Raw genomic sequence first — 57,671 nt, 5'->3', positions numbered from 1 at the left:
TGCGGCTGACCTCGGTCATCCCGGACGTGGACCGGCTCGCCGGGCAGCCGGTCGTGGAGATCGGCTGGGCGGAGGAGGACGCCCTGGCGTTCCCGCTGTGCTTGTCCAGTGTCGGCGGGGACGATTGCGATCCGATCGAGGACGTCAGCATGGCGCGCGGCAATGTCGTGCCGGTCGACCATGGCCGGTCGCTGACCTGGTGCGGCGCGACCCCGGAAACGATCACCGTGCCGGTGGCGCCTGCGCGTCCGCCCTGCTGCGAACCGCCCGCGTTCGGGTGCTGGCACCCGCAGCCGAGCCAGGCCGCGCCGCTCCGGTTCCGGCCCGTCCTTGAACGAAAGCCTGTGGTGCAGGCCGTTCCCCACCCCGGCCCGCGTCACGTCGGCGCCGGGCAGGCCGCGCTGCTCGCGGGAATCCCGGAGCGGATCGAGCGGCGGCTGACCGAGCTGTGGCGCAGCGCCCGCGACCGCGACGGGCTGTCGGATGAGGAGATCGGCGAGCTGGCGGTGGTGTTCGGATTACGCACGCTGGAGCGGCTTGAGCTGCGGCAACATCCGGTGCGGGCGCTGCGCGTCCTGCTGCACAGGAGCGACCAGCTGCTGGCGGGCAAGCGGCGCCGACTGGCGGTGCTCGTCGCGCGGGCGCGGGCGGGGAGCGTCCTGGACGACCGCGTCGCCTGGGAGATCCGGCATGCCTGGGGGCCGCAGTACGCCACCGGGCTGCGGCCCGACGACCCCGTACTGCACGGCCCCACCGCCGAGGTGGCGCAGGATCCCCGGCGCGCATTGCCATCGGTCCGCATCATCGGAGACGGCGACGACGTCTGGGAGCCGCGGCGCGACCTGCTCGGCAGCGGGCCGCACGACCGGCACTTCGTCGGCGAGCTCGGCGACGACGGAAGGCTCGCGCTGCGGTTCGGCGACGGCACGAACGGTGCGCGGCCGCGTCCCGGTTCCCGGTTGCGGGTGCACTACCGGGTGGGCGGCGGCACGGCGGGCAACGTCGGCGCTGAGGCGATCAACACGCTGGTGCTGTGCCACGACCCCGAGGAAGGACCGTCCGGAGAGACTCCCGTCATGGCCGTGCGCAACCCCCTTCCCGCCGCCGGTGGTACGGAGCCGGAAGCCGTCGAGAAGGTGCGCAGGCTCGCGCCGTTCGCGATCAAGCACGCTCCCGCCGAGCGGGCCGTCACCGCCAACGACTACGCGGCGCTGGCCTCCCTGGTTCCCGGGGTGCAGCGGGCAGCGGCCGAGATCCGGTGGGCGGGTGGCGTCCAGGAGGCGCACGTCGCCGTCGACGCTTACCGCACGGGAACGCCGTCGGACGCGCTGCTCGAACGGGTCGAGAGCGCGCTGGGCCGCTACCGTCGGATCGGTCACGATCTCGTCGTCGGGCCCGCGTTGCACGTGCCGCTGGACATCGCGCTGGACGTGTGCGCGTCCCCAGGTCACCGGCACGGGGAGATCCTGGCCGAGCTTTACCGGGTCCTCGGACGGCGGCGGCTGCGCGGCCACGGCCACGGCGCCAAGACCGGCGGCCTGCGGCGCGGGTTCTTCCATCCGGACGGGCTGACCTTCGGTGAACCGGTGCGGCTCAGCCGCCTGGTGGCGGTGGCGGCCGCGGTCCCGGGTGTGGTGAGCGTGCGCGTGACCCGGTTCCGCAGGCTGTTCGCGGACGACGCCGGGGAGCTGCGGGACGGCTTGCTGCGGCTCGGCCCGCTGGAGGTCGTGCGGTGCGACAACGATCCCGTCCGGCCGGAGAACGGCCACCTGGAGATCAACCTCGTCGAGGCGGGAGGCGCCCGATGAACGACCGGCCGTACAACCCGCCCGACCGGCTGTACAACCCGCCGGGCCGGACCTCGCTCGGCTACCGGGTCGGCGACCACGCGTCGTTCCTGCGCGCCATGCTCGACCGGCTCACCTCGCCCGACCATCCGGCGCTGCGCGATCTGACCGTGCGCACCACCGACGATCCGGCGATCGCGATGCTGGACGCCGCCGCGCTGCTCGGCGATCTGCTGACCTTCCATTCCGAGCGGATCGCGGACGAGGCGTACCTGCGCACCGCGGACGACCCGCTGTCGCTTGAGCTGCTCGGACGCCTGGTCGGATACCGGCCGCGGCCCGCGCTCGGCGCCGACACCCACCTGGCCTACACCATCGCGGCCGACACCCGGGGCGCGGACGGCGGCGTGCTGATCCCGCGCGGCGCGCGCAGCCACAGCGTCCCCGCGGCCTCCGGCGAGGAGGCGCAGACATTCGAGACCGACGCCGACCTGACCGCCCGCGCCGCCTGGAACCTGCTGGCAGTGCGCCGCCGCCGTCCGGACCTGCTCTTCCCGAGGGACCTGGACCAACGGCCGGAGATCTTCGTGGTGGGAACGACGACCGGCCTCGTGGTCGGCGACCGGCTGCTGTTCGCCTTCGGCACGGACATCCTGCGCCTGATCCCCATCGCGCGCCTGCGCGTGGACCGGGAGGAGGACGTCACGGCCATCGCGTTGCAGCAGTCGCCGCCCCCGACCCTCGCCCAGCTGGTGGCCGAGCTGCGGCAGTGGATCACCGAGCCGGACGGCGGCCCCGGCGACGGCGACGGCGAGCCGACCCCCGACAACCCCAACCCGAGACCGGTCAGCCGCCTGATCGCGGCGTTCGACGCGCAGGTGCTCGCGCCGCTGCGGGACGACCTCGGCGAGATCACCAGCCCAGAGGCGTTCACCGCCCGGCTGGCCGAGCCGCTGGACCGGCTGCGCGAGGCGCAGGCGCTCGCAGCGGCCGCGTCCGCGGCGGTCGCCGCCTGGTTCGAGCAGCTCACCGCTGTCGTGGCCGAGCTGCGCGAACTCGCCGAGGAGCTCGCCGGGATGCCCGCCGAGCCACGCGCGACGCTCAGATCACGCCGGTCGAAAGCGCCCCGCGACGCGTTGACGGAGCTGCTGGCGATGCGGCTGTCCGCCGCGCCGTTCGGGTCGACGGCGCCGCTGCAGCCCGTCCAGGACGAGCAGGGGCGGGTGGTCCGGCTGTCCGACTGGCCGCTGCCGGGCGCCACGCTGACCAGCACCCGCGTGGTGCTCGACCCGGCGGGACGCGCGCCCGTCCGCGCGGAGTTCGTCCACGCGGAGCCGGAGCAAACTGTGCAGCGCCGCGTGGAGCCGCTCGCCGACACCACGTTCGACCTGGGTCCCGGCCGGATCGAGGTGTCCAGGCAGGGCGAGGGCGAGCGGCGCGGCATCACCGTGCGGCTGCATCCCGGCCTGCCCGCTCTCACGATCACGGTCGGGGATCCCGACGGCGAGCGCCGGGTGCGGGTCACGGTCGACAACGAGGGGCCCGCCGAGTGGGTGCTGTCCCGCGGCGACCCGGCGATCCAGGAGCGGCACGGGGACTTCGTCGTGACCGTCCGGTACGCGTCCCGCACCGAGGCCGCCGCCGTGGAGGTCGGCGTGCTCACCGTCCCGGATCCCGCGTACCGCAAGGTGCTGCCGCTGGACAGGGAGCACGGCGCCATCACCGTCGGGAGCCGGGTCGGGATCGAGCGGCCGCGCAAAGGGTCGGACGCTCCCGACGGCGTTCCCGGCGCCGAGGCGTACGCGCTCGTCGTCACCCGCGTCACCGCCGTCCGCACCGTCGCCTACACCCGGTTCGGGATCACCGGACGGGGAACGGAGCTGACCCTCGAAGACCCCTGGCTCGACGAGCACGACGTCCTGCTCTCCCACATCCGTGACACCACCGTGCACGCGGCGGGTGAGGCGCTGCGCCCGGCCGGTGAGCCGCTGGGCGAGGACGTGCACGGCAACGAGATCGAGCTGGCCGACGACCACCGCGATCTCCCCCCGGGACGCACGCTGGTGGTCTCGGGTGAACGCACCGACCTGCCGGGCGTTGCCGGCCTGCCGGGGACCGAACTCGCGGTCATCGCCACCGTCCGCACCGGGGCCGACCCCGACCTGCCGAGCGACCACGTGCACACCACGCTCACCCTCACCGAGGACCTTGAGCACCGTTACCGGCGCGACACTGTGCGGGTCCTCGGCAACGTGGTGGCCGCCTCGCAGGGTGAGAGCCGCGACGACGCGATCGGAAGCGGCGACGCCACCCTGGCGCACCAGGCGTTCGCGCTGTGGCAGACCCCGCTGACCTGGCTGCCCGACGACAGCCCGCTCGGCGCGAGCCCGGTCCTGCAGATCCTGGTCGACGGGTTGCCCTGGCGGCGGGTGGGCGGCTTTCACGGATGCGGCCCGGCCGACCGGGTCTACGTGCTGCGGACCGGCGCGGACGGCCGTCCGACGGTGCACTTCGGCGACGGGGTCCACGGTGCGCGGCTGCCGACCGGGCAGGAGAACGTCCGCGCCCGGTACCGGTTCGGCGCGGGCGCGGCCGGGAACGTCCGGGCGGGCCAGGTCACGCAGGCGGTCACCCGTCCCCTGGGCGTCACCGGTGTCGTCAACCCGATCCCGGCGACCGGCGGCGCCGACCCGGACGGTCCCGCCCCGACCGGAGCGGAAGCCCCCGGTGAGCTGCCCGCCGCACGGCGCCGCGTCCCGCTGTCGGTGTCCGCGCTGGACCGGCTGGTGTCGGTGCAGGACTACGCCGACTTCGCGCGAAGCCGGGTTGGGATCGGCCGGGCCGCGGCGGCGCGGCTCCACGACGGACGGCGCCAGATCGTCCACGTCACCGTCGCAGGAATGGACGACGCGCCGATCGACGAGCATTCCGACCTACTGCCCGCGCTCCGCGCCGCGCTCGCCCGGCACGGCGACGACCGGCTGCCGATCCGGGTGGACGTCCGCGAACTGGTGCTCCTGGTGCTGGCGGCGAAGGTGAAGCCGAAGGCCGGGCATCCCTGGGATCTGGTGGAACGGCGGCTGCGGGCGGCGCTGCTGCGCAGGCTCGGCTTCCCCGGACGCGACCTCGCCGAACCCGCGTACCTCAGCGAGGTGCAGGCGGTCGCGCACACGGTCCCGGGAGTGGACTGGATCGACGTGGACGTCTTCACCGGCGTCACCGCTCCCGCCGCGCCGCGTCCCGTCGTGCCGTCCCGTCCCGCCCGGTACGACGAGGACGTTCACGTGGTCACCGCCACCGCCGGCGAAACAATCACGGAGATCGCCGGACGGTACGGCATCCCGCTGGACGAACTGCTGCGCCTCAACCCCGACATCACCGATACCGCGTGGCTGCGCCCGGGGCGTGCGGTGTTCGTCTTCCGCGGCATCCGGCCCGCGCAGCTCGTCCTGCTGTCCCCGGACTCGTTGCAGCTGACGGAGGTCAAGCGATGACAGAAGACGCCCCGGCCACCGCCGAGAAGGAGGAACTGGCCGAACTGCTGCCGCGCTGGCACCTGCTGCGGGACGCCCGCCAAGGGGGACCGCTGCGGGCGCTGCTCGACGTGATCGGTGAACAGATCGGCCTGGTCCGCGGCGGTGTCGAGCAGCAGTACGACGACCTGTTCGTGGAGACGGCCGCCGAATGGGTGCTGCCCTACCTCGGCGACCTGGTCGGATACCGGCCGCCGCCCGGCGGCGCGTCACCGCGCCGGGACGTCGCGGCGACCGTCGGCCACCGCCGGCGCAAGGGGACGCTCCCCCTGCTGGAGGAACTCGCCGAGTCGGTGGCGGGATGGCCGGCGCGGGCAGTGGAATTGTCGCGGCTCGTCGTCCATCAGCAGCCGGTCAGGCTGTACGGGTCGGGGACGGCGGCGGTGAACGCGCGGCGCGGGTCCCGCGGCAGGCTCGCCGACCTGCGTGACGGGTCGGCTCTCGACCTGGCGGGGACGCCGTTCGCGACCGTCCCGCGGACGGCCGACGTGCGCCGCGCCGACTCGCGTCACCGGCAGGGCGGCTACACCCCGGCCGGGATCGGGTTGTACGTCTGGCGGCTGCGGCCGTACTCGATCACCCGGGCGCCAGCGTACTGCATCGACAGCGCGCGCAACCGCTACACCTTCTCCGTCCTCGCCAACGACACGCGGCTGGTGACCAGGCCGGAGCCGGAACCGTCGGCCGGCCACATCGCGACGATCGACAACGTCCCGGCGTTCCTGCGCCGCCGTCAGGTCGCCGACCGTCTCGCCGACTACTACGGGCCGGGGAAGAGCTTCACGATCTACCGGGAGCAGGACGGCCACCCCGTGCCGCCGTCCGACATCGTCGTGGCCGACCTGACCGGATGGCGGTACTCCCCCGCCGAGGGGAAGGTGGCCGTCGACCCCGAGCTCGGCCGGATCGCGTTCGGCGTCCACTCCGCCCCCGAGGAAGGCGTCTGGGTCACCTACCACCACGCGTTTTCCGACGATCTCGGCGACGGAGAATACCCACGCGATCTAGATATGGGCCAGCGCATCTACCAGGTCGGGCCAGACCGGCCGTATCAGCAGGTCATGGACGCCTACCATGCCTGGCGCGCCGACCGGGAGGCGAACCGCGAAACGGGCGAGGACGGCCCGGACGGCATCATCGAGATCACGCACAGCGGCGTCTACCAGGAGCGCTTCGACTTCGACCTGGAACCCGGCGACCGGCTGGTGCTGCGCGGTGCGAACCGCACCCGGCCGACGCTCCGCGTCCTGGACTGGTCGAGCAACCGGCCGGACGCGCTCAACATCCGCGCACGCGACGACTGCCCGTCCGGCGAGGAGCCGCGGATGGTGCTGGACGGCCTCCTCGTCACCGGACGCGGCGTATACGTGACCGGCCCGGTCGGGTCGCTCGTGCTGCGCCACAGCACGCTCGTGCCCGGCTGGGAGCTGACCCCCCGCTGCGACCCGGACGCCCCCGACGAGCCGAGCCTGGTACTGGGCGACACCACGGCCTGCGTTGAGATCGACCGGTGCGTCCTCGGCAGCATCGAGGTGATCGGTAACGAGGCGGGCACCGACCCCCTCCCCATCCACATCCGCGACAGCGTCCTGGACGCGACCGGGCATGAGCGGCCCGCACTGTCGGGGCCGGACTGCCGCATCGCGCACACCCTCCTGCACGCGCACCACGTCACGGTCTTCGGCGAGATCCACACCCACGCGGTACGGATCGCGGAGAACGCCATCTTCACCGGGAAGATGCGGGTGGCGCGCCGCCAGGTCGGGTGCCTGCGGTACTCCTACGTCCCGCCGGGTTCGCGGACACCGCGCCGCTACCGCTGCCAGCCCGCCTTCGCCGTACCGTCCTCCAGCCCCCACCCACCGCCATTCAACGAACGAGCTCCGCTCGACGGACCGGACGACGCCGCGCGCGTCCGCCCGTTGTTCACCAGCGAGCGGTACGGCACGCCGGCGTACGCGCAACTTGACCTGGCCTGCGCCGAGGAGATCGCCCGCGGCGCGGAGGACGGCGCCGAGATGGGGGTCTTCCATGACCTGTACCAGCCGCAGCGCGCCGACGCCCTGCGCGCCCGGCTCGCCGAGTACACCCCGGCCGACACCGACACCGGCCTCATCTTCGTCACGTAATTGCCCCGCGCCGATTCACACTGCCGATCCGCAATGAGGAGCCCCCTTCATGCACGCTGATATCTCCCGCGTCAGCTTCCGGCCGGAGCGTCACTACACGGCGGTGCTCGTCCAGCAGGGCCGGGTCCAGCTCGACGCCGACGTCAACGAACAGAGCGCGATCAATCTGCATCAGCTCCGTACGCTCACCGCCGACCTGATCGGACAGCACGGAGGCCCCCGCGACGCCCTCGGTTTCGAGATCACCCACGTGCGGGGCCGGGGCCGCCCGGACGATCTGACCATCGGCGGCGGCCGGTACTACGTCGACGGGATCGGCAGTGACGCCGACCGACCACGTCCCGGCGTCCCCGTGCCGGACGGCCCCGCCGAGCCACCCGACGTCCCGGAGGAGTGGACGTACTGGGACCAGCCGGACGCCTACCGCGACCCCGAGCGGCCAGCGGACCGGCTCCCGTCCGACTTCCCGTTCCTCGCCTACCTGAAAGTGTGGGAACGGTCGGTCGTCGCCGCCGAGGATCCCGCGCTCCAGGAGGTGGCGCTCGGCGCCGCGATGCCGGACACCGCGGCCCGAGTCAAGCTGGTCTGGCAGGTGCTGCCGCTGGCGGGCGCGGAACTCGACGTGGCCGCCGACGCGACCGCCGACGAGATCCGCACGGCGTTCCAAACCTGGGCGGACAAGGCGGCGACCAGTACCGCCCGGCTGGCCGCGCGCGCGACCCGTCCCGACCCCGACGACGAGGACCCATGCCTGGTCAAGCCGGACGCCCGCTACCGGGGCCCAGAGAACCAGACCTACCGAGTGGAGATCCACGCGGGCGGGACCGACGGCGAGGCGACCTTCAAATGGTCACGGGAGAACGGGTCGGTCGTCTTCCCCGTCGACGAACTCGACGGCACCTGGGTTACCCTGGCGTCCCTGGCCCGCGACGAAAAACTCGACCTGGACGTCGGGCACCGGGTGGAGCTCGTCGACAGCGCGTACGCGAGCCGCCTGGACGCATTGCCGCTATTGCGGGTCGAGGAGGTGGACCTCGCCGGACGCCGGGTGCGCCTGTCCGCCGAACCGTCCCCGGAGGTCGGACGGCGCCCGGAACGCCACCCCTACCTCCGCCGCTGGGACCACCAAGGCACGCCGGCACACGGCGGCGCAATCCCGGTCGAGGAGGAACGCTGGCTGGCGCTGGAGGACGGCGTCCAGGTGTACTTCGCCGCGGACGGCGCGTACGACACCGGCGATCACTGGCTGATCCCGGCACGCACCATCACCGGAACCGTGGAATGGCCCACGGACCAGCAGGGCCGCCCCCTTCTAGCCGACCCGGCCGGACCGGCGGCGCACTACGCGCCACTGGCCTGGATCACCGGCGCTGGCGCCCAGGCAGACCTGCGTATGTCATTCGCGCCACTGGCGAGCGCCCCGCGCCAGGCCACCCCACGCCGCCGCACCACCCGCAAGCCTTAACGAATGGGCGAGTTCCAAGCTGAATCCGCAGGTTGTGGGGGTGGCCTGGGGCTGGTTTGGTGTGATTCGGCTGGTTGATCGGTGTGCTGGGGCGCGTTGATCGTTTGCCGGTGGGGTGCTTGCTGGGGTTAGCGGTGGTGTCGTCTTCGGGTGGTCGGGGTTGACGTAGTGTCCGGACTCGACCTGCGGCCGGTGCGTGTGATGGCGTGGTGAGGCCGCGCTGAGCTGGCTTGATGCCGGGATGGTGGCGAGGCGGCGGCGGTTATCGAGGTGGTGAAGGGCAGGTAGTGCCGGACTTATCCCGGTTGGTGGGGGTGGTGAGGCATCCGTAATCGCTTGCTCCAGCATGCAGGGTGGGGCTTGGCCGAGGGGTGATGAGTGAGGGTTTGCCGGGCATCGGTGATCTTGGGTCGCTAGGGTCGGGGCGGTAGATCACCGAGGGGATGTGAGGTGTGAACCGGTGGATCCGCTGCTGGACCGGATCGCCGAACGGCGCGCGCTTCTAGCCGAGCAGGCGCAGCGGCTGGCCAAGGAACTGGCGGAGGTCGAGGCCGAGTTGGAGCGGATCGCCACGGCCGAGCAGGTGGTCGCCCAATTGCTGGTCGAGGCCGATGACGGCCCGGACGGTGCTGATGAACACCACCAGAGCCGACGGTCGCCGGCTTTGGTGGTGGCTCACCGCGACGAGGCTGGCGGGGTGACGGATCTGCCGGCCGAGTATCAGCGGCTGATGCAGATCGTGACCGAGGAAGGACCGGCCGGGCAGGGCGTGGTGTGCAAGCGGGTGACGGTGAAGCTGGGGCTGACGGCTGAGCCGCGTCATACCGAGGGCGTGCGGGTGAAGCTTAAGCGGCTGGTGGCGCGAGGCTGGCTGACCGAGTCGGCTCCGGACCGGTTCACCGTGCGCCCGTGACCCGTGCGCCCGTGACCGGGTGGGGCGCATGCGGCGTGTCGATGTCGATCTTGAGGTGCCCTCGGCGGTAGTCGATTTGTGTGACCAAGATCGACGAGCCCGCCGAGGGCACTGAGCACGCTGTTTACCAGTGCCGCCTGCCGCTGTCCAGCACGACGATCACGTTCGTCGCCGACGTGCTGCGCGGCCACCTGCGCACGATCGGGTCCCGGTGGCGCAAGCTGCCGCCCGGGCGGGGCGCGGTGATCGTGCTGGCGGTGCTGCGACACGATCAGCGGCTGGCCGACATGGCCGGCGGCAACGGCGTGTCGGCCTCCACCATCCGCCGCTGGGTGCTGGAGGTCGTCGGCCTGCTCGCCGCCCGGGCGCCGCGGCTGGACCGCGTGCTGAACCAGGTCTCGGCCGCGGGCGCCGATGTGGTGCTTTTGGACGGCACGCTGGTGCGCACCCGGCGCCGCACCGGACCCGATGACCGGCGCAACTACTCTGGAAAGCACAAGGTCCACGGGCTGCTGTTCCTCGCGCTCACCGACGAGCGCGGCAACCTGCTGTGGATCTCGGCCGCCCGGCCGGGACGCTCCAACGAGATCACCACCGCCCGCCACAACCACCTGTGCGCCCGGCTGCGCGAGGCCGGGTTGGGCGCCTTGGCCGATCTGGGCTTCGTCGGCCTGGACGACCAGCCCGGTGACGCCCCGGTCATCGTCACCGGCATCAAGGCCACCCGTGGCAGGAAGCTGACCGCCGCCCAGAAACGGGCCAACGCCTTGCTGAGTTCGGAACGCGCCCGCGCCGAGCACGGCTTCGCCGACCTGAAGAATTGGCGCATTCTGACCAAGGTGCGCATGGACGCCCGCCACGCCACCCGGCTGCTGCGCGCTCTGCTCGTGCTCACCACCACCGAGCTCACCCGGTAACCGCCCCGTCCCCGCGCCCGGCAGACCCAAACACCCGCCTGGGGCATGCCCGAGCAAGCGGTTGCGGACACCCCATCACCCAGGCGAACCGGGATAAGACCGGCACCGCCCAGCCCCGTGCGCCCCGACAACCGCCGCTGCCCGGCCAGGTCGGCGGCATCCGCCCAGCTCACCGCAGTTGGGGCCAGGACACCGGACACACCTTGGCCGATCACGTCCGGACACTACGTCAACCTGCACCACCCACCGTGCTCGCAACAGCAAGCACACCACCGGCAAACGATCTCCACCCGCCAGCACCCCCATCAACAGCCCACTCACACCAAACAACCCCCAGACCACCCCCGGCCACCAGCGAATTCAGGATGAAACGGCCCCAGTAGAGCATCGACTCGGAACTGGCCAGCCGTCGTTCGTAGTCGCGCACCAGGCGGCGGTGCAGCATCAATGTCCCGTAGGCCCGTTCGACGACCCACCGTTTCGGCAGGCGCGCGAACCCGCGGGTGCCCCGATCGCGAGACACGACCGCCACCTGGATGCCCAGGCCGGCGCCGTATGTGGCGACGGCGTTCGTGAAGCCCGCGTCCACCCACGCGGTGGTGACCGACGGGTTGTCGATGGAGACCTTGTCCAGCAGGCCGATGCCGATCGCGTTGTCGTGCACGCTTGCGGCCCCGGCCCTTCTTGCCCGCATCCAATCCCGTCGTCGGGGCGGGGGCGCTGACCGAGGCCCGCAGGTCTGGGTGTCCAGCACCACTGCGCTGGGGTCCTCCTCCCGCCCGGCCCGCTCGCGGACCTGGCAGCGCAGCAGATCGTGAATGGTCTGGTCGGTGCCGTCGTCACGCCAGACGGCGAAGTAGTAGTACACCGCGGTGTGCGGCGGCAGATCGTGCGGCAGGTACCGCCACTGGCAGCGCGTCCGCGCCTGATACAAGATCGCGTTGACGATCTCCCGCATCGCATACCGGCCCTGATGCCCGCTGACCGAGGGATGTCGTTGTTTCCACGCCCTGATCACCGGCTCAATCAGCGCCCACTGCTCATCGGAAGGGTCGCTGAGGTACGGCCTGCGCTCGGCCATGCCGCCAGTCCAACTCAACGAGACCGAGCGTCAACCCTGTGTGACGAGATCCCCACTCGGTTGGCACGCCCATACGCGGACGATCCATCACAAAACTCCCTCTAAGACCGTCTCCACGCTTTCAGGGGATTGACACAGAGGCTCCGATCAAACGGCAGGCCGATCAGCCGGTAAAGGACAAGAAGGCTGGGCTTATCGCGAACCCAGCGAGCCTGCGAACCGATCTGCAACTGGCATGCTCACAGATCAAGGAGCTGAAGGTCGGACACAGCAAACTTCGCAAGCACGGACGGCCGGTCGACGTGGTGTGGCACGGCGGCGAACCCACCGCCCTGCCCATCGCAAGTTCGTCCTGCGTGCACGGTTCGGGTCGCTGTGCGGTTCATGTGCAGGATTGTGGCGGACGCCTCCGCCTGCGGTCACGTTCCGCGCCGTCCTGGTGACGCGGACCGTGCATGACCGTCATGCGCACTCGGCCTGCGCGTGTTCTGCCATGCGCCATGAGAGTTCATGCGAAAGGACGTGGCGCCGGCGTTGATCGTCGTCCGGGCCAAGGCATAGCCCCCGCAGCTGGGTCTGGTAGGTCATGACAGCCCTCCGCTTCCGCCGCCGCGATTGCGGGTCGAGTTCCTCCGGCACCGGAACCAGGCCGTCAGGATCGAGGCCGCACGAGGTGAGCTCGTGTTCCAGCCAAGTCCCTGTGTGAAAGTACCGGGGCTCCGTTTCGCCGGTCATCCACCCCGGCCAGCCGTAGACCGTGCTGTAGGGCTGGTCGGCGTAATATCGCACCGGAATCCGCGCGTCCAGCGCCCGCCAGGCGGCGAGGAGCCCCTGCCGCGTGGCCAGGTGGTCCAGGTGACGCCCGACCGCCGCCGGGATCCAGATCTCGGACGACTCCTCCACCAGAGATGCGACCGCCTCGGCGACGCGGCTCACGGTCTGTTCCTGCTTGCCCCCGCCTGGCCCGAAGCTGACCGTCTCCATAGCGTTTGGCCGGAACTCGAACTCATGCAGGTCGAGCCGGATCGTCGGGCAGTCCAGGCCCTCCATCGCCCGGGAGTCCTCGGCCAAGCGCTCCGCATGGCGTTCGCCCAGGCTCGCCGCCCGGGTGATGCGTCCCCACCCCGACAGCGGCAGGTCGGCCGGTGGCGGACCGGCGAACACCGTGACCGAACGGGTTCCGGGCCGCATCAGCCGGGCCGACGCCGACAGCACCGCATCATCCAGATGGGCGGAGAAGACGGTGACGGGAGCGGTCATCGTATGCCTTCCCCGAGCCGGGCCTCGCCGAGCCGCGCCTCGATGATGTCGGCCGCGGCCCGGGCACCACCGGCCAGCCGCATCTCCTCCCGCAGAGCTCCGAGGCGAGCGGTGATCTCGTGGTCTCCGGCCAGGTCCAGGACGGCCGCGCGCAGGGTCTCCGCGGCCACGTCCTCCGTTGGCAGGAACCGTCCCACGCCCAGGTCCGCCAGCCGCTTGGCGTTCCCGAACTGGTCGGCCAACTGGGGCACGGCGACCATCGGCACACCGTGGTAGAGGGCCTCCAGCGTGCTGGCCATGCCCGCGTGCGTGATGAACGCGTCCGCCCGCCGGAGTACCGACAGCTGCGGGACGAACGGGTGCACCTCGAAGTTCGCCGGGATGGGCCCGAGTTCGGCGGGATCGACGAAGCGGCCGATCTGCATCACCGCGTGCCACTCCAGCCCACCGAAGGCGGCCATGCAGGTGCGGTAGAACTCTGGCTGGTAGTTGTAGGCGGAGCCGAGGGAGATATAGAGCACCGGACGTTGCGTCTCCGGGGGCCGCCAGGTCCCCTGGTAAGTGCGGTCACCAAGGCAGGGCCCGACGAAGGTGTAGTTGTCCGGTACCTCCTTGTCGTTCGGCTGGAGCGAGCGCGGGATCAGCGCGATGCAGCGCTCCGGCCGTCCCCAGAACTCGTAGTGGTGCATGTCGACGCCGTTCTCCCGCAGCCAGGCGGTGAAGGCGGCCTCGTACTCGCGGTAACGGGGGTTGCGCTGCATGGCCTCCACGACGGGTGCCATGTCCTCCTCGTAGCCCTTCCAGGGCACGGCGGCCGGCGAGAGCTGGATGATCGGCCGGTCCCACCGGGTCGCCAGGATCCGCGCGGTGTATCCGCCGAGGTCGTAGAGGAACAGATCGGGGCGGTCGTGTTCGTAGGCCGCCTCCATCTGCGGGAGCACGGCCATCGCCTCGCGCAGGATGCCGAACACGGCCTGGACGCCGTCCGCCGGCCAGGCACCGGGCTCGTCGTCCGGGGGCAGCGTGGAGTCGTAGAGCACGGGCGTGGCGCCCGCCGCCTCCACCTGGGGAGCGAACTTCTCATTGATCGAGTACGTGACGCGGTGCCCGCGGTCGACCAGTTCCCTGATCACCGCGAGGCCCGGGTTGACGTGCCCGTGCGCCGGGATACCGAACATCGCGATGTGCGCGCCCGTCCCGCCGCTCATGACTGCGCCGTGCCGGGCGTGGTGTTCGCTCATCCGCTCTCTCCTGATTCGTCGGCCGGGCGGACGGGACCCGGGGTGAAGGTGACGGGGAGGGCGGCGAGGGTGCGGATCCTGCGCCGCCACTCCAGCCGCTCGGGATCCACGGCGAGGCGCATGCCGGGCAGCCGGGTCAGGAGCCGGACGAACCCGATCTCGGCCTCCTCCCGGGCCAGCGCGGCCCCCATGCAGTAGTGGATGCCGTGTGAGAAGCCCAGATGGGCGTTGTCGCGGCGGGTGATGTCCAGCACGTCCGGCCGCTCGAACCGGCGGGGGTCCCGGTTGGCGGCGGACAGACAGATGCAGACGATCTCGCCTTCGGGCACCGTGACCTCGCCGAGCTCGATCTCCTCCGTCGTGTAGCGGAACGTGCCCAGGATCGTCGGTCCTTCGAGGCGCAGCAGCTCCTCGATCGCTGGGCGGACGAGGCCTGGATCCCGGCGGAGGAGCCGCAGCTGGTCTGGGGCGCGCAGCAGCAGCGCCATGCCGTTGGCGACCAGCCCGGCCGTGGTCTCGTGTCCCGCCATGAGCAGCAGCTTCGCCATGACGACCAGCTCGGTGTGCGACAGCCGGTCACCCTGGTCACGCACCGCCAGCAGGTCGCTAAGGAGGTCGTCGGACGGTCGCCGCGACTTCTCCGCCAGCAGCTCCCGCAGGTAGTCCATGATCGCCACATGCGCCGCGCCGGTCTCGCGGACGGCCCGGTCGTCAGTGGGCCACTGCAGGATGCGCGTGATCCAGCCGCGGAACCGCTCGTGGTCCGCGTACGGTACGCCGAGCAGCCGGCAGATCACCTGGAGGGAGAGCGGCAGCGCGAACTCCGCGACCAGGTCCGCCTCGCCCGCGGGCGCGATCTCTTCGATCAGCCCGTCCGCGATCTGTTCGACGTCCGGCCGCAGCGCCGCGACGCGGCGCGGCGTGAAGGCCCCCGACACCAGGCGGCGCAGCCGCGTGTGGTCCGGCGGGTCGGACATCGTCATCTCCTTCACCAGCCGCCCCTCGCGTCCGCGCAGGGAGGCCAGCGCCGGGTTGCCGCTGTCGATCGCGTGGACCGGACTGGCGCTCAGGCGCGGGTCGGTCAGCGCGGCCACCGCCTCGGCGTACCCGGTGACGAGCCAGACGCGCATGCCGTGCGCGATGGTCGCCGGGCGCACCCGCCCGGCCTCCCTGAACTCGTTGAGCAGCGGGTACGGGTCGAGCAGCCGCTCCAGGCCGGGCGGCAGCAGGCCGTCCTCGATTACCATGACGGCTCCTCCTCAGGCTTGCGCTTCCAGGCCCCCACGACGAGGGCGGACAGCGTGCTCCGGTGTTCGTCGGCCGGAAACGCAGCGATCTCGTCCAGGAACTCCTTGCTCGCCGCCTCGGTCGTGACGCCCAGCTCAAGCGCGCGCGGGAGCAGGCTGCGGTATGTCGCCACGAGGTACCACCCCGTGTGCGGGAACGAGGTCAGCGCGCCCACGACCTGAGTGCCGTCGGATGCCCCGAGCCCCGCCGCCGCGAAGTAGCCCGGCAGCCTGACCCCGAACCCGGGGTCGACGCCGACGTCGTGGAGCACACCGTGGACGACCCGTTCGAACTCGTCCCACAGGCGCGGACGCGGGTGGACGTCGATGGTGCGGAAGTCGTACTCCTGCACCAGCATCACCCCGCCGGGGGCCGTCCACCGGAACATCTTCCGCAGCATCTCCGCCGGCTGTAGTTGGTAGGCCATGGACAGGCGGCAGAGCGTCAGGTCGTACGGGCCGCCCGGCACCTCCTCGATTTCCTCGGCGTCCAGTTGGAAGACCGAGAGGCTGCTCATCGTGCGGGCGGTCAGCTCCGCCAGGGCGGCCGGGCCGACCAGTCCCTCGGGGTCGAGCCCAGTCACCCTGCCGGACGGGCCGGCGAGCTGGCCGAGAAGATGGAGCGAGTCGCCCGTTCCGCAGGAGACGTCCATGCACCTGGCGCCCTCGCCGACCTTGAGATGGCGGAGCACCTGGAGGGTCGGGGACTTCAAGCACGTCGCGTCGTGGCGCATGCGGTCCAGCTCTTGCCGGGTCGATCCCCAGATGTAGTCGCGAAGGCTCGTCATTGGATCACTCCATTCACTCGGCCAGCAGATCGGAGACGAGTTCCCGGTAGCCTCGTGCCATCCGGTCGGCCCCGTAGCGGCTCCGCAGATACGGCCGGCCGAGGCAGTAGCACTCACCGGCGCCCTCCGCCAGGGCACGCAGGGCGGGCGCCGCCCAGCCCTCCGCCCCGGCGCCGGGGTCCACCAGGTACAGCCCGTGGCCCGGCGGGAACATCTCCGCGAGGAACCCGGAGGGCCAGGCGAGCACCGGGGTCCCGCAGGCGATCGACTCCGCGGCGGCCAGCCCGAAACCCTCGGGAGCGGCGCTGAAACAGATGGTGAGGTCGGCGGCGCGGTAGACGGCGGGCATGTCGCGGCGGCTCCGCCACGGGGCAGGCTCGATGGGGACCGCGCCCGCCCTCGCGTTGATCACGCGGGCGAACTGGGCCGAGTCGAGCGCGTCCGGGCCCGCGAGCCAGCGGACGGTCACCTCGACCTCGGACCGCAGCAGCTCCGCCGCCAGGTCGAGCGCGGGCAGGACGCCCTTGCTGGCCACCGGTCGCGAAGGGAACAGCAGTCGGGCCCGCGGTCTCGCACCGGAGGGCCGCCGGGGGGCGGGCTGTCCGGGCGCGAACATCTCCGGGTCGACGCCATTCTCGATCACCATGACACCGCGCAGGTCCGGGGACCGGCGCAGGATCGCCCGCCGGGTGGTGGGCGAGGGCACCACGAGCCGGTCCCAGGCGCCGCTGTCGATGACGTCGAACGAGTGCGGGAACCCCACTCCGCCCAAGCACACGACCCGCGGCGTCCCGTCCGACGGCAGGTCCAAGACGCGTTCGACCATGATCACGAGGTCGGCGGCGGCGAGCGCCCGCCGCGCCTCCGGTACCAGGCGCGGCGTCATGTGCCCGCTCCGCCATACCGAGCCGTCCAGGGGGAACGCGGCCAGGGCCCGGACGCCGGACGGCCCGAGGACGCGCTCGGTGCCCGCCTGCTCCGGCAGATCACACCCGTGGAGCACGGTCACGTCCGCGACCGGCGCGAGCGCCGCCACGACATCGGCGGTGATGACCTGTGCGCCGCTCGCGGGACGTTCAGGGTCGAAGGGCAGAACCTCCACCACGCAGACGGCCGGGCCCCTATCCACGGCGGTCGCCCCGTTCCGGCGCGGTCCAGATCCGGTGCTCGGGGAAACGCCGATTCGGTCGCGGCGCGCCCACGGTGACCACCGCCAGGCTCTGCAGTGGGCCGTCGGCGAGACCGAACACCTCGTTCGCGGCGGCGACGTCGAAATCGCACCGAGGATGGCTTTCCAGCCCCAGCGCGGCGGCGGCCAGGCAGATCCGCTCGATCAGGACGCCCGCCTCGATGTTCTGCATGCGGTACCAGCGGTCACCGAAGCCCGCGAAGCCGCTCTCGTAGTCCGCGACCGGCACCAGGACGAGGTTCGCGGTCAGGCACTCGCGCCTGAACCTGGGCGTCAGGGCGCTCGCGGAGGAGAACCTGCCCACGGCGTCACCCGCCTCGATCAACGCGAGCGACCGGGAACGCGGCTCGTAGTAGTAGGCGCCCGGCTCGATGCCCGCGACCCTGTCGACCGCGCAGCACAGCAGGGTCGACTCGCCCGTGTCGCTCGCGTACGGCCGGGTGACGGCCGTGAGCAGCCGGGCCAGAGCGTCCCGTGGAAGCGTCGTGCGCTCATATCCGGTGAAAGTGCTGCGCCTCCGTGGTATCCCGGCGGCAAGGTCCAGGGCGTCGCCGCCGGGGAGCCGGATGATGTCCCGATGCCGCGGCGCTGCGTCCCGCACCCGGCGGGCGGTCGCCCGGAGGGCGGGTGGGCGTGCGCTTCGCGAGGCCGCCTGGAGGGCGAGCGTTCTCGGCAGTCCGGTGATCTCGTGGCCGGGAGACTCCGCGGCGGGAGGCGGCGCCGGCGAGACGAGCCCGCCGGGCGCCGTCCCGCCGGCCCCGGAAAGCGTGACCGCGGCGAGCACGCTCTCCGCCGGCGCGGAAAGACCCAGCAGCCCGTCGAGTGCCGGGTCGGCGAACAGCAGGTGGACCGCCCCGTCGAGGCCCAGGGCTCCCGCCGCCGCCAGCGCCTGCCCGACCACGACTCCCAGGTCGAGTGACTGGAGCCGGTAGGCGAACTCGCCGTACTTGGCCGCGCCGCGCCACAGGACGACGCTGAACAGCAGGACGAGATCGGGGAACGGGTCGGGCGGCGAGCCCAGGGAGTCGACGACGGCCGCCCGCGGGTCGCCGGAACGGAGCCGGTCCAGTGCGTGATGACGGGGGTCGTAGTGGTACAGCCCGGCCGGGAGCGACCCGAGCGGCCCGACGGCCGCGTAGAGCTCGACGGGATAACGGGCGCCACCGGCGGGGACGTGCCGGACCAGCGTGGGGTCCGGAGGCCGCCGGCCCTCAGACCGCCCGCCGAGGTCGAGCAGTCCGCGGCCCCAGAGCATCGCGGACAGCCCGTTGACGTCGCGCAGCAGCCGGCCGAGCTCGCGCGGTGACCGGAGGACGTCCCCGCCAGGCTCGGCCGGGAGCGGTACCCGGCCGGTACGCGGATACCGCTTGTAGATCGGTGGCAGCCCGGCGAAGTTCGCCGCGCTCATCTCGACCCGCTGGTTGGCCAGGTCGACGAAGGCGCGGCCGAGCGCGGCGTGTTCCCGGGTACTCACCGGGCACCCTCGGCCGCCGCGACCGGCCACCGCCGGTCGGCCATGACCCGGGCGAGGAAGTAGCGCGCGCGTCCTTCCTGCTCGGGCCCCACTCCCAGCCGGTTGGCGAGCAGGTGGCCGCAGACGTCGGCCACGTCCCCGAACGGAGGTGGATCCGGCAGGTCGGTGAGACGGTCGCGCAGCCGGAACAGTGACGCGAGCCACCGGGACTGCGCGTCGCGACCGCCGCGCACGGCATCCGGGCCGGCTCGCGCCGATGTCCACCATCGGTCGGTGAGCCCGAGTAGCGTGTCGCGCTGCGCCCGGTACAGCCCCTCATCGTCGGCCGCGACGGCGTCGGGGACGAGCCGCAGCCCGTTCCGGCCGAACCGCTCGGCCAGGTCCGCCTGGCGCGGCGAGCCGACCGCGTTGGCCAGGAAGATCGCGGACAGTGCGAACGCGGCGCGGGCGCGGCGGTCCACACCGCCTTCGAGTATCGCCAGGGCGAGCGCGCTCGACTCGCCGAAGTGGTCCTCGACCGCCTCGATCGCCTTCCCGGTTCCGTAGCGCGCGTGCTCGCGCCGATAGGGCAGGAAGGCGACCGAGTCGATCGGCCGCATTTCGCGCTCGTGCCCGACCCCTTCGCGGCCGGCGAGGTGGGCGGCGACCCCGACGTACTCCTCCGGGGTCAGGACGGGGCTCGACGGGTGCCGGGCCAGGTACTCCGCGGCCGCACCCTCGACGCGCGTCCGTATCTCGCCGGCGTGGTCGTCCGGCGCCAGCACCCGGAGCCGGATGTGGGGGCCGCCGTCCCAGTAACGCAAGAAGAACCAGGTGCGCGCGAGTCCCCGGCCGGACAGGTCGCGAACCAGCGGCAACACGAGCGAGGTCAGCAAGGTGTCGTGGTCGCCCTGGTAAAAGATGTGAGCGCTCACCCAGCGCGGCTCAGGCATCGTGTCCCCTCTCCTCCGTAACCTCGATGAGGAACTCGGTGACGCGACGCTCGCCGCCGTCCACCGGTAGTGCGCTCTGCGGGCCGGGCCATGACTCGTGGAAACCGATCAGGGAACCGTCGTCGGCGCACGCCTGCTCCAGAGCACGGACCAGGAAGCGGTTCGCGAGATCGAAGTACATGGGCTTGCGCGACCTGGCGTCGGTCCTTCCTGCGCTTCGGGCGCTACGCGGCATCACCTGGACGTAGCAGGCGTCCGGGATGCCATGCTCTGCCAGCCACTCGCTCAAGCGGAGCAGGAACACCGCCTCCCCCTCGCCCCGCCGCCGCTGCGGGACGTCGCGGGCGTACCCGACCCACCGGGCCCGGCGCAGCGTCAGGCTCCCCAGCTCAACGCGGGGTCCATGTCGCATCTCCCCAGGCGGCGTGTCGAAGGCCATTTCGCCGGGCCAGACGAGGTTGGGACGGAACAGGTCAGGCGTGTCGGCGAAGATGTCGATCAGCAGGCGGAGCGGCGGCGGCAGGTAGTTCACCCACATCGTCGTGGTGTGCACGGGCCGTACCTCCCGGCCGGCCCGTGCCCAGAACAGCCGCAGCACATGCCGGTCGGCGTCGTACCGGACCTCCAGCTCACCGATCGGGATTCGCCGCTCGTCCGGCCTGCCGTTCACCAGCCCCGGATAGTCGATCACATGGGCGACCGCGGGGGCGCGCACGTTCAGCGTGACTCCGAAGGTGTTGTCGATCTCGGCGAGCAACCTGCCGTCCCCGTCCCTCGCCACGGCGGAGTGGGCCGAGTCGTCTCCCGCGAGGCGCCGCACGAGGCCGCGCCCGCGCCCGTGGCCGCCGACGACGTCGTTCACCACGAAGTGGAGCGGATCGCTCTGGGTGACCTGTCCGTAACAGCTGATCGCCGCGGCTGCATCGACGGTGCCACGGACTTCTCGGACGATCTCGTCCACCAGGGAGCCCGGGACCCGGACGACTCCGTCGGTGCCGGGGTGGACTCCGGTCAGCCGCCGGCCCGCCGACAACTGCAGCCAGGCCGCGTCCCGCACGCGCGGGCAGGGTGCGGCGAGCAGCGGCCCATATCCGCCGTCGGAGGTGAACAGCGGCGTGAACTCGCGGATGCGCTGCAGCTCGGCGGCGCCGAGGGCACCTTCCGGGGGAACGCCGCCCGGCGAGGCCAGCTCGCGCTGGTAGTCCGTGAAGAGCTCCACGAACGGCACCCGGGCCGACGTGCCGTGACGCTGCTCGAAGTACGCGGCCATGGCCAGCCGGAAGGGCAGCTTACGATCGAAGACCGGGAGCAACAGGCGGAACCGCTGGAGATCGTCGAGCACCGGCCCCCAGCGGTTCAGGTCGCAGGAGGCTATCGGCTCCTCGAAGACGCTCAGCTCCGAGAACAGCGGCGTGCGCCAGTCCGGACCGGCCGGGGCCGTGGCCCCGGCGCGCTGGACCACGTCGACGAGCCGTTCCCGCAGTGCCGCCACCCGCCGGGCCCGCCGCTCGGGAGCGGCCGTCCCGAGCTGCTCCCGGACCTCGCCGTGCACCCCGCGCAGGTCGGCGAGCAGGTCGTCTGGCCCGCCGCCGGTCTTCTCCAGGACGGCGAGCAGGTCCCCCAGGTAGTCGGCCGACTGGTCCGGCACGGGAAAATAGTGCTCCAGCAGCCCGATCTCCACGAGCTGTTCGAAGACCCGGTCGGCGCCGGGCGGAACCCCCGGGCCGACACCCTCCAGCGATCGCTGGAGCCGCGGGGTGAGACGCAGCGCCACCACGGAACCGTCTGGAGGCGGACCGAGGAAGCGGACCACGCCGTCCGCGAAGACCGCGCTCGGGTTGATCCGAACCCGGACTGCGTCCGAGCAGGCGGGCGACCGCAGGAGCCGCCGGACGATCGCCTGCGTGAGGAACGGCTGCAGCTCGAAGACGCAGCGTGCCGGAACGGCCGGGAGGATCGAGACGGCGGGGCCGCCGTCCGTCCAGCGGCCGAGGCCGCTGGTGGTGAACGTGCTGAGCGGGCTCGTCTTGGCCGTGGCGCGCACCACGTACTTGGCCAGGCTGACGAGCCGTCTCTCCTGCGGGCTTTTGTCCGGACGATCCAGCCATGACGTGACCCGCTCGTGAAGCTCAGGTGCGGCGTGGATCAGGCCGGTCCGGATCTCCGGGGAGGCGACGATCTCGCGGAGCCGCTCGTTGCTTTCGGCCTTGTCGCGCTGGAGAACCTCGTTGAGCTCCGCCAGCAGCCCGGCGCGTTCGGCGAGCCCGCGTTCGCGTTCGCGCACACGGTCCCTGAGGTCCGGGGGCATCAGATCCAGGACGCGCGCTCGCCCGCCCGGAATCCGCCGATGCCGGAACAACGCTCGGCGCACGCCGACGAGCTGTGGCTTGAGCCGCGGGTGGGAGCCGCGGCCGATCATCTCGTACAGTTCGTCGGCCAGGGCGGCGTCCTCGGCCGCCAGCCGGGCGTCCAGTTCCCTGATGTCCCGCAGGATCCGGTACGCCCGCCGGCAGCGCAGATCGTCGAGCACGGACACCGGCAGGCCGGCGACCCGCACGGCGAAGTTCGTCATGGTCATGCCCCTCCCGTCCCTCACCACATGTCCCTCACCACACGACCGGCGGCTGGTAGCGCGCCGTCGGGCGGGAACGCCCCACCACGATCTGGAACAGGGGCGCTTGCCGGCCTCGCCGGAGACCCAGGAACTCGCGGACGCGGTCCGCCGGATAGCCGTTGTGGATCCGGGCGGTGAGCTCCTCCGCCGCGCCGAGCACGCAGATGCGCTGGGCGACCACTCCGGCTTCCTGAGAGAGGATCCGTTCCGCCCTGCCGCCGAAGCCGCGGACGGCGGCGTCGAGGTCGCCGACCAGGTAGGCGACGAAGTTGGCGGTCCGGCAGTTGAGGGCGATGCCCACACCCGCCTCGTGAAGCAGCCGCTGAAGCGGCACGCCGGGAGGTTCCGGCCGCCGGCACTCCAGCGCGCCGTCCGGATGGAACCGGTACAGCCCGGACGGGACGTCCTCCACATCGATCACCGCGAGGTGGAGGTCGATCGGCGGCGGACCACCGTCCGGGACCGCGTCGGACGGGTGCGGATCGAGCGCATGGCCCAGGACGCGCCGCATCCTCCGCAGCGAGATCGGCTCGCGGATCAGGCCGAGGAGGGAGGGGCCCGACTGGCGGCGGCGCAGCGCGTCCGGCAGAGACACCGTCCGGTCGTCGTCCGCCGGGGTCTGTGGCGCGGGCGGACGGGCCGCGCCCATCCGTCCGAACCGGGCCGTGTCGCCAAGGCGGGTGCGTTCATGGACGGCCGCGATGCCGGGGTTGCCGGGGTTGCCGGGGTTGCCGGGGTTGCCGGGGTTGCCGGGGTTGCCGGGGTTGCCGGGGTTGCCGGGGTTGCCGGGGTGAAGCGTGCGGCCCACGCAAGTGTCCCCAGCATGGGAGGTTCCGGGCGGCACGCCGTCGGGCAGTGCCGTCCGCGAGACGTCGGCCTGCCGGAACAGGGGGACGGCCATCATCGCGGCCTCGTCGTGCCAGTCGATCCCCAGCAGCGACTCGACGGCATCGTCTGGGAACTGATGGCGCAGCCTGCCCCGGAGCCCGAGCGCGCCCGCGACCATCAGCGCGTTGCCCGCCACGAGACCGACCTCCTGGGTGCAGAGCCGATAGGCGTAGTCGCCGTACCGGAAGGCGGTCTTCCAGAAGAGCGAGGAGAGCAGCAGCACGCACTCGGCGTCGACCGGCAGCGTCGCCGCGGCGATGTGCGTTCTGAGATCGCCGCCGCGGACCAGCACAAGCCGGTGATGTGCCGGGTCGTAGTAATAGACACCGGGCGGGTAGGGCCGGACGGCCGGGAGCCATACGTAGAGCTCGGTCGGGAACAGGCACCGGGCCGACGGAACATACCGGTGGTACGCCCAGCGGGCGGCCGGGCCCAGCTCCTGCCGGGACACTCCGTACGCATAGTGCAGGAGGGTGGCGAGCCGATCCGCGTCCAACCTCGGGGTCGCCTGGGCCTCCGCGGCTCCGCTTCGCGTCCGGGAGCCCGCCAAGGGCGGCCGGGCGTCTCCGAGCATCGCCGGCATGGGACGCGGCAGCCGGTGGCGCGGCAGGGACCGGTACGGCTTGAAGGCCGGCGGAGTGTCCGCCGACGTCTCCCGGTCGCGTCCGCGCTCCGCCTCGTTGGCGACCATGACCGCGAATCCGTCCAGGGCACGGTGCCAGTAGTCCACGTCCGGCACGGTCGGTGCGTGGTTCATGCGCCTCCGCTCATGGGAAGGGGTGCGGGTCGGGGTTGAGCCGGGGCACGGTGAGCGGTTCGTCGCGGTAGCCCAGGTCGGCCGGAAGCCGCAGGAGGCGTTCCAGACCGTCCAGCCGCCGGGCGTGCTGCCCGAAGGTCATCGGCACCAGGCCGGGCACCAGGACCTTGACGCACGCGAACCCGCCGGCCCGCTGCTCGGGAGTCGTCTGGTCCACCACGACGACGTCGAGCCCGCAGGCCGCGAGCCGCCGCACCGCCTCCGCCACGTCGTCTCTGAGGTCCGCGTGCGGCGGCCACGCCGCGTCCTCGTCGATCTCGCCGCTTCCGCACGTCCGCGGCGCGGACAGCAGGAAGTCCAGTCGGCCGAGGGCGTCCGGGTGGCAGTAGAGCAGCGAGTGGTCGGCCATCGTGGCGACCCTGCCGGGGTCCGCCGCCAGCCGCGCCGCGGTGTCCCGGGCGGCCGCGTCGTAGCCGCGGCGGCGCATCTCGATCACAGTGGCCAGCTCGCGCAGCGTGCCGAGCAGCCCCTGGGCCGCGGTCAGACCGGAGCCCGCCGCGCAGACCGCGCTGGGCCGCGCCGGGTCGTCGTGTGGGTCGAGCGCGAGCCCGAGGAAACAGGGGATTCCGTGATCGGTGGGCAGCCGGCGGAGGTGCAGCTCATAGCCGGTCTGCCAGTGGATCCAGTCGGCGGTGAGCGCGATCGTGCGATCGGGGTCCACCGCGGGATCGACCGCGGGGACGCTCATCCGGCCATACCAGGTGATCAGGAACGCGTCACGCTCGACCGCCTCCAGCAGGCCGTGCAGGATCGCCTCTTCCAGGGAGCCGCCCAACGCGGAGCCGTTCGACGTCTCCTGGAGGAAGGGTCTGTCGCCCTCCCGCGCGGGGTCCCGGCCATAGTAGGCGACGGCCGCCGGAACGAGGACCGGCTCGGCGCGGGTCAGCGAGTATCCGTAGACCCAGGAGCACTCCAGGTCGTCGTGGTAACGCTCGAACGCGGAGTCCGGCGGCAGGCTCTCGTCCGGGAGGACGAGGCCGAACCGCCTGGGGTCCAACGCCTCGTCGCGGAGTTCGCGGTAGCTTCCCCTGACGACGGTGCGCTTGCCTCCCGGAGCCCTGCCGCCCAGCCGCTCCAATGCCTCGGCCACGGCGGTGAGCCGAGCCGTCCTCAGATCCCGCGCCTGACCGTAGGCGTTCACCGTGTCACCGGTCCGCGGGTCGGCACCCACCGCGAGGACCCCGGCGAGAACGGCGCTGGCGTCCCGCCCGGTCTCCCGGACGACCCCCGCCTGGGCGTCCACGTACAAGTCAAGGAGGGTTCGCTCGCGCGCCCCGAGGTCGCTCACACGCAGCACGCCGGGCAGCGGTTTGGGCCGCTCGCGCAGGACGAGCCGGGCCGCCTCGCGCGAGTCGTCGGGCAGTTCCCCGCACGACGGGCAGAGCGGGTCGGGCAGGAAGCGGTGGCGGCTGACGTCGAGCCCGTCCAGACCGACTCGCAGGAAGGACCCGGTCGGTGCGGACTCGTTCCGGATTAGTAGCTCGACCTGCGCGGCCATCAGGTCGGCCACGAGCATCGCTCCGGTTCCATGACAGAACGGCGACGAGCTGACGCTGAGCCGATCAGCATGCCGTGCCCAGAGCGCGTCGCGTTCCCGCGGAAGGTGCCGAGCGGCTCGCCGCCGCCTGGCCACACAGCGATGACAGCCTCGCGCGCCCGGCACCGACCACGGGCCCACGATCGCGCGGTCGAGCTCCACATGGACCGGCAGCCACGGCAGGTCCTCGCAGGCCTTCTCGAGATCGAACCAGTCCGGCCGCCATCGGTCGGTGACGGCGACGACGGCCGCGCACGCCGGAGGCGGCAGGGGCGCCTCCGCCAGGTCGAACCGCAGGGAAAGAGCCCGGCCGACGGCCGACGCGAGGCGACTCCCGTCCCCGGCCAGCGTCACCGTCGCCCGTGCGGATCGCGTTTCAGCCATCGGCCAGGACCACCACCCGGAGCACGTACGGCAGCGCCTGGACGACCGCCGGATCGTGGTCGAGAGGAACCAGGACCGGCGTCCTGCCCGCCGCTTCGAATGCCTCAACGAGGATGCGGCGTCGCTGCTCCGCGGAAGGCTCGGGCGGCGGGGGGTCGAAGGACGGTGCGGTGTACTCAGGGGGAGCCGAGGGCAACTGCCTCACCGGCTCGGGCGCATATTCGGGTTGACCGGTGGCGGATGCCTGGTAGGCGAGCAGGAGCTGCAGGAGGCCGTCCCGGACCGCCGAGGCCGCCGTGACCCCGGAGCGGTAGGCGACCGTCCGCCCCGAAAGGGTGAACGCGAAGGTCGGCACGCGTTTGTCGGCCGTCATGTCACGGACGGCGTACTCCCTGCCGAGGAGATCGAGCACGTCCCGGAACCGAGCGCCCACCTCGTCGAGGGGCAGCGCCGCCGGATCGAGACGCGGCGAGTCCTGCCCGCGAAGGTCGGGTGACCGGACCACCAGGTCGGTCCACTGGTCCAGCAAAGCCGCCTCAACCGCCTCAGGCCAGCTCAGGCGCGCGGCGACCCCCGTCAAGCCGCTCGGCGCCGATCGCCGCCGACGGGGGAAGACCGTGGCCGCGGGCACCGTGCGCGGACGCCCGTCCAGCAGCGAGACTCCCGCCACCAGGCCGTGCCCGGCAGTGCCATCACCGAGCAGGCGGCGGGGATCCGCCGTTAATGAGGCATAGAGTTCGATGGCATGGAGGACGGCCCGCCGGCGGGCGTCGGTGAGGTCGACGGCGGCGCCATAGACGACGAGCGGCTCGCCACCGGCCGGGCCACCCGGCTCGCGACCGGGTGGCTCGGCCGGGTCCCACAAGCTGGCCTCGGCCACGCGCAACGGGAACTGGTCGTAGTGCCGCTCGTCGACGGCGCGCAGCACACCGAGCCGCGAATCGACCAGGGGGGACACCCGCCGGACGAACGTCTCGTCGTTCAGGGGGTCGCCGCGTTCCAGTTCCGCCACGGCGGCCGCGACCCGTTCCGGATCGGCCGGTGCGGCGGCGAGCGCCAAGGGGTGCGGCGTGGCCCGGTGCCGCCCGGTTTCCAGCGTGTCGAGGTCGAGGCGCAGCAGTTCGACCTGGGCACCGCCGTCCTGGGCACCCCCGTCCTGGGCACCCCCGTCCTGGGCACCCCCGTCCTGGGCACCGCCGTCCTGGGCACCGCCGTCGCCGGTGAGCCGGTGAAAGCAGGTGAAGACCAGGTGGTTGGCGAGAATCCCGGCCACCGGGCCGGTCGCCGCCTCCGGATCGGCGGTCTGCGGCCGGGGGCGCATCCGCCGCCACACCGGCTCCCAGCGCGCCCCGCCCTGGTCGGGGTGGCAGAACGGTCCGATCCAGCCTTCGTCGTCCACGGTCACGGCCTGGCAGGACGCGGTGCGCGTCGCCGTGCACAGACGGTCGACGAGCCGCGCCCGTTCAACCGCCGAGCCGTCCGCGACGTGCATGACCAGGTCGGCCGTGGAGACGAGCCGGGCGAACAGGCCCTCACCCGCCTCCAGGTCGTCGCCCGCGAGGACATGGCACTCGACCCGCTGGACCGGGTCGTGTTCGGCGCGTTCCTCCGCGTAGGCATGGATGCGGTCGAGTTCGCCATCGTCCTTGCCGGTGCGGGCGACGGTGAGCGACCGCGTCCCGGACCGCAACGCCCCCGCGGCGAGCGCGACGAGCGGATCGCCGGAGCCGACCGCGAGCACCCGGGCGTTGCGGTACCGCTCGAACCGATGCGCCGCGGAATCGTGGAACTCCTCGATGAACGTGATCTCCGGCGCGTAGGTCTCCAGTTCCCGTTCATCGAGGCCATGGGGGCGGTCCTGGGAGAGATCGCGGACGAGGCCGCGGTCGTCCAGCATGCCGACGACGCGTTCGACCGCGACGCGCCGTCCGGCGGGCAGGTCGGCGACCAGTTCCCCGACCGTGTGCCGCCCGTTCAGGAAGGGCGCGAGCCGTTCCACCCACGCGTAGATCGAATCTCCGGCGAGAACGAAGCCCTCTCCGCCGTTGAAGAAGAAGATTCCGTCGTCCGCCGGGGCGAAGTAGACGCTGCTCTTCAGCTTCGGCCTCATCGGCCGCAGGTCGCGGGTCATCGTCGTTGTTCCCCCCATGCGTTGCCGACGCCGGCGATGCCCAGTAGCTCGGCCAGATCTCCGGAGACCGCCTCGATCTCGAACGTGCCGACCGACGTCGGCGGGTAGCCGATAAGTTCGGTCGCCCTGCTGGGGGCGGGCGCGCCCCGCACCCGGCCGGCGCCTTCCCAGAGGTAGACCGCGCCCCAGACCCGGCGCGTCTCGTCGCCGAACCAGACCTTCAGCCGGGCACCACTGAGCTGGGTGAACGCGTCCACCGCGTAGTCACGCAGGTACTCGCGAAGGCTGCGCACCGACTGCCCGGACCTGGTGAGGTCCCACATCACGATGACGACATGCATGTGAGATCCACCTCCACCTTCCGCGGGTCATGGCGGGCGAGGAGATAGAACGGCCGGGCGGACTCGACCGCCTTGCCGAACGTGCCGAAGCCGCGGTCCATCGCCCGGCACTCGGCGTCGGCATCGTCCGTCACGCCCCAGTACTCGCGCAGGAAGGCCTCGATCCGGTCGGCTGAGAGCAACGAGTGGTCGTAGCGCGGATCGTGCCGGAGCACCTCGTCGTACAGGTCCGCGGCCGCCCTGGCGACCCCGGTGGCCCGTTCGAGGGCGGCTCCTCCTTCGAGCCGGTCGATGAGGAGGTCCTCCCAGGCGATGCCGGGCGCGATCTCGAAGCTGCGCACCAGGAACCGGGCAAGCTGCTCCTCCAGAGCCTCCTCCCGCCGCTCCGCGCCGGTCAGCCACCGGTCGAGGAACCCGAAATCCCCGCCTTCCGCAGGCGCGGGGTAGACGCCCGTCTCGGTTCCATGAGCAATGGCGTCGGCCGTCCGGTCCACGGTGTCGGCGTCGGCGTCGGCGGTGTTCGCGGCGGGCCGACCGCCGCCGTCCCGCTGCGCCGCCAGCCACCGCAGGACGACGTGGCGATGGAAACGGGGATAGTCGCCGCCGAAGATCTGCAGGACGCGCAGTGCCTCAAGGTCGCCTGGCGGAAATGCCGCGGGGCCCGGGTTCTCCCTGATCTGGGCGGAACAGCCACGGGCGCCGAGCTCCCACATGAAGAGGAACAGGGTCCGGTTCACCGCGGGCCGTGCCGCCGGGGCCGACGCGTCGAGGCGCGCCATCTCGTCGACCAGGAGCAGCGCGTCGTCCCGCTTGACGTCCACCCGATGGCGCGCGCAGTACGCGCCGAGTTCGGCGAGTTCCCCCCGCGAACGCTCATCGGTCCCGGCGATCTCGCCGAACCGCTGGTACACCCGCTGCGCGTACGGGACGGTACGCAGCCTCTCCAGCAGATGGTCGACCGTCCGCCTGTCGCCTGCCCCCGCCTCGACGGCGGCGGCGAGTGTCGCCCTGATGTTGACCAGCGGTTCGGACATCGCGTGGTACCCGCCCTCGGCCGGTCCGTGCACCAAGGCGACCTCGTCGTCGGCCTCGATCTCGGACGCGCGGTACGCCCGATACACGCGCCCGACGCCCCGCATGCCGAAGGCGTCGAGTTCCGCCGCCCTGAGCGCGCCCATGCTCGACGCTCCGAGCACGTGCACGCCGCGGGCCATCACGGCGAGGATCTCCTTGTGCCGGACCGCGCGGTCCTGATGGAAGTAGCCGTCCACGATCCCGATGACATCGCCCTCCACCGGCCGAAGCCGGAGAAGATCACCGGCCGAGATCGGCGGGAGCACCCGGAGCCCATCACCCGGTCGCGGTTCATCCCGCGCATCCGCCGGTGTCCCGGCGCGGAAGCCGGGCAGCGTCGGGCCAACGAAGAGAAAGTGACGTTTCATGGCGCCTCACTCAGGGATGACCGGGGAAGTCCAGGCCCGGGCAGACGACCCGGGCGACGGGAACACCGACGTCGGCACGGGTGTGGTCCACAACGAGCGGGGACCGGCCGGTGACCGCGACGACGCGACGCGTCGCGTTCTCGATCTCCTCGCCCACGTCCAGGAAATCCGCCGACGCGATCCGCTGGAAATCGACGGCCGGAGTCCGTCCGGGGCCTGACGTGGTACGCCGCGGAGCCGGTCGCATGCCGAAGCGCACGTTCCTGGCGCGTTGGTACTGGGTCGTGCCGACGTCGTCCCGGGCGCCCGCTATGACCGTGACCCGCGACTGGGCGGCTTCGGTCAGCGCGCGGCACAGGGCCACTTCCCGGTCGGAGTGGCAGCCGTGACCGGTGAACGGGACGGGGAACGTCTCGCTCCAGATCACGACGCCGAAGCAGGGCGTTCCCACGGGCGTGGGCAACAGCTCCATCCGCACCCGGACGTCCGCCGCTGAGAAGCGTTCCAGCAGGTCGCGTCCCCGGCCGGATACCGACGCCGGATCTACGACCTGTCCAGCCCCCTTCCGCTGCGCACGACTGACCGCGTCGCGTTCGATGACCTCGTACAACGCGTGCAGGATCGCCTCGCCATCAGTGTTGCCGCTGGCGAGTCCGTTGCTGCTGCTCATGAAGACCGGTGGCCGCCACCGTGGGCGGACCCTGCCATCAAGGTCCAGGCAGTCGAACGGGACCAGCGACTCGGCGCCGTCGATCAGCCGGCGGGCCGGCCACCACTCGATCCGGGTAGCGCGATTGAGGCAGTGCCGGGGATGGAGGGCCAGCTCGTCGGGGACGTAGCCGAGATCGTCGGCCACCTCTTCCGGGGTCGCCACAAGCCGATCGGGGCGCTCCAGTCTCTCGGCGTGCCACAACTCGATGGACTCCATGACCGCCGACACCTTGGCCGAATCGCGGTCCAGTCCCTTCCCCTGCGATACCGAAAGGGTGCGCGCATTCGGACGGATGGCCTGATAAACGGGAATCCCGATATCGTCCAGCCATGTCACGTCGGCGACCCGCGTTATCCCGAACTCGGCCAGCCGGGGCTGAATCCACGCCAAGGTCTCGGTCGGCGGTCGAACACGATGCGTGCCTGCGAAATATGCCTTCCTGACGATGGTGTTCTCATTCGCAACGATCATTTTCCCTCTTGTCGGCCGCTGCGGACGGGCGCTGCCGACATGCGGCAGCGCCCGAACCCGACTGAGACGAGTTCAGTCAGTGTCAACTGGAGCAGCAACAGTAGGTTTCGCAGCTGCACATCCACACGACCGAACCGATCGTCGTGTAGTCGGTCACCAAAGTACCGACCTCTTCGTTGGGGACCGAGATGACCTCGATCGAGTCGAGCTCACCCAGCCCGTCGACCTCGGCGGCCAACAGTTCCTTGACGGACATAGTCACCTCCTCGCGGCGCTAGGGGAATGCGACCACTGCTAGCGTGGCCGATGCTGACAACCGCGACCTAACAGCGACCTAACAGCGCCGCTCATTCGATGAGCTGATGAGCCCGGATGGTCGCGTGTTCATTGGAAAGAATGATCCGCTGAAGCGTGCGAAGCTTCTCCCCCGGCTCGATGCCAAGGTCGCTCACCAGCACCGAACGCGCCTTGCCATAAGTCTGCAGGGCCTCCGCCCGCCGACCGGTCGCGTACAGGGCGATCATCAAGTGGTGGTACATCCGCTCGTCGAACGGATAGACACCGGTCAAACTCGTGAGCTCCGGCACCAGGCCGGAATGGCGGTTCAGGGACATGTCCAATTCGATGCGATCATGCAGGGCGCGCAGCCGCCGCTCGTCGAGCCGACGCGCCATGGCTCGCCACGCCGATCCCAGGCTCACATCGGCCAGCGCGGGACCGCGCCAGTATCCGAGCCCCTGCCGGTACAACATGACGGCGGCTTCCGGGTCGTCGGCAGCGGCCAACCTTGCCTGCCGGACCAACCTGTCGAAGCTCGCCAGGTCGAGCCTGTCGGGCTCGACGGACAGGAGGTAGGCGGACTGCCGCGTGATGATCCGCGCCCCTCCAGAGGTCTCGCAGCGCAGCATCCGCCGGAGCCTGGAGACGGCCATCTGAAGGGCGACCATCGGCTTGGCGGGCATGGCGTCGCCCCAGACCTGATCGATGAGCTCCTCGGTCAGTACGATGCGGTTCGCATTGAGCAGTAGCCCCGATAATAAGGTCGCCAATCTAGGGGGAAAATCTCCTTGGACCCGCCGAACCACCTGCACTTCCAGCGGCCCCAGGATTCGAAATTCCATGAGATCCTCACTTCGCTCTTCTGTGCACCACGGAGTGGACGCAGCCGCTCGACAATACGACTTTCCGAGATCGTCGGGGTGTTTATGTGACTGGCGAAGCGGACACCTGATTTCCCTGGTGAACGCTCATCAACCCGCCCCACGGCGGATGCCTACGTTTGCTGGCGGCATGGATCTTCTCGTGGACATCCGTTCGAGGGCGGAACCGTCCTGGGGTCCCCGCTGAGTCGAGGAGCACCCTGTCCACAGAAATGTCGTTGAAGCCGGGTGGGATGCTCTCTACCCCAGAGGATGTCGAATTCCCGAAGGGCTCGACAGCGAAGTTCATCCAGCCGCGGACGGCGTCCGCACCAGCGAGGTCGAGCGGCTCCCGCGGCGCCGTCTCCCCGCCGGCCGCCCTGACCAGGTCCACCGAGGTGATCTCAGTGAAATTCATCCAGCCTCGCATCTTTCCGGCGCCGTCGAAAAGGGTTCAGAAGGTCGGCCAAGTGCTCAGGGAAGCCCGGCGATCGCGCACAGGTCTTCCTTCCAACCACTGTCGGCCTGCACGGCGATGCCGTCCATGAGCGCGACGACAAGATGCGTCAGCGCGGCGGGATCGCAGTCGGGTGGCAGATCACCTTCGTCGTAGGTGTTGTGACTTGGCCATGAACACGTCACATGTACTGCGCCTGAATCACAGTTCCGGTAAAGCAGTCAAATGGCAGCCGCTCAGCAGTATGGCAACCTTGCCGTAGAGCATACAAGTACCAATTCCGAATGATGCCATTAGTAATGCTAATCGAGGAATGTGCGCCGCTGCCGGCTACATGCACGCCTGCGGACCGGCGGGCCTCCGCAGGTCGTTTGAGACGGCGCTGCTCCTGGCGGAAAACTCGGGCTTGCCCTGAGCATTCATGACAATCTTGATTGAGGGTCGTGTCGCGACAGGGAAAAGTGCTCCTGTGCTGGAGGATGAGGTCGCTGATGCCCGTTCTTGCCCATGAAGCTCTGGAGCACTAACGTCCGCCTCGGCCCGCACCGACTGCTCGGGCCGGCGGACGGCGCCCGCGCTCCGCGCTAATTTCGCGACCGAGCGCTTCGGTGTCGTCGCGATGGCGTTGGGCGTTGTCGAGGAATGCTTTGCGCTGCCGGTGAAGTATGCCAAGCAGCGGGAACAGTGGGCCAGCCGATCGGCGACTTCCACTCACGCACATCGCCAAGGCGCTGCTGGCCGACTGGGGCGTAATTTCAATGCGGAAGCATCACCACGCAAACTACACGCTACGTCAATGAATGCCTGTATGCCGTCGTTGTCGGTAGCGGTACGCCACACCGGCACCAACACGGCCGGCGGGATGTCCACGACCGGCAAGGCGACCAGCCCCGGGCAGGGAAGGCGGTCCAGCACAGACTTCACGGTGAAATGCAAGCCACGACCGGCAAGCACGAGCGGGTAGATGTCGGTGACGTTGACCTCCGGCCGGCCTACCATGTCCGCCAGGTCGTTCGCGGTGTACTCCAGTCGCTGGCCCGATGTCGTACGCCGCGGCGCCCAGGCGTCACGCAACCCGGGCACCATCTGTCCACCCGGATTGAGGATCCTGCAGCCGACCAGATCGTCCAGCATGAGCGCGTCCCGTCCGCCGAGACGGTGGTCTGCGGGAACCAGCACAGCTCTCGGATCCTCGGCGATCGCTGTGCCAACGCTGAGAGCCGGACTGCTGAGCAGGCTCCCGTCACTGTCCGGGCACCACAGCAGGGCGATGTCCAGTCTCTGGTCGAGGATCAACGACTCGGCGGGGTTGGCCACCCGGATACCCATCGAGTTGAACACGACGACGCTGTCGGGATACGCCGACTCGAAAGCGCCGACCAGCTCGGCCACGAACTCGAGCCCGACCGAGCTCGAGTATCCGATGTGCAACCGCCACCCGTCGCCCCGCGAGAGAGACCGGCAAGCGCGCAAGGTGGCCGCCACGTCCTCGCTGATGCGTTCAGCACCCTTGCGAAACTCTTCGCCCAGCCTCGTGAGCCGCACCACACGGTTCGAGCGCTCGAACAAGGCCCCTCCGACCTCACGTTCGAGTGCCTGGATCGTCTGGCTCACCCGGCCCTGGCTGAGCCGCAACCGCTCCGCGGTCCGACCGAAATGCAGTTCGACGGCCAGCACGAGGAAGGTCTCGATCTGACGCAGCTCCACGGCCCCCCCGATCGCCGAATCACGTGATCCATCACCGACACGCTAGACCGCGTGGACCTGATGGACCACCTGATCAGAGGAGAAGGTCATCCCGCAGACGGTTCGCCGTACGCGTGGTGGGCGAAGGCGCGTAGTCGTGGATCAGGCGAGAGGAGAGGAACAGTCAATACCTGTGGATCGGGTTGAGCAATGCTTGATACCTGTAGATCACCGGGAAGGGGGTGTACCTTCCCGGATCACTTAACAGGTTCTCCAAGCAGGCCGGCGTTGCAGCGCCGGTCGGGAAGGCACACCCCGATGCTCACCGTGGTCCCCGGCCCTTCCGACCGCGATCAGGGTGGCCTGGCCCGTCCGTCGTCATTGATCGATGAGATCGTCCGGGAGGGCGCCCGGCGGATGCTGGCCGAGGCGTTGCAGGTCGAGGTCGACGCCTACATCGCCCAGTTCGTCGACCAGCGCGACGAGCACGGGCGCCGCCTGGTGGTGCGTAACGGCTACCACCAGGCACGCGAGGTGCTGACCAGCGCCGGGGCCGTCGAGGTGCAGGCGCCGCGGGTCAACGACAAGCGCACCGACCCGGTCACCGGCCAGCGCAGACGGTTCTCCTCGGCGATCCTGCCGCCCGGGACCTGTCCGAGGCCGACTACGTCTACCTGTGGGCCGACGGGATCCACGTCAACATCCGCCTGGAGGAGCACAAGCTGTGCCTGCTGGTGATGATCGGGGTCCGCGCCGACGGCCGCAAAGAGCTGATCGCGCTGGCCGACGGGTACCGCGAATCGACCGAGTCGTGGGCCGACCTGCTGCGTGACCGCGCTCGGCGTGGGATGCGCGCCCCGGTGCTGGCCGTCGGGGACGGCGCGCTGGGGTTCTGGGGTGCGCTGCGCGAGGTGTTCCCGCATACCAGACAACAGCGCTGCTGGTTTCACAAGATCGCCAACGTGCTGGCGGCCCTGCCGAAGTCGGCACATCCCGCGGCCAGGAAACACCTGGCCGAGATCTGGAACGCCGAGGACCGCGACCACGCCCTGGCCACGGTGAAAGGCGTTCCAGGCCGCCTACGGCGCCAAGTACCCAAGGCCGTCGCCAAGGTCGTCGATGACCTGGACGAACTACTGGCCTTCTACCACTTCCCCGCCGAGCACTGGCGGCACCTGCGCACCACCAACCCCATCGAGTCGACCTTCGCCACCGTCCGGCACCGCGCCAAGGTCACCAAGGGCCCCGGCTCCCGCGCCGCCGGCCTGGCCATGGCCTTCAAGCTCATCGAGTCCGCCCAGACCCGCCGGCGCCTGGTCAACGCACCCCACCTGGTCGCCCTCGTCCGCGCCGACGCGGTGTTCGTCAACGGCAAACTCGTCGAACGACCCGATCACCGACCCGGCGATCAGGCCCCACCGGAGGCAGCCTAAAGATCAGCGGGCGCCTACCAATGCCTGACGTCGAGGAACACCGCAGTGCCGTGGTTGCGCACCCGGAAGTCCACCGCGTCCCCCAGCCCCAGCACGAAGTCGGTACGACCATGGCGGTCGGAGGTCATGACGTAGGCACGTAGCAGGTGGAGGTCAGTGATGAGCACCGGACGCTCAGGGTTCGGCTTGAGTAGCGTCCCCAACCCCTGTTTCCCAGTGATGGAACTGGCGAAACTGAAGGAGATCTCCAGGTATGCCTGGCCTGGCATTTCCACTTTTCTCGGCCGCAGCGGTGCACCAGCCATCCGCCGGCGCACGGGCCCACGCTGATTTCCCCCTCCTCACCTGGGATGACGATCTAATCTGCCTGGACATCGAATCGGGCTATGAGGTGAGGATCTGCGCGGACGCCCTCACCCAGATGCGGATCGAGACCCGTCGCGGCGCCCGCGTCCGCGGCCCCGGGATCGAGACCGGTGGAATGCTCCTAGGCGCCTTCGACGACGCGGTCGGCGTCGTCCACATCGACGTCGCCACCGGCCCTACACCTGACAGCCTCCTGTCGGAGGCGTACTTCGAGCACGGGACCGCCGGAGCCCAGGAAATCATCGACCACCACAACCGACGCACCAGGGGACTCACGACCTTCGCCGGAATGTGGCACACCCACCCCTACGGGCGGGCACGACCGAGCACCATCGATGAAGCGGGGATGGCGACCATCACCTCCCTGGCCGGAGGCAACCGGCGGGCCCTGATGTTGATCCTCGGCGGGCCCGAACCTGTCTGGAACGCATGGAGAGACGGCACCGGCGCTCCACACCTCTACGCCAGGATCGTGCAGAAGCACCGGTCAGCCGACACCGAGCATCGACCAGCTCAGGCCGATCGGACTCCCGGCCGCTACTTCACCGGCGGCTACACCTACCCCATGAAAGGCGAGGCCGACCAACCACAAAGACGCCGCCTCAGATGGCCATGGAGGCGCGGATGAAAGACAGACCCGTGATCGGGCTCGCCCTGTCCGGCGGCGGCTTCCGCGCGACTGCCTTCGGCTTGGGCGCCATGCGCGCCCTGCACGACTGCGGTCTGCTTGCTCGAGTCAGGGTCGTCTCCGGAATCAGCGGCGGCAGCCTCCTCGCCGCAATGTGGGCCTACGGCCCCGCCGACTTCGACGAGTTCGACAACGAGGTCACCGCTCTGGTCCAGCAGGGTCTTCAAAGAGAAATCGCCGAACGCGCACTTGCACCCCGGCGGGTGATCAACGGCATTGCCGGCAAGATCCGAGCGGTTCCCGGGTTTCCCGGACGGAGGCTCCGCACGCATGCCCGGACAGAGGCATTGGTCGCCGCCCTCAAGGCGCGCCCCTTCGGCTCCCGGGACATTACCGACGTCACCCATCCACACCTGGCCACGGTCATTACCGCGACCGATCTGATCACTACGAACGCCGTCCGGTTCGGCAGCCAAGTCAGCGCCTGCTCGGCCATCGGGCGCATCACCGGGCCGATCCCGGTCGCCGACGCCGTGGCCGCGTCCGCGGCATTTCCAATCCTCCTGCCATCTCTTGTAAGGACTTATGCGTTCCAGGATCGTTACGGACACGCCGCTTCCCACACGGTCGCGATGACCGACGGCGGTGTCTACGACAATCTGGGCCTGAGCGCCCTGCAACCCGGCCGCTCACGTGCCCATACCGACCACGTGTATGACCTGGACTACGTCTTCGCCATCGACGCCGGACGAGGCCGCAAGTCCAAGCACGGCGCCCCATACCTACTGCCCCGGCTAGCCCGTAGCTTCGACATCACCTACAACAAAACCCAAGACGCCGCCCGCGCACAACTGAACCTGGCCGCCCAGCACGGCACGATCCGCGGTTTTCTGCACGCCTACCTTGCAATGCAAGACCGCAACCTGCCCGTCCCAGTCGCCGACTACGTATCGCGCGAAAAGGTCGTCAATTACCCGACCAACTTCCGAGCCGTCCCGGCCGAGGACTTCCACCACCTGACGATCCGAGGCGAGCAGCTCACCCGAGTTCTCCTCGCGCACTACTGCCCCGAGCTCCGCGTCCTGGCCTGACCCGACCGTGCAACCCGGAGATAAGAATGGCCCTGACACCGGGGAACCAGCGCGGCCTTGCACTTACAGAGAACAGAACTAACTTCGCGCAAGCCCATCAGCACTCTCGTACTCTCTGAGCGGAGCAATCATCCAGGTGAGGCTTCACCACTCAGATTGGTCGATGCTTTACCGCGACCTCGGTAGTGCCTCCCTACGCGCACGTGCTCACGGGTTTCAGCGGTCCCAGACCTTTACCCGTTCGGTGCCACGGACGGGCTTGTCGTCCGGGCCGGCGAGGTAGGGGCTGATCCGGCGGCGTTCGATGCGTTCACCTGCGGGGCCGCAGTGGTAACGGCGCCACTGACCCTCCACCCACCAGCGAACCGAGTAAGCCCGGCCACTCTGCCCGCTTCCTGCTGAGGCCGGGCGGTGTTCGGGTCGCCGGACGCGGATCAGACGAACGTCGCTGGCCGGTAATCCCGCCTTGCTCAGCCGTCGGCGGGCAGGGCGCAGCGCACGCTCGGTTCCTTGAGAAGCAAGGGGTTGCTGCATGAGGAGCCAAGCGGCTACTACGGTCTTCCCCCACGCGCTGGTGCCTTCTTCGCCCGTGGGTAGTTCCTCTAACTGGTCGAGCGCCCATATCAGTTCGTTGTCTGGCCGCCTACCGCCGGATGGTGATCAAAAACTGGCTCGGCCACGAGCAGACGAGCCCCAAAGCAAGCGGCCACGAGCTCTCTGGTCCGGTCAACACACCCATCGCTGGTCCAGCCTGCAGGACGGGAATGAACGGCGGGTCTGGCGCGAGGTGGCGCAGCTCGACGAAATTGTCCGGTGCGAGCTACGCCTCCGGGCGGCAGGGCAGCGCATGCTTCGCGGCATGAGAGTGTGTCTTTGGGTGGTGTCTGGCGTTACCTGAGGTTCTGCGTCGCACGGCGATAGATCAGGTGAGTCACGCCGATCCCCTCGATGATCTCCGCCGGGGCGAAGTCGATCGGCGCTGTGTCGCCAAGCCCGGTCAGCATGGGTGTACCGGCGCCGAGAACCACCGGCACGATGTCCATCCGCAGCTCGTCGAGCAGGCCGGCCCTCAGCGCGTCGGCCACGGTGCCGCCGGGGCCGACACCGACGTCGCGATGCCCTGCCACCTCACGGGCCCGCGCGATCGCGTTCTCCACGCCGTCACTGACGAACGTGAACGACGTCGTGGCCTCCCAGCCGGCCGGCGGTGGACGGTGGGTGACGACGAACACCGGCACGCCGCTCGGGTGCCGCCCATTCCAACCCGCGGTGAGGTCGAACAGGTTGCGGCCGACGACACAGGCCCCGATCCGCTCTTGGAGTTCACGCAGGTACCGGGCGGTCGCCTCGGAGGTGAGGTAGGTCAGCCGGTCCGGATCGGCCGTGGGGGTAGCGACGGTGCCGGCCGTGCACCATGCGAACAGCCGGTCGAACCCTGTCTGGCCAGGCCCGGAGATGTACCCGTCCAGCGAGACCGACGCCTGTGTGAAGACCTTTCCCATGGTGCCCCCAGAGCGTTCGCGATCTTGACAAACCCGGACTCTAGCACATATAAAACCATCAGGTTATCGAACCGGAGGGTTATCGACATGGTGGCAAGCGACTCGCTGGACGCGACGTTCGCGGCACTGGCCGACCCCACCCGGCGGGCCATCCTGGCCCGGCTCGCGACCGGTGATGCCACGGTCACCGAGCTGGCCGCGCCATTCGCGATGAGCCAGCCAGCCGTCTCCAAACACCTGCGGGTGCTTGAACGAGCCGGCCTGGTCAGTCGCGGCCGCGACGCGCAACGCCGGCCGTGCCGGCTGGTGGCCGAACCGCTCAGGACGGCCACGGACTGGCTGGCCGACTACCGCGACTACTGGGAAACGAGCTACCAGCGACTGGATGCCCTGCTGGGCGACCTGCAGGACGGCGAAACGTGACCTCTCCACACCCCGGCCTCGGGCTGCGGGTCGTCGCGTCCGGGACCACCGACCTCGTCCTCACCCGCACATTCGCCGCTCCCGCGCCGCTGGTCTTCGCCGCGCTCACCCAACCGGAACTGCTCCGCCGCTGGCACGGCGCCGCGGCTGGCGGCTCACCGTCTGTGAGGTCGACCCGCGCCCCGGCGGTGCCTGGCGGTTCGGCTCCACCGGCCCGGCCGGCGCCGAGATGGAACTCCACGGGCTGTTCCGCCAGGTCGTGCCGCCGGTCCGCCTCATACAGACCGAGATCCACCGTGACTAGGCCGACGGTGAGGCACTGGTCACCACCGTTCTGGACGAGACAGACGGACACACCGCCATGACCGTCACCGCGCGATATTCCTCGTCCGAGATCCGCGACGCGGTCGTGCGCAGCCCGATGGAACTCGGCGCCGGCGAAGGATACGACCGTCTTGCCGCCCTACTCGCCACCCTCATCCACGAAAGGCACCATCCATGACCGACACGCCCACCCCCGCCAACGAGATCCCCAAGGATTCCGGCAACCCACCCGTGCCGCCCGGCAAGCTGTTGCTGGAGCTAGTGCCGGTACCGGTCACCGATATCGAACGAGCCAAAGCCTTCTACCAGGACCAGCTCGGATTCCGCCTCGACGTCGACGTCAACCCCAAGCCCGGTATCCGCATTGTCCAACTCACCCCACCCGGTTCGGCATGCTCGATCACCCTCGCCGAAGGTCTCCCCACCCTCGACATGCCTCCGGGAACACTGCGCGGTCTGCACCTGGTGGTCGCCGACATCCAGGCGTCCCGCGCTGAACTCGTCGAACGCGGCGTCGAGATCAGCGAGGTCGAGGACCTCGGCGGAGTGTTCTACGCGTACTTCGCCGACCCCGACGGCAATACCTGGTGCCTACAGCACATGCCCTGGCGTTAACCCCGGGGACGCGGCATAGCCGTCGTCAGATTTCGCACCTACTCATCGGCATAAGCACAAGGCATCAAGATCGCTATCAGCACCCAGTTCGCGGCAGAAGAGTAGGTTCCAAGGAAATCCGAGAACAGGTTCTGGATCATTCGTCGCAGTGTGCCTGCGGTACAAGACCTGGCGAGACCAGGCCGCGCGCAGGGCAAACGTTTCTTAGAGTTCTCCCGATGAGCAGGTACTGCGGTATTCCTTCTGGTGAGTGGTCTGGCAGTTGTCAGTCGGCCCGGCGATGGCGCAGACTGTCCGAAGTGGATCCCGCGGGCCGCCCCGGACGGCGCGGATGGCGCCTTCGACTTCTACGGCATACTCATCTGCTCCCTCTGGCCAGACTGGACGCGAAGATGACTCCTGCAGACTGGATCGCACTCTCGGCGATCGCCGCAACCGTCGTGGTCACTGCGGTTACGTTGTACTTTTCGTGGCTGTTCAGGCGGCGAGACGAGGAACAGTTTGAGAAGCGACAGCAGCGAGACGACGAGATCCGTAAGCAGGTGCAGCAGCGTGAGGACGAGCTTCGACGCAGGCATCGAGAGGACAATCCCCACATAGAGCTTGCCATCGACTGCCGGGTCCATGGCCAGGTATCTGAGCATTACCTAGCAGAGTTCATTCTGACGATCCAAAATCGGGGACTTGTCGACTGGCGATTCAATGCAATCGTACTGCGAGTTCTGGGCATCGAAAGGGACCACCCTCTCGCCTTTTGGCAGGGAAATGAGCCTCGACTCGAGTTTCCGATGACGGTCATTGACGATGCAGCTGTCATTCCGCGGAATCTCAACTTCATCTTCGTAGAACCCGAAGTCAGCCAGACCATCACCTACGTCACCAAGATTTCGAGTCGGATCGAGTACATCCTGGCGCACGTCAGCTTCGAGTACGACGAGCACACTCCTCATTCTACCGAGAGAGTATTTCGGCTTTCTTCAGTTTCCAACCCCACATGAGCACCGTGCCCTCGCCGTCCGCGATGGCGACGCCGAGGGCCCTGGTGGACATGACTCGACGCCCAAGGTCCGCTTCTCGGCATGAGCGGATGTTGTTTCCGACCCACGGGTGCATGTGTCCGGGAGTGAGTTGTGCTGGGCGAGAGTCCAACTACGTGACAGGTGCGGTCCCAGTCCTCGCGATGCCCGAGGCCCTGCGTGATCGCTTGCCCTGTCGGATGATCCGCCGGGCCGGACCTAGTCGAGCCCCTGCCCACCTTCCGTGGATCACTTAGCAGCGACAGCCTCGATCTCCAGCAGCCACTCCGAGTCGAGGGTCTCGGCGATCATCACGGTGGACGCCGGACGAGCGTCACCGAGGAAGCGGGTGCGGATCGCACGGTTGGCCGCCGCCTGGCGCTTGTCAGTCAGAAACGTGGTGACCTTGACCAGGTGACCGACGCCCAGGCCAGCGGACGTCAACACCTCCAGAACGTTCTGCCACGCCTGCTCGCACTGTGCCTCGAACCCGGCGGGCACGATCCCGTCGAGGCCCGTCGGCACCTGACCGCTGATGAAGAGCAGCCGGTCGTACCCGGCCACCTCCAGCCCCATGCTGTAGCCGCCGGCGGGCGCAAACACGGCGCGGGGGTTGTATCGGGTGATCTTCATGACGCTCCTCCGCTGGACCAGTCGGTCGATCACGACCACCCCATCCTGGTGGACTCCGGTACCAGACCGCGACGCACGGACAGAACCGCAGGACCGACAGCAGGAAGGCATGAAGGCGAATCGCCGCCGTGAACTCGCGGCGGCCGCCACGACGACCCCAGGGGTGGTGAAGGATCTTCTGCGAGCGCGGGGAGAGAGACCTTCCGGCGCCCGGCGGGCCCGTCAACCGCAGCAGCTGCTGCGGAAACCGGTCCGGATTGACGCCGAAGGCCGCCGACGGCCTCCGGAGGACAGGATCCACCGGGCCACTTGCGTTTCCGCGCTGCGTGGCGTGTTCGGCGGCTGACTTACCGTGTCGGACCGGTTCGCTACGCGATCTCGTGACGCGTCCGGTGGATCATTTTGCTTTGAGGACGATGGCGGCGGCGTCCTCGGCGGACTGGCGTGCGAGTTGCGGTAGGACGCTGGTGTAGATGTCGGAGGCGATCGCCAGTGACGACAGCCGCAGTGTCTCCTGGACGACCTTCATGTCGTATCCGGCGGCCAGCAGGAACGTGGCGGCGCCGTGCCGCAGGTCGTGCAGCCGGATCGGTGGCAGTCCGGCTTCCATGGACAGTTGCAGGAACTGCTCGGTCACCTGGTTGGGCTCCACCGGTTCACCGGCCGGGGTGGTGAAGACGAACCCGGTCTCGGTCCAGGTGTCGGAGGCGAGGCGTTCGGTGTTCTGTCGTGCTTTGTGGGCGCGTAGTTCCTTGATGGTGGTGGAGTCAAGGTCGATGCTGGCTTCTCCGGCGTCGGTCTTGGGTTTGCCGTGGAAGGTTTCGCGGCCGATCTGGGTGATCTGCCAGCGGATCGTTGCGGTCCCGCCGGTCAGGTCCACGTCGGCCCAGCGCAGCCCGCACGCCTCGCCGCGTCGCAGGCCGCGGAAGGCGATCAGGTGGTACAGGGCGTACAGCCGGTGTTGCCTGGCCCGGTCGAGGAATCGTTTGGTCAGGGCCGGGGTCCACACCATGACCTTGGAGGGCCGTGGGGCACCGGCGTAGGCGTCGAGCCGGTTGATGTGCTCTCCGATCCGCTTGTGGGGTTCGAGGCGGGCCTGGCGGGTGCGGCGGGCGTTCATCTGCTGGATGTGGGCGGCGAAGTCGCGTTCCCACTGGGTGATGCGTTCGTCGGTCCACACCAGCGCCTTGGGCGCCTTCCCGGACGCGAGTTCGATCAGGGAGGCGACGTTGACCTCGATGATCCGTTCCTTGATCGCCTTGTTCAGCGCCGCGCGCAGGGTGGCGCGGATCCGCTGCTTGGTGGCCGGGCTGACGACCCGGCGGCCCTTGACCTTGGCGCACAGTCTCAGGTCGCCGGTCTGTCGGGCGCGGACGACCTGCGCGTTGTGTTCGTCGATGGCGTCGAAGACGCGGTCGACGTCCTGGACGCGGAGCCGGTCGAGCGGGATGTGGCCGAGGTGGGGTTTGAAGTACAGGCGGATGTGCTGGGCGTAGCTGCGGCGGGTCCCTTCGCGCAGGTTGCGGCGTCCGGCCAGCCAGGTGTCCAGGTACTCCCCGACTGTGATCGAGTGGGAAAGGTCGTGGCCGGTGCGGACTTTGCGCCGCACCGTCTCCGGCTCGGGGAGCGCCTTGGTCGCCCGGACGGTCGTGGTGATCAGGTCGGCGATCTGCACCCGCGCGGTCTCGTCGTCACCGGCGATGGTCAGTAGTTCCTTGGCCTTGGTCAGCTCGGCCTCGGCGGTGTCCTGGGTGCAGAACCCGCTGCGTCGAAGCGGGCGGCGGCGGGCTCCCGCGGCTGTGGGCGGAAGTTCGAGCTGGTAGTTCCAGGTGCCGTGGCCGCTGTTCCACCGGCCGTTGGCGCGGCGCAGCCTGGGGCAGCGTTTCCCGAGTCTCTTGCCGTCTTCGTCGCGGCATCCGCAGGTCTTGAAGGTGCTTCCTTGGGCGGCCATTCAGTTGGTCTCCTTGTGTTCGGGCAGCCCGCCCATCTGGTCTGGAACCGTGGAAGCCAGGCCAAGGACGGTCAGCAGTTCGGCGGTGGGCACCCGGTAGTTGCGGCCGACCCGCAGCACCCGGCACGGGAACTGTCCAGTGCGGGCGAGTTGGTAGGCCTTGGTGCGCCCGACACCGAACACGCGTCCTGCGGTGACCAGATCGATGGTGGCGGGCAGCGAACGGATTTCCGCCGCAGTCAGCCCGGCCTTCACCGCGCACTCCCCGGCGAAACGCACGAGAGAATGGCGCGAGCCAATTGGCATGGGCTTTCTCCAGCGGGTCAGGACCGTCCCGGCGCCCGGACGTCCCCGCCGTTCCATGCCGATCAGCGCGGTCGTCGGTTCCGGGACCGCAGACATCCACGCTCGTCTCGTGCGCGCTGGTCAAGGCTCGCCCTGCCGCGCGTGGACCGCGGCGGAAGTGTGACGGGCGGGCCGATGTGCTGGTGACTGTTCACACTGGTCAGGTGCCAGGCTCCGCTGCAGCAGTAGGCGCGCAGCCGGATACCGGGTACGGCGATGCGAGCAGCGCAGCGTGCGGTGCGGCGGATTTGGAAACGGGCGCGTCCGCACCGTCCATACAAGCCGAGCTGGAGGATGGCCAGTACCTCCAGCACCCGGTCGCGTCCTGCGCGCTTGCCGTGTCGGTTCGCGGTCATCGGCTCGCCTCCGCCGGGTCGGTGGCGGGTTTGAGGAGCAGGAGGTCTTCGTGGGCGGTGGCGCAGGCGGGGATGCCACGCTCGCGGGCCCGGCGGGTTTCCCGCATCGGGAAGAAGGACGCCCGATTGACCAGGCCACCGTCACGCAGCCCCGCGAGCAGTGCGGCGCACCGCCCGACGAGGGTGAGACCGTTGTTGTTCGTGGTATCGATGACCTGACCGGGCAGGTCGATCAGCGCCCCTTACACGCGAATGGGGCGGACGGTCACCGCGATCACGCCCCCTGGCCGGAGCAGGGCGGCGCTGCCGGTCAGGATCTGACCGAAGCCGTCCAGCAGGCCCGGGAGCGGCTGGTGGGCGAGGTTGCCACGGTCGATGGAGTAACGGTTGTGGTGTTTGATGATCTTGCCGCCGCCGTTGTCGCGGCCGGTGCGGATGTGCCCGTGGGTGCGGGAGCCGTAGGGCGGTGAGGTGAGCACCAGCGCGGCTTGGCCGTGCAGGGCGCGGTAGATGGTGGCGATGTTGCGGGCGTCGCCGCACGCCACCTGCGCCCGGCCGGTCGCACCGTGGGCGTAGGAGTGCCGCAGGTTGCCCAGGGTGAGGTGGACGAAGTCGGGTTCGTACTCCACCCCAGCGGCGTCGCGGCCGCGGTGGATGGCTTCGACCAGGGTGGTGCCGATTCCGCACGTCGGGTCGACGACCAGATCGCCGGGGCGAGTGAAGGTGTCGATGACGGTGGCGGCGATGGCGGGCAGCATCTTGCCGGGGTGGCACATCGACTCAGGCGTGTAACGTCCCTGGCGCTGGAGCCGGGACGGCCGTTGCCCGGTGGGCAGCACCGACGCCAGCACCGAGGAGCGCATCGGTGTGGTGGGGGCGTTCTGGTTCATCAGGCGTCCCCGTCCTGCCGGTCCCGGCGCTCTGGTTGCGGTTTGGTGAACAGGCATACATCGGCGTGGACGCTGACGGGCGGCGGCAGCGCGCGGGAGCGGGTGTCGCGGAGTTCTGCCAGGTCGGCAGGTCCGGCCTGGATGACAAGGGCGTCGCCGTCGATGGGGACGCGCAGCGCGATGACGTGCTGGACGTACCGGAACCCCAGCCCCTGGGCCTGGGCCTGGCGGATGATGCGCGGGGCGGGGTCGACGAGGCGTCCGGCCTGATGCCGGGCGGTGGTGATGATCGCCAGGACACCACCGGGGCGCAGCACCTTCCACGCCGCGGCCAGGAACAACGCGAGTTGTTCGGCACCCAGCATCCACAGGTCGGCCCGGCACGCGCGGCAGGCCGGACAGCCGCGCTCCCGACCCGCCGGGCTCATACGACGGCGGCGCGGCAACCACCAGTGCGCCCGGCAGAGCTGCTTGGACGCACCGACGGCCTGGTCAGGGTCGTGCCCGCGTGCGGGTGCGCCGTGGCGGCTTGTGGTGGTGGGCGGTGCCGGGTCGGTGGTGTCCGAGCGCAGCCAGACGGTCAGCGGCACCATCCGGCGCCGGGCAGCACCGGCGGTGTTGGGACTGGTGGGTGAGTGGTCAGGGTTGGACGGTGTGTGGTTCATCTGCTGGGTGACCCGAGACGGCCACCCGATCCCCATGCACGCGCGGGGATGGTTCTGCTGGGCGATGTGGGCCGACCGGTATCCGGCGGTCGGCCCCGCACGCGCTTACGGTTCCGGCGCAGGACGGCGGGCTGGTGTCGTTCCGCATAGTTCGCCCTTGGCGTGTCTCTCATTAGGGTTGCCCAAAAATGCAAATTGTGCAGCGCGCTCGCGGATGTTCCGTTGCGGAGGTGATCATCTTCCCGTTTCGTGTCCGTTAGTGCAACATCGAGTTGGCCGTCAAGCCAACCAAATCAACTGTTTGATTCAGGGGTGGGGCGTCTCGGTCGATGGTAGGAATGGGTATCAAAATTGATCATTCAGGCCACCAGGTGTGACATGTTTGCTGGACGGTGATCGCGATGAAGATGCGCCATACGGTTCTCGCGTTGACGGGTGCGGCGGTGACCGCACTGACCGGATTGTTCGCGGTGCTGCAGTGGGACGACGCCGCCCAGGTCGCCCCCATGGTGTCCGCCGTCGTCGCGGTCGGCTCCCTGGGGGTGACAATTTGGGCAGCGCTTCCAGGATCCCGGGTGCGGTCCCGGTCCGACGAGCCGATCCGGGTGGCCCGGACTGGGTCGGCGCGCGTCGGTACGGGTGGGACCGCCAACACCGGCGTGATGGGCTCCGCAGCAGCGGTCCGCAGGGCCGAAGTGGAGGACACCGGCGAAGCCGAAGCTGGGGACGATGGTGATGCCAACACCGGAGTCAAGGAAGGCTGACCGTAGCTGCCGGAGGGATGACCGCAGGGCAGGTCGCACCATGAACACCAGTGACACCGGAGACGCTTCGGCCTCCGGCGACGGCGGCATCGCAAGCAGCGGGTGGCTGTCCATCAAGAACAGGAACATCACCTTCCTCAACGTGACGATCGGCCGCGGACCCGGCCGACGTCGGCGTCGCCGGGGCCGCCTTACCGCCAGGGAACTCGACGAGATCGCGGACGAACTGTCCGGTGCGGTCAAGGAGCAACTCAGGGACGAGCAGCAAAAGCGGATCAAGCCGCTGCCGCTGCGGCTCTCCAGGACCCGTCGCAGAAATGTGGAGAATTCCGTCCCCGGGGTCATTCCTGAGGAGGACCACGAGCGTTGGAACTCGGAGTTCGTCTCCGACGATCTGGCCCCCCTGATCGATGCGTTCGAGCGCCTGCCGCACCAGCGGCTGGCCATCCTCGGGGAGGGCGGTGCGGGCAAGACGGAGCTCGCCAGGAATCTCGCGATCGCGTTACTGGAACGGCGCGAATGGCTGGCGAAACGGCCGGAGGGGGAGCGAGACGAGGCTAAACGCCTGCCCGTGGCGATCCTGCTGTCGCTTGGTGACGGGGAGCTGCGTGAGGAGCGGCTGGACGACTGGATGGCCGGCCAGCTGGTCGACAAGTACGGGCTCTACGTGGGGGACCACGCCCTCGCCCGGGACTTGGTGCGCACCGGGAGGGTGCTGCCCGTCCTCGACGGCTTGGAGAGCTGGGGCGGGTCCACCGCCAGAACGGTGTCGCAACTCAACGAGGCCGACCGCCCGGTGATCGTCACCTGCCGGGCGCGGGAGTATGAGGAGGCGCTCACTCGGACGGAAGGGAAGGGCGGACGCTACCACCCGGTGCTGCTCGGCGCTCCCGTCCTGGAGGTCCTCCCCGTCGGCTCCGACGAGATCGAGCGCCACCTACGCGACATGACGCCGCCGCGCTGGGCGGACAAGTGGGATCGCGTGTTCGCGCATATGAGGGAGCACCCCGAGGGTCCCCTGGCCGAGGCGCTGTCGACACCGCTCATGGTCTGGCTGGCGGCCAGCATCTACGCCGACCGCGCCCACGACCCCGACGAGTTGATCGGCCTCGGCGACCGCGCGGCCGTCGAGGAGCGCCTGCTGGACCAGCTCATCCCCGCCGCGTTCGACGAGGACGCCGACCGAGCGCGACGCTATCTGGGCTTTCTCGCCTTCGCCATGCGGCACCTGGCGACCACCAAGATCGCTTGGTGGCAGCTGACCAGGATCACCCCGCTGCCCGTGACAGGAGGCGCGTTCGCCACCGTCGGCGGACTGCTGACCGGCCTGGGGGTCATGGCCGGCGTCGGGCTGGGCCGCGCCATCGAGGTCGGTCTCGAACTCGGACCGGCAGCCGGGATCGACGCGGGACTGTGGGCCGCCCAGGACTTCGGTGGCGTCGCGCTGGGGCTCGGGCTCGTCGCCGCCGCCGCGATCGGCGCCGCTGCCTGGCAGGCCGCTAAGAACCCACCCGAACCGGTGGTGATGGCGTGGCGCCGCAAGCGCAAGTCGGGCCCCCTGCTACATAGGCTTACGGGCGGACTGCGGGTGGGGATCATCGGCGCGTCAGCATTCGCTCTCGCGGTCATGGCCCTCTTCGGGTTCTCCGCGGCCTGGCCAGTCGCGCTGGTAGGCCTCGTTGTCGCCCCGTTCGCGAGCGGGATCGGTGTGATCCCGGGGCTGCATACCCAGACCGACACCACCAGGGCCGTGCTGCCGTCCGGCGTTCTGGTGCAGGACCGCCGCGCGGTGCTGGTGAACATGCTCGTCAGCGGCCTGCTGGCGGGGCTCCCCGCCGCGCTGGCCGTTGAGCTCCTCGTCCGTCCGTCCGATCTGCCCCCGCCCTTCGCCGCGGCCTTCACGATCGGCATCGCCATCGCCGTCTACCGGACGACGCAGGCGGCGTGGGCGCACTTCCTGGTCACCCGGACTTGGCTCGCATGCTTCCGCCGGCTGCCCCTGCATCTGATGAAGTTCCTGGACGGCGCCTTCCGCGACGACAACGGCAGGCCGGTGCTACGGCGTGTCGGGGGCGTGTACCAGTTCCGGCACGAGCGCCATGAATCCCGGCTCGCGGCTGGCATGGAACCGTCCGGACGGGCCGCGACCCTACGCCGAACAGGTCGGACGAGAACGGCGAGCGTGCTGCTCAGCATGACCGTCGCGGTGATCGCTACGACAGGCGCGGTGGCCGGGCTGCTGCACGGCGCCCGCGGCGCCAGGTGCGACGAGCGCCGCCCGGTTGCGTCACCACTCGTCCAGAACCGCAGCGGGTGCGTGCTGCGCCCGTCGACCAGTGTCTTCAAGAACCATCTCGACAAGATCGATCTGGACACGGGCGAGCCGGGTCACGGTGGGACCGGGGTCCTCATCGGCTACCGCCGCAAAGGCGGCCCGGCCGATATCATCCTGAAGTTCCAGGACATCAGCAGCGCCTCAGGAGCGCCGGACTTCGTCAAGGTCGCTCGTGACCAGCCGGCCGGGGCCGCGGAATGCCGTGTCCATCTGCGGAACAGAGCCGCTCGCGTGAGCCGGTTCAAGCATGCCGACTTGGGCCAAGGCGACAGGCTTTGTGTGAAGACTGACCAGGGCCGGGTCGCCCTTGTGTACGTCCAGGAAATGATGGCGGCGCCGAACCCGCGGCTGGTGATCGCTTTCCAAGTGTGGGACGGATGATGGGAACGTCTGGCCCCTCCCAGGCCCGCTGGTGGACGCTTGCGGTGTTCTGCTGGCTGGCGATGATCACGACGCTGGACGCGACCCTGGTCAACGTCGCCCTTCCCGTAATCGGGAGCATGCCGGGGGCCGACACCGCCGCGCTGTCCTGGGTCGTGAACGCCTACACACTGGCGCTGGCGGGGCTGCTCGCCCTTGGCGGTGCGACCGCCGACCGCATCGGCCGCAAGACCTCCCTGTATATCGGCCTGGCGCTCCTCATCGCCGGATCGGCCTGTGCTGCGCTGGCCGGCTCCGTACTCACACTGATCGTCGGGCGCTGGGTCATGGGTGCCGGTGCGGCATTCGTGATCCCCACCGGCCTATCGACCATCAGCGCGGTCTTTGATGTCTCGAGCAGAGCGCTCGCCTCTGGAGTACTGGGAGCGGCCGGCCTCCTCGGAGCACCGCTCGGCCCGCTGCTCGGGGGTGTACTGCTGGACCTGTTCTCCTGGCCGAGCGTGTTCCTCCTCAACGTCGCCCTCCTCATCCCGCCCACGCTGCTGGCCTGGAAACTCGTTCCGGAGACGCGGGCACGGGAGGAGGACACGCGCCCGTTCGACTGGCGCGGCGCCACACTGGCGACCGTCGGGACGAGCGCGCTGGTGTGGGCGATCGTGGGCCTACCCGGGAACGACTGGCTGTCTCTGCGGGTCCTGGGACTCGCGGCTACAGGCACAACGATCCTTGTGGCCTTCGTCGCCTGGCAGCGGCGCGCCCGCGAGCCGATGCTCGACTTGCAAGGTCTGAACCGGGTCCTGGCTGCCGGTGTCACCGTGCTGTTCTGGTGCTACTTCGCGCTACTGGGAAGCCTCTTCGTGCTGACGCAGTACCTGCAACTCGTCCTCGATTACCGGCCTCTCGAGGCGGGGGTGGGGGTCCTGCCAGTCGTGGCCACGACGGTCGTCGCGTTCCTGGCCGCCGGCAAGCTGGCCGACCACTGGGGCCTGCGGGCAGTGGTGGTGTCAGGTCTGGTGCTCGTCGCAGCAGGCCTGGTGGTGATGTCGGCGGCGACACCGGACTCTGGTTTCGGCATCGTACTGGCGGCATTGCTGCTGGTGGGGCTTGGTATGGGCACGATCCTGCCGCTTGTACCGGTGGCAATGATCAACACGCAGCCGCAGGAAAAGGCCGGGGCCGTGTCCGCCATCGCGGACACCGGCCGCTATCTCGGAGGCGCGTTCGGGACAGCGGTCCTCGGTAGCATGACCGCCTTGCATTTTCGGGCGGACATGACGGGTGCGACGAGCGGTCCGGCAGCGAACGACCTGACCGCCGCAATCAGGGCCTCCGCCGAGACGGGTGGCGACTCCGGCCATGCCCTGCAGGAAACCGCGTCCACCGCCTACACAGCCGGGATGGCGACCGCCCACCTGGTGGCGGCAGCGCTGATCGTGGTGGCGATCCTGGCCGCGCTGGTCCTGCCCGCCTCCAAGCGGACGGACCCATGAACCCCGTGCGGCTCGGCACGCTTGTCGCGCAGGCCTTCGATCTCGCGACGATACGAATGGGGCCGGTGCTGGCCTGCCTTGGAGCGCCACGGTGGTTCCCTCACCTCCACGGTGAGCATCAGTGGGCCCTTGCTGCAGGGTCAGTCGCCATTGAGGAGGAAGGCTCGCCCACTTGACCGGGGTTGGTATCTGCGCCCAGCCGTTCGATCAGCCCGTCCAGGAACTTGCGCAGCAGCTCGGTCAGAGCCTCGCGTTCCTGGGGCGACAGGTGTGAGATCAGGGAGTCCTCATGGACGAGGAGCCGTGTGACGCAGTCCTCGATCTGCCGGTTCCCCTGGTCGGTGAGCCGTACCGTGAGCGTGCGACCGCCCGTGGTTCGCTCGGCCTGAACGAGCCCGGCCGCCTCCGCCCGGACCACCCGCTGGCTGATCGCGCCCGCGGTCACCAGTGTCGCCCGCTTGAGTTCGGCGGGCGTCATCTCATATGGCGCTCCGTGGCGGCGCAGGGTCGACAGTAGGTCGAGGGTCGCCCCGTCGATGCCCAGGCGGCTCAGGGTCCGCCTTCGCTCATCACCCAGCAGCTTGGCGGCCCGCCACACCCGAGTGATCACCCCGATCGACTCCACGGGTGTTCCCGGGCGTTCCCGGCTCCAGGCCAGTGCGATTTGGTCCACGGCGTCGGGCCGCTGCCGATCCTCGGGTTTGCGATGTCCGGTCATGCCGCTTACGCTAGCGCATGTTTAGACCTAAACAAGGGAGTTGTCCATGCGTACCGCAGTGGTCACCGGAGGCGGCACCGGCATCGGCAAGGCGATCGCGCAGACGCTCGCCGCCCACGGAATGCAGGTCATCGTCACCGGCCGCCGCAAGGACGTCCTGGATTCGGCCGCCGCCGACCTAGGACCGCACGGCCGAGCCGTGGCATTCGACGCCACCGATCCAGACGCCGTCCACAACGCCCTGCCCGCCCTGCCCCGACGAGTGGACGTCCTGGTCAACAACGCCGGCGGCAACACCGACCTCTCCCGTCCCGCCCCCGGCGATCTGACGGAGGTACGCGCGGCCTGGCTGGCCAACCTGGACAGCAACCTGCTCAGCGCCGTCCTCCTCACCACCGCGCTGGCGCCGCGGCTGACCGACGGCGGACGGGTCATCACGCTCGGCTCGATCGCCGCCGCCCACGGCGCAGGCGGGTACGGCGCCGCCAAGGCGGCTGTACAGGCATGGAACGCCGAAATCGCCTTCGAACTCGGCCCGCGCGGCATCACCGCCAACGTGGTCTCGCCCGGCCTGACCGAGGAGACCGAGTTCTTCGGCGACGGCCTGCCCACCGACCGCCGCGCAGAGCTCATCGCCCAGACCGCGACCGGCCGCGCCGGCGAACCCCGGGACGTGGCCGAGACGGTCGCCTTCCTCGCCTCCCCGGGAGCAGGACACGTCACCGGCCAGGTCGTCCACGTCAACGGTGGCGCCTACCTCGGCCGATGAACAGCGAAAACCCGCGCAGAAGACGTGGCGACAGTCCCTGAAATTCCGGACAGCCGCGCGCTACCGCCGTCGTTGGAGATGCCCTTTTAGTCAGTGGAGCGAGTGGAAACCCGGTGCGATGATGGGCCGGTGGATTTCGAGCGAGACTATCGATGGGCGAAGACCGGCTGAGCCATAAGCCAGTAGTCACTGGTCGTCGAGCAGAACCAACCGTTGCGGGTGGCTAAGCGCAACCGGCGCGACATAGAACAGCAGGCCAGTTAGTGAGTTGCCTCATACCGCTCCACAACGCCGCCTGGAATGCGCCCACGGTCGTTGACCTTTCGATGAACACGCTGACTGGACGCACAATGACCACGACCTCGCCCGGCGGCCGGATGCTGCAGACACCTCGATCCAACTCTCGGCGCGGCACTTGTCAACGCCCTCCCGCTTCGCCGACCTCGTCGACTTACGCGCAGAACTGCTGGATCACCGCTCAGCGGTGTCGCCGCAGTTGCTGGACGACCGGGACCACGGCCAGGCAGAGCAGCGCCGCGCCTCCGAATGCCGCGCCGGCTGAGAGGACGGCATCGGTGGCCCGACTGCCGTCGAGTGCCTTGAGGAAACCGACGCACGCCGCGATGAGAGTGGAGAACAGCACCATGACGAGCAGCCATGGGATCCAGGCGCTGTTCGGAGGCTCCGGCCTCGACGGGAGCGGAGTCGTCGATGCGGACGGTTGGTATGGGGTGTTCACAGCGACGCTTCCTTCTCAGGTCGGTGGTGGGCCCAAGTTGCAGAGTCATGTTCGGCGGACGCGCCCAGCAGCGCGCCGGCCAAGGCGGCGCGGGTGTGCCGCAAAGAGGCGGCTACGGTTCTGTGCGCGCAGTCCAACTCGTCCAGGCCGTCCAGTGCGGCCGCGATCTCCAACTGCTCGCTCAGGTCCGGCAGAGGAACTCGCAGGGTCCCGAGGGATTCGGTCCGCAGTGAGGGGGCCGCGGTGGCCGCGGCTCGGTCACGCATCCAGGCGACGGACTCGTCCAGGCACAGGTAGTGGAACAAGTACTCTGGCAGCACTCGGTCCTCGTGCTCCGGGAGCACGCGGAGCCGGATGATATTTGGGCTCATCAGCCAACCGGCCTGATGCCCCCGCGCGCGAGCCGGCGGAATGATCGCGCCGGAGCGGACGCACACGATGTCCTTCGCCCGCAGTTCGAAACCCGTCAGTCGGCGAGCCGTTTCCTGTGAGACGCGCTCATCTTTCTCGTCGCTGATGCGCCGGTCCCTCAGATGCCGTGGGAAGACGACCGGGACCGGCCCGCCCTCATTGCGCTGAGCCTTGCCCAACGTGGAATAGGAGGGGCCTGCCTGGATGTCGCACAGTGATTTGAGGGTGCCCATAACGGTTGGTCGACTTCTTCGGGGCGGCGGTTGACGATCCCCGACGAACGACAGCCGGGCAACGGCGTGCTGGACGTCATGGAGGTGCCACTCGGCTTTGTCTTGCTGTTTCCAGGCAGACTTGAGGCCGTGCTCGGAGTTCTCGTCTTCGCCCCTGCGGCGCTCGACATGGTCAAGAGGGTTGAGGGAGTAGTCGCTTCGCCTCAGCGCTTCCCGGGAGACCAGAGCGCTGGGCACCCGCTGGTCCGCCGTCGACGCTTCGAGGTCGGCTGCGGCCTGCTCCGGTTTCCTGTGGGTGCGGTAGGCGTCGAGGAGCATCTCCGCGTCCAGGGCGTCCAGGGTTCGGCGCGAGCCGTTCTGCGCTCCCATCTGGCGTGCGTCGAGGAACAGCGTGCTGTCGCACGGCGAGCCGGGATGACGGAGCAGCCACACAGAAACCGGTACTGCGGTTCCGGTGAACAACCGAGCCGGGAGGGCGATGACACAATCGACGACTCCGGACTCCACCAGCTTCCCGCGGATGGCGCGCTCTGACTTGTGGCCTGAATTCCCCGCCTTGTTGGGCATGATGATTCCGGCCCGGCCTCTTCTGCTCAGCTTGGACAGGCAATGCTGCACCCAGGCGAAGTTGTCGTTGTCGAGGGGCGGAGCCCCGTACGCCCAGTGGCCATCGCGGCGTTCCCCGCGCCCGGGGTCGCTCATGTTGAACGGCGGGTTGGTGAGCACGATGTCGAACGGCTCATGGGGGAAGCGCGCCGTGTCGGCGTTCCACGGGGCTGCGCGTTTGAGGTCAATGGCCGGCGCGGCGCCGTGGAGGAGGAGGTTCATGGTCGCGAGCCGCCAGGTGTCGGCGCGCCGGGTCTCACCGTAAGTCCGCACGGTCTTCGCGCGTGGCAGGCCGTCTTCGCCGAAAGCGCAGGCGGCGACCGCCTCGATGAGGAATCCGCCGTCGCGGGCGTACGGGTCGTAGATGGATTCCGGTAGCCCGGGGCCGAACTCCGAGCAGGCCAGCCGTGTCATCACTCGAACGACCGCGCGGGGAGTAAAGAACTCGCCGCTGCCCAGTGCGGCTCGTTGCTCGTACTCATCGAGGATCAGTCCGAACACGTCCTCGTCGAGGCGACTCATCGCATCCACGACCTTGCGTAGATCGCGAGCGGTCCTGGGTTCGAGGTGCCCCAGCGCTTCCTGCATGCTCGAATGGACGCCGAGGCCACGCATGTCCTCGTCGGCTTCGCGACCGATGTCCCGCAGCAGTTGGGCGGCCTCGTCGAGGGTGGTGACAGCGCGCGCCCTGGCGGCCAACCTCTCGAACCGATCGGCGGCGGCACCGCGGAGGTAGTGGAGACATAGCAGCAGGCTCAGGTAATCGAGCACGCTGGCTGCTCCCCGAACGCGGTCCACGGCCGCGTCCAGCAACCCGGTCACGATCCGGCGGTTCTCGGGGCGAGGTTCGTCGACCGCGCCGAACGGAAGGCGGTATGGCGACCGGGCCCCGGACCGGCGTTCCGTCTCTGGGGCTGAGAGCCTCCCGGTTTCTTCTCTACGCCTTGCCCGATCGCCGTAAGTGGTCCCGACGGGTTCGCCGACCGCGAGCCGTTCGGGCGGCACGGGCCGTTGATCCAACCAGCTCATGACCTCCGACCAGAGGAAGTAGTCCTGGCCGTTCGAGCGCCGGGGAGAGGGGAAACCGGCATCCCGCTTCTCCCAGGACGTTATGGTCGGTCGGCTGACGCCGACCAGCGCGGCGATCTCCGTGCGGCCGAGTAGCGGATCCTCACTCGTCGGCGGATACGACATGAGCGATGGCCCCCCTTGCGCCGTGAGGCAATGGTCACTATGGACAGTGAGCCTAGGAGCGCGGGGTTCCTCGAACAACTGCGCACTCGCAGTGCGCAGGTGGTCGAGTGTCGGACGTGTCGTGACGCTGTCGCGGCCTTGCAGCGCTGGTCAGTAGCTTGACAGGGACAGGCTGTCCACGGCCCCTTAGCTTGAAGAGGGTTGTCTTCCGGCCCTCGTTCGGCCGCGGCACGTTCGGCACGGCCGACCACCTGGCCGCGTTCGCCGACCTGGCCCCGGTGCCGCGCGATTCCGGCCGCATCAGCGGCAACACGCGCCGATCGCATCGCTTTCACCGCAGGGACCAACTCCCATGCCGTCGGCCAGCGGCCGGTCTCGGGCAGCGGCCGCCCCACGCCTTCCCTCTCTGCGGATCCACGCAGCCGCACTGCCGGTAGATCCCACCGACACTCTTGGTAATCGCCATGCACGACTCGTACACCAGCCCGAACCGCAGAGTTGCGAGCTTCCTGCTGTACGCCCAAATCAGAACGGTCCTCCCAGGAGCAACACCGCGATGCTCCCCTCCCCGCCTTGGCCGCGCTGGATTCAAGCCGCTTCACCCAACCCGGTGCAGCTCAGTGCATGCGGATCTGCATGACGGCGATGGTGTGCAGCACGGAGTTGAACTGGCGGTCGCCGGAACGAGACAGCCGATGGCGGGTCTGGTCGGCGCTGGCGATCTCCAGGGGTGTGCTCCTCGGCCTCCACCGGCCCGGCATCGCCGTGCGCGGCGGCGATGGTGGCCGTGGCCGCGGCGCGATCTTGTCGTTTCTTGCGGCCGCCGCCGCGTGACAGCTGCCTCACCCGCGCGGTCGCGGTGGACGAAACGTCCAGGACGGGCTCACCGCGGGCCAGCAGCCCTGAGCCAGGTGCCTGCCCAGGTCACCGGCGTTCTCAACCGCACAACGCCGCTGCGGCCACCGCCGCGCCCAACCCAGCAGCCTGCGGTAGTCGCCCAGCGCGGCAGCCTGCGGTAGTCGCCCAGCGCGGCATCAATCCGGATCGAGTCGATCGGCTGGTTGGTGGCCGCCTGGACCGCCGTCGCGGTGCGCGTGGACTTGTGCGGGTCGACACCGAGCAAGATCATCGAACGTGGCTCCTCCGGACGAGACCCACCCAACTGAACGGCATCGGTAC

Annotated in this window: 48 protein-coding genes and 3 pseudogenes (1 of these 51 running past the window's edge); 20 read left to right on the top strand and 31 right to left on the bottom strand. The window is 69.8% G+C overall.

The window, feature by feature from the left end; translation table 11 throughout:
- From ACH34T_RS41465 to ACH34T_RS41440, 6 genes are all read left to right on the top strand, one after another.
- On the top strand, positions 1-1,808 hold the 3' portion of the coding sequence (locus tag ACH34T_RS41465) for a putative baseplate assembly protein (protein WP_396026498.1). 1,150 nt of this gene lie to the left of the window's left edge; only the last 1,808 of its 2,958 coding nucleotides appear in the window; the start codon falls outside the window, past its left edge; the stop codon is at positions 1,806-1,808.
- Complete coding sequence (locus ACH34T_RS41460) at positions 1,805-5,281, top strand: putative baseplate assembly protein (RefSeq protein WP_396026497.1); 3,477 nt, start codon at positions 1,805-1,807, stop codon at positions 5,279-5,281. The genes ACH34T_RS41465 and ACH34T_RS41460 overlap by 4 nt, the downstream gene beginning before the upstream one ends.
- On the top strand, positions 5,278-7,449 hold the full coding sequence (locus ACH34T_RS41455; protein WP_396026496.1) for a hypothetical protein: 2,172 nt from the start codon (positions 5,278-5,280) through the stop codon (positions 7,447-7,449). Before ACH34T_RS41460 ends, ACH34T_RS41455 begins: the two co-directional genes overlap by 4 nt.
- 49 nt (positions 7,450-7,498) lie before the next feature.
- Entirely contained in the window at positions 7,499-8,914 is a 1,416-nt protein-coding gene (locus ACH34T_RS41450; RefSeq protein ID WP_396026495.1) for a DUF6519 domain-containing protein, read from the top strand.
- 460 nt (positions 8,915-9,374) lie between these two features.
- Positions 9,375-9,827, top strand: a complete 453-nt coding sequence (locus tag ACH34T_RS41445; RefSeq protein ID WP_396026494.1) for a hypothetical protein — start codon at positions 9,375-9,377, stop codon at positions 9,825-9,827.
- Between the two features lie 80 nt (positions 9,828-9,907).
- Entirely contained in the window at positions 9,908-10,744 is an 837-nt protein-coding gene (locus tag ACH34T_RS41440) for a transposase family protein (protein WP_396026493.1), read from the top strand.
- A gap of 229 nt (positions 10,745-10,973) precedes the next feature.
- Here the strand turns inward: ACH34T_RS41440 and ACH34T_RS41435 are convergent, their stop codons facing one another.
- The 18 genes from ACH34T_RS41435 to ACH34T_RS41350 form a co-directional block, all read right to left on the bottom strand.
- Entirely contained in the window at positions 10,974-11,825 is an 852-nt protein-coding gene (locus ACH34T_RS41435; RefSeq protein WP_396026492.1) for a transposase, read from the bottom strand.
- A 462-nt stretch (positions 11,826-12,287) separates the two neighbouring features.
- Positions 12,288-13,085 (bottom strand): hypothetical protein, encoded by a 798-nt coding sequence (locus ACH34T_RS41430; RefSeq protein ID WP_396026491.1) that lies wholly within the window; start codon positions 13,083-13,085, stop codon positions 12,288-12,290.
- The gene (locus ACH34T_RS41425; protein WP_396026516.1) at positions 13,082-14,293 is read right to left on the bottom strand and encodes a macrolide family glycosyltransferase; all 1,212 of its coding nucleotides are present in this window, start codon (positions 14,291-14,293) and stop codon (positions 13,082-13,084) included. The genes ACH34T_RS41430 and ACH34T_RS41425 overlap by 4 nt, the downstream gene beginning before the upstream one ends.
- Before the next feature lie 29 nt (positions 14,294-14,322).
- Positions 14,323-15,573, bottom strand: a complete 1,251-nt coding sequence (locus ACH34T_RS41420; protein ID WP_396026490.1) for a cytochrome P450 — start codon at positions 15,571-15,573, stop codon at positions 14,323-14,325.
- Positions 15,567-16,400, bottom strand: coding sequence for a methyltransferase domain-containing protein (locus ACH34T_RS41415; protein WP_396026489.1), 834 nt, complete (start codon positions 16,398-16,400; stop codon positions 15,567-15,569). Before ACH34T_RS41415 ends, ACH34T_RS41420 begins: the two co-directional genes overlap by 7 nt.
- Positions 16,401-16,413: 13 nt before the next feature.
- Positions 16,414-17,502 carry a glycosyltransferase family 4 protein gene (locus tag ACH34T_RS41410; protein ID WP_396026488.1) on the bottom strand — a complete coding sequence of 363 codons (1,089 nt, stop codon included), beginning with the start codon at positions 17,500-17,502 and terminating at the stop codon, positions 16,414-16,416.
- Between the two features lie 19 nt (positions 17,503-17,521).
- Positions 17,522-19,063, bottom strand: a complete 1,542-nt coding sequence (locus ACH34T_RS41405; RefSeq protein WP_396026487.1) for a SagB family peptide dehydrogenase — start codon at positions 19,061-19,063, stop codon at positions 17,522-17,524.
- Positions 19,060-19,995: a thiopeptide-type bacteriocin biosynthesis protein gene (locus tag ACH34T_RS41400; protein WP_396026486.1), complete on the bottom strand. Its 936-nt coding sequence runs from the start codon at positions 19,993-19,995 to the stop codon at positions 19,060-19,062. The genes ACH34T_RS41405 and ACH34T_RS41400 overlap by 4 nt, the downstream gene beginning before the upstream one ends.
- On the bottom strand, positions 19,988-22,567 hold the full coding sequence (locus tag ACH34T_RS41395) for a lantibiotic dehydratase (RefSeq protein WP_396026485.1): 2,580 nt from the start codon (positions 22,565-22,567) through the stop codon (positions 19,988-19,990). The genes ACH34T_RS41400 and ACH34T_RS41395 overlap by 8 nt, the downstream gene beginning before the upstream one ends.
- Positions 22,568-22,601: 34 nt before the next feature.
- On the bottom strand, positions 22,602-24,254 hold the full coding sequence (locus ACH34T_RS41390; protein ID WP_396026484.1) for a SagB family peptide dehydrogenase: 1,653 nt from the start codon (positions 24,252-24,254) through the stop codon (positions 22,602-22,604).
- Between the two features lie 10 nt (positions 24,255-24,264).
- Positions 24,265-26,235: a TOMM precursor leader peptide-binding protein gene (locus ACH34T_RS41385; protein ID WP_396026483.1), complete on the bottom strand. Its 1,971-nt coding sequence runs from the start codon at positions 26,233-26,235 to the stop codon at positions 24,265-24,267.
- Positions 26,228-28,366, bottom strand: coding sequence for a hypothetical protein (locus ACH34T_RS41380; protein ID WP_396026482.1), 2,139 nt, complete (start codon positions 28,364-28,366; stop codon positions 26,228-26,230). The genes ACH34T_RS41385 and ACH34T_RS41380 overlap by 8 nt, the downstream gene beginning before the upstream one ends.
- Positions 28,363-28,707 carry a hypothetical protein gene (locus tag ACH34T_RS41375; protein WP_396026481.1) on the bottom strand — a complete coding sequence of 115 codons (345 nt, stop codon included), beginning with the start codon at positions 28,705-28,707 and terminating at the stop codon, positions 28,363-28,365. The genes ACH34T_RS41380 and ACH34T_RS41375 overlap by 4 nt, the downstream gene beginning before the upstream one ends.
- Positions 28,689-30,002 (bottom strand): TfuA-like protein, encoded by a 1,314-nt coding sequence (locus tag ACH34T_RS41370; protein ID WP_396026480.1) that lies wholly within the window; start codon positions 30,000-30,002, stop codon positions 28,689-28,691. The genes ACH34T_RS41375 and ACH34T_RS41370 overlap by 19 nt, the downstream gene beginning before the upstream one ends.
- 157 nt (positions 30,003-30,159) lie before the next feature.
- On the bottom strand, positions 30,160-31,332 hold the full coding sequence (locus ACH34T_RS41365; RefSeq protein ID WP_396026479.1) for a YcaO-like family protein: 1,173 nt from the start codon (positions 31,330-31,332) through the stop codon (positions 30,160-30,162).
- A gap of 82 nt (positions 31,333-31,414) precedes the next feature.
- On the bottom strand, positions 31,415-31,588 hold the full coding sequence (locus tag ACH34T_RS41360; protein WP_396026478.1) for a hypothetical protein: 174 nt from the start codon (positions 31,586-31,588) through the stop codon (positions 31,415-31,417).
- 91 nt (positions 31,589-31,679) lie between these two features.
- Positions 31,680-32,453: a BTAD domain-containing putative transcriptional regulator gene (locus tag ACH34T_RS41355; RefSeq protein WP_396026477.1), complete on the bottom strand. Its 774-nt coding sequence runs from the start codon at positions 32,451-32,453 to the stop codon at positions 31,680-31,682.
- 492 nt (positions 32,454-32,945) lie between these two features.
- Positions 32,946-33,113 (bottom strand): hypothetical protein, encoded by a 168-nt coding sequence (locus tag ACH34T_RS41350; protein ID WP_396026476.1) that lies wholly within the window; start codon positions 33,111-33,113, stop codon positions 32,946-32,948.
- 407 nt (positions 33,114-33,520) lie between these two features.
- Here ACH34T_RS41350 and ACH34T_RS41345 point away from each other — a divergent pair.
- Positions 33,521-33,616 (top strand): annotated as a pseudogene (locus ACH34T_RS41345) (acyl-CoA dehydrogenase family protein); the annotation flags it as partial.
- Between the two features lie 23 nt (positions 33,617-33,639).
- Here the strand turns inward: ACH34T_RS41345 and ACH34T_RS41340 are convergent.
- Positions 33,640-34,635 (bottom strand): LysR family transcriptional regulator, encoded by a 996-nt coding sequence (locus tag ACH34T_RS41340; protein WP_396026475.1) that lies wholly within the window; start codon positions 34,633-34,635, stop codon positions 33,640-33,642.
- Between the two features lie 297 nt (positions 34,636-34,932).
- Here ACH34T_RS41340 and ACH34T_RS41335 point away from each other — a divergent pair.
- Positions 34,933-36,047 (top strand): annotated as a pseudogene (locus tag ACH34T_RS41335) (IS256 family transposase).
- 14 nt (positions 36,048-36,061) lie between these two features.
- On the opposite strand, the gene ACH34T_RS41330 reads toward ACH34T_RS41335, so the two are convergent.
- Positions 36,062-36,214 (bottom strand): hypothetical protein, encoded by a 153-nt coding sequence (locus ACH34T_RS41330; protein WP_396026474.1) that lies wholly within the window; start codon positions 36,212-36,214, stop codon positions 36,062-36,064.
- A 224-nt stretch (positions 36,215-36,438) separates the two neighbouring features.
- On the opposite strand from ACH34T_RS41330, the gene ACH34T_RS41325 reads away from it, so the two are divergent.
- Together ACH34T_RS41325 and ACH34T_RS41320 are read left to right on the top strand one after the other, a co-directional pair.
- On the top strand, positions 36,439-37,041 hold the full coding sequence (locus ACH34T_RS41325; RefSeq protein WP_396026473.1) for a Mov34/MPN/PAD-1 family protein: 603 nt from the start codon (positions 36,439-36,441) through the stop codon (positions 37,039-37,041).
- Positions 37,038-38,132 (top strand): patatin-like phospholipase family protein, encoded by a 1,095-nt coding sequence (locus tag ACH34T_RS41320; protein ID WP_396026472.1) that lies wholly within the window; start codon positions 37,038-37,040, stop codon positions 38,130-38,132. Before ACH34T_RS41325 ends, ACH34T_RS41320 begins: the two co-directional genes overlap by 4 nt.
- A gap of 890 nt (positions 38,133-39,022) precedes the next feature.
- Here ACH34T_RS41320 and ACH34T_RS41315 read toward each other — a convergent pair.
- Positions 39,023-39,634: a dihydrofolate reductase family protein gene (locus ACH34T_RS41315; protein ID WP_396026471.1), complete on the bottom strand. Its 612-nt coding sequence runs from the start codon at positions 39,632-39,634 to the stop codon at positions 39,023-39,025.
- Between the two features lie 90 nt (positions 39,635-39,724).
- Here ACH34T_RS41315 and ACH34T_RS41310 point away from each other — a divergent pair, with 90 nt between their 5' ends.
- The 5 genes from ACH34T_RS41310 (at position 39,725) to ACH34T_RS41290 (ending at position 41,994) form a co-directional block, all read left to right on the top strand.
- Positions 39,725-40,057, top strand: coding sequence for an ArsR/SmtB family transcription factor (locus ACH34T_RS41310; RefSeq protein ID WP_396026515.1), 333 nt, complete (start codon positions 39,725-39,727; stop codon positions 40,055-40,057).
- Entirely contained in the window at positions 40,020-40,361 is a 342-nt protein-coding gene (locus ACH34T_RS41305) for an SRPBCC domain-containing protein (RefSeq protein WP_396026470.1), read from the top strand. Before ACH34T_RS41310 ends, ACH34T_RS41305 begins: the two co-directional genes overlap by 38 nt.
- Positions 40,362-40,418: 57 nt before the next feature.
- Positions 40,419-40,559, top strand: coding sequence for a hypothetical protein (locus tag ACH34T_RS41300; RefSeq protein WP_396026469.1), 141 nt, complete (start codon positions 40,419-40,421; stop codon positions 40,557-40,559).
- A complete protein-coding gene (locus tag ACH34T_RS41295) occupies positions 40,556-40,996 on the top strand; it encodes a VOC family protein (RefSeq protein ID WP_396026468.1) in 441 nt (146 codons plus the stop codon). The genes ACH34T_RS41300 and ACH34T_RS41295 overlap by 4 nt, the downstream gene beginning before the upstream one ends.
- 392 nt (positions 40,997-41,388) lie before the next feature.
- Positions 41,389-41,994: a hypothetical protein gene (locus tag ACH34T_RS41290; RefSeq protein ID WP_396026467.1), complete on the top strand. Its 606-nt coding sequence runs from the start codon at positions 41,389-41,391 to the stop codon at positions 41,992-41,994.
- Between the two features lie 267 nt (positions 41,995-42,261).
- On the opposite strand, the gene ACH34T_RS41285 is transcribed toward ACH34T_RS41290, so the two are convergent.
- The 5 genes from ACH34T_RS41285 to ACH34T_RS41265 all read right to left on the bottom strand — a co-directional run bounded on the left by ACH34T_RS41285 (position 42,262) and on the right by ACH34T_RS41265 (position 46,852).
- Positions 42,262-42,645, bottom strand: coding sequence for a RidA family protein (locus ACH34T_RS41285; protein WP_396026466.1), 384 nt, complete (start codon positions 42,643-42,645; stop codon positions 42,262-42,264).
- Between the two features lie 397 nt (positions 42,646-43,042).
- Positions 43,043-44,596 (bottom strand): tyrosine-type recombinase/integrase, encoded by a 1,554-nt coding sequence (locus tag ACH34T_RS41280; RefSeq protein WP_396026465.1) that lies wholly within the window; start codon positions 44,594-44,596, stop codon positions 43,043-43,045.
- Complete coding sequence (locus ACH34T_RS41275) at positions 44,597-44,851, bottom strand: DNA-binding protein (RefSeq protein ID WP_396026464.1); 255 nt, start codon at positions 44,849-44,851, stop codon at positions 44,597-44,599.
- Between the two features lie 688 nt (positions 44,852-45,539).
- The gene (locus ACH34T_RS41270; RefSeq protein WP_396026463.1) at positions 45,540-46,187 is read right to left on the bottom strand and encodes a TRM11 family SAM-dependent methyltransferase; all 648 of its coding nucleotides are present in this window, start codon (positions 46,185-46,187) and stop codon (positions 45,540-45,542) included.
- The gene (locus ACH34T_RS41265) at positions 46,187-46,852 is read right to left on the bottom strand and encodes a hypothetical protein (protein ID WP_396026462.1); all 666 of its coding nucleotides are present in this window, start codon (positions 46,850-46,852) and stop codon (positions 46,187-46,189) included. Before ACH34T_RS41265 ends, ACH34T_RS41270 begins: the two co-directional genes overlap by 1 nt.
- A gap of 392 nt (positions 46,853-47,244) precedes the next feature.
- Here ACH34T_RS41265 and ACH34T_RS41260 point away from each other — a divergent pair, with 392 nt between their 5' ends.
- From ACH34T_RS41260 to ACH34T_RS41250, 3 genes are all read left to right on the top strand, one after another.
- Positions 47,245-47,616, top strand: a complete 372-nt coding sequence (locus tag ACH34T_RS41260; RefSeq protein WP_396026461.1) for a hypothetical protein — start codon at positions 47,245-47,247, stop codon at positions 47,614-47,616.
- A 40-nt stretch (positions 47,617-47,656) separates the two neighbouring features.
- Positions 47,657-50,332: a hypothetical protein gene (locus ACH34T_RS41255; protein ID WP_396026460.1), complete on the top strand. Its 2,676-nt coding sequence runs from the start codon at positions 47,657-47,659 to the stop codon at positions 50,330-50,332.
- Positions 50,333-50,394: 62 nt separating this feature from the next.
- Entirely contained in the window at positions 50,395-51,822 is a 1,428-nt protein-coding gene (locus tag ACH34T_RS41250) for an MFS transporter (protein WP_396026459.1), read from the top strand.
- A gap of 118 nt (positions 51,823-51,940) precedes the next feature.
- Here ACH34T_RS41250 and ACH34T_RS41245 read toward each other — a convergent pair whose 3' ends face one another.
- Entirely contained in the window at positions 51,941-52,540 is a 600-nt protein-coding gene (locus tag ACH34T_RS41245; RefSeq protein WP_396026458.1) for a MarR family winged helix-turn-helix transcriptional regulator, read from the bottom strand.
- Positions 52,541-52,586: 46 nt separating this feature from the next.
- Here ACH34T_RS41245 and ACH34T_RS41240 point away from each other — a divergent pair, with 46 nt between their 5' ends.
- Positions 52,587-53,309 carry an SDR family NAD(P)-dependent oxidoreductase gene (locus ACH34T_RS41240; RefSeq protein ID WP_396026457.1) on the top strand — a complete coding sequence of 241 codons (723 nt, stop codon included), beginning with the start codon at positions 52,587-52,589 and terminating at the stop codon, positions 53,307-53,309.
- 478 nt (positions 53,310-53,787) lie between these two features.
- Here ACH34T_RS41240 and ACH34T_RS41235 read toward each other — a convergent pair whose 3' ends face one another.
- Together ACH34T_RS41235 and ACH34T_RS41230 are read right to left on the bottom strand one after the other, a co-directional pair.
- Positions 53,788-53,955, bottom strand: coding sequence for a hypothetical protein (locus ACH34T_RS41235; RefSeq protein ID WP_396026456.1), 168 nt, complete (start codon positions 53,953-53,955; stop codon positions 53,788-53,790).
- 89 nt (positions 53,956-54,044) lie between these two features.
- Positions 54,045-56,492 carry an N-6 DNA methylase gene (locus tag ACH34T_RS41230; RefSeq protein ID WP_396026455.1) on the bottom strand — a complete coding sequence of 816 codons (2,448 nt, stop codon included), beginning with the start codon at positions 56,490-56,492 and terminating at the stop codon, positions 54,045-54,047.
- Between the two features lie 233 nt (positions 56,493-56,725).
- Between ACH34T_RS41230 and ACH34T_RS41225 the strand changes: the two are divergent.
- Positions 56,726-56,833, top strand: a pseudogene (locus ACH34T_RS41225) (transposase); the annotation flags it as partial.
- 276 nt (positions 56,834-57,109) lie between these two features.
- Here ACH34T_RS41225 and ACH34T_RS41220 read toward each other — a convergent pair.
- A complete protein-coding gene (locus ACH34T_RS41220; RefSeq protein ID WP_396026454.1) occupies positions 57,110-57,253 on the bottom strand; it encodes a transposase in 144 nt (47 codons plus the stop codon).
- A 122-nt stretch (positions 57,254-57,375) separates the two neighbouring features.
- Positions 57,376-57,671: hypothetical protein (locus tag ACH34T_RS41215; RefSeq protein WP_396026453.1), on the bottom strand; the 296-nt coding region annotated here is incomplete at its 5' end.

The organism is Actinomadura sp. 9N215 (genome assembly GCF_044326345.1).
Lineage (GTDB): Bacteria > Actinomycetota > Actinomycetes > Streptosporangiales > Streptosporangiaceae > Spirillospora.
The sequence above is the reverse complement of the archived record's forward strand: the minus strand, read 5'-3'. Positions and strand labels throughout refer to the sequence as shown.

Coding starts and splice junctions, on each gene's coding strand:
- ACH34T_RS41430 (WP_396026491.1), bottom strand. CDS start 13,085: ATGACCGCTCCCGTCACCGTCTTCTCCGCCCATCTGGATGATGCGGTG.
- ACH34T_RS41315 (WP_396026471.1), bottom strand. CDS start 39,634: ATGGGAAAGGTCTTCACACAGGCGTCGGTCTCGCTGGACGGGTACATC.
- ACH34T_RS41435 (WP_396026492.1), bottom strand. CDS start 11,825: ATGGCCGAGCGCAGGCCGTACCTCAGCGACCCTTCCGATGAGCAGTGG.
- ACH34T_RS41280 (WP_396026465.1), bottom strand. CDS start 44,596: ATGGCCGCCCAAGGAAGCACCTTCAAGACCTGCGGATGCCGCGACGAA.
- ACH34T_RS41320 (WP_396026472.1), top strand. CDS start 37,038: ATGAAAGACAGACCCGTGATCGGGCTCGCCCTGTCCGGCGGCGGCTTC.
- ACH34T_RS41235 (WP_396026456.1), bottom strand. CDS start 53,955: ATGGTGCTGTTCTCCACTCTCATCGCGGCGTGCGTCGGTTTCCTCAAG.
- ACH34T_RS41455 (WP_396026496.1), top strand. CDS start 5,278: ATGACAGAAGACGCCCCGGCCACCGCCGAGAAGGAGGAACTGGCCGAA.
- ACH34T_RS41365 (WP_396026479.1), bottom strand. CDS start 31,332: ATGATCGTTGCGAATGAGAACACCATCGTCAGGAAGGCATATTTCGCA.
- ACH34T_RS41220 (WP_396026454.1), bottom strand. CDS start 57,253: ATGCCGGGCCGGTGGAGGCCGAGGAGCACACCCCTGGAGATCGCCAGC.
- ACH34T_RS41400 (WP_396026486.1), bottom strand. CDS start 19,995: ATGCCTGAGCCGCGCTGGGTGAGCGCTCACATCTTTTACCAGGGCGAC.
- ACH34T_RS41255 (WP_396026460.1), top strand. CDS start 47,657: ATGAACACCAGTGACACCGGAGACGCTTCGGCCTCCGGCGACGGCGGC.
- ACH34T_RS41305 (WP_396026470.1), top strand. CDS start 40,020: ATGCCCTGCTGGGCGACCTGCAGGACGGCGAAACGTGACCTCTCCACA.
- ACH34T_RS41420 (WP_396026490.1), bottom strand. CDS start 15,573: ATGGTAATCGAGGACGGCCTGCTGCCGCCCGGCCTGGAGCGGCTGCTC.
- ACH34T_RS41355 (WP_396026477.1), bottom strand. CDS start 32,453: ATGGAATTTCGAATCCTGGGGCCGCTGGAAGTGCAGGTGGTTCGGCGG.
- ACH34T_RS41300 (WP_396026469.1), top strand. CDS start 40,419: ATGACCGTCACCGCGCGATATTCCTCGTCCGAGATCCGCGACGCGGTC.
- ACH34T_RS41385 (WP_396026483.1), bottom strand. CDS start 26,235: ATGGCTGAAACGCGATCCGCACGGGCGACGGTGACGCTGGCCGGGGAC.
- ACH34T_RS41250 (WP_396026459.1), top strand. CDS start 50,395: ATGATCACGACGCTGGACGCGACCCTGGTCAACGTCGCCCTTCCCGTA.
- ACH34T_RS41240 (WP_396026457.1), top strand. CDS start 52,587: ATGCGTACCGCAGTGGTCACCGGAGGCGGCACCGGCATCGGCAAGGCG.
- ACH34T_RS41270 (WP_396026463.1), bottom strand. CDS start 46,187: ATGAACCAGAACGCCCCCACCACACCGATGCGCTCCTCGGTGCTGGCG.
- ACH34T_RS41375 (WP_396026481.1), bottom strand. CDS start 28,707: ATGCATGTCGTCATCGTGATGTGGGACCTCACCAGGTCCGGGCAGTCG.
- ACH34T_RS41425 (WP_396026516.1), bottom strand. CDS start 14,293: ATGAGCGGCGGGACGGGCGCGCACATCGCGATGTTCGGTATCCCGGCG.
- ACH34T_RS41295 (WP_396026468.1), top strand. CDS start 40,556: ATGACCGACACGCCCACCCCCGCCAACGAGATCCCCAAGGATTCCGGC.
- ACH34T_RS41380 (WP_396026482.1), bottom strand. CDS start 28,366: ATGACCCGCGACCTGCGGCCGATGAGGCCGAAGCTGAAGAGCAGCGTC.
- ACH34T_RS41390 (WP_396026484.1), bottom strand. CDS start 24,254: ATGAACCACGCACCGACCGTGCCGGACGTGGACTACTGGCACCGTGCC.
- ACH34T_RS41230 (WP_396026455.1), bottom strand. CDS start 56,492: ATGTCGTATCCGCCGACGAGTGAGGATCCGCTACTCGGCCGCACGGAG.
- ACH34T_RS41450 (WP_396026495.1), top strand. CDS start 7,499: ATGCACGCTGATATCTCCCGCGTCAGCTTCCGGCCGGAGCGTCACTAC.
- ACH34T_RS41245 (WP_396026458.1), bottom strand. CDS start 52,540: ATGACCGGACATCGCAAACCCGAGGATCGGCAGCGGCCCGACGCCGTG.
- ACH34T_RS41290 (WP_396026467.1), top strand. CDS start 41,389: ATGACTCCTGCAGACTGGATCGCACTCTCGGCGATCGCCGCAACCGTC.
- ACH34T_RS41395 (WP_396026485.1), bottom strand. CDS start 22,567: ATGACGAACTTCGCCGTGCGGGTCGCCGGCCTGCCGGTGTCCGTGCTC.
- ACH34T_RS41265 (WP_396026462.1), bottom strand. CDS start 46,852: ATGAACCACACACCGTCCAACCCTGACCACTCACCCACCAGTCCCAAC.
- ACH34T_RS41460 (WP_396026497.1), top strand. CDS start 1,805: ATGAACGACCGGCCGTACAACCCGCCCGACCGGCTGTACAACCCGCCG.
- ACH34T_RS41285 (WP_396026466.1), bottom strand. CDS start 42,645: ATGAAGATCACCCGATACAACCCCCGCGCCGTGTTTGCGCCCGCCGGC.
- ACH34T_RS41360 (WP_396026478.1), bottom strand. CDS start 31,588: ATGTCCGTCAAGGAACTGTTGGCCGCCGAGGTCGACGGGCTGGGTGAG.
- ACH34T_RS41415 (WP_396026489.1), bottom strand. CDS start 16,400: ATGACGAGCCTTCGCGACTACATCTGGGGATCGACCCGGCAAGAGCTG.